The following is a 55,052-nucleotide window of genomic DNA, read 5'->3' as shown; positions in this document are numbered from 1 at the left end:
CCACGTCGTGTTGACGAACGATCAGCGGATCCGCTTGCCTGGTGCCCGTCCGGACACGGAGGGTGACCGAAGTGCCCCTCCGGATGACACCCCTACGACGGAGACACCGTGCGCCTTCGCCTTCGCCTGCTCGTCGCGCCCCTCGCCGCGGCCGCCGCCCTGCTCGCCCCGAGCATCCCCGCGGCGGCCGCCGACACGGCCACCGCCGGAGGACGGGCGGCCACCCCGTCCGACCAGTGCTCCGCGGCCTTCTTCCACGACGACGCCCGACTCGGGCCGCAGGACCTCCCGACCACCGGCCCGGTCGGCCGCCAGCTCACCGGTTACCGGCGCACCGGCGGCGCGAGCGACCAGGACTTCCTGGCCCGGCACTACGACCCGGCCGCCAACGGCGGCAAGGGCGGCTGGATCTACCCGCCCGCCGACGGCTACGTCACCCTGCCCGACGGCAGCCCGATCGAGTTCGACCTCACGCTCCAGCCCAACCAGAACATCGACCGCTACGGCAGCGAGTACGGCGCCTTCCTCGCCCCCGAGGGCCTGCCCTACGCCAGCCGCGCGATCCCGCCGCAGAGCCTGGACGGCAACCCGCCGGCCGCCTGCAACTACCACGACTACAAGGTCGTCAAGGCCTTCAAGGTGCACGCCGGCCCGATCGCACCATGGTTCGACCAGCCCGGCTGGGGCCTGCAGTACCAGCTGGACGGGGCCCTGGTGGCGGGCGGCCCCGCCAAGCTGAACGTGATGTGGCTGGTCGACAACGGTTACCTCGCCCGGATCTGACGCGGCCGTCGGCCGGGCGGCGGCCGTCGCCCGGCCCCCGACCGGGCACCGGACGCCTCCGCCGGCCGTCGCAGCCCGGCCGCGGCCCGGTCGCGCACCACGGCGGGCGGCCCCGGTGCCGGTAATCCGCTGGCGGCCCCGCGGGGCCGGGAGGTAGGAAGACCGGATGACCACCAGCGAGACCCCTGCGGCCGTCGGCGACCGGCGCGTCCTCCGCCCCGCCGTCCTCGACCTCGGCGACGCCCTGCTGCGCCCCTGGGGGCGCGCCCTCGACGTGCCCGGCGGCGTCGTCCCCGCTCTCGTCGCCGCGGCGACGGACCCGGACATCGCCCGCTGGAACCCGCTGAGCGCCACCGATCCGGCCGCCGCCGAGGCCTATCTGGACCGCTGCGACGCGCACTGGGCCGACGGCACCATGGCCGCCTTCGCCGTCACCGACGCCGCCGACGGCACCCTCCTCGGCAACGCCTTCCTGCGGTGGAGCAACCAGGCCGACGGCGTCGCCATGGTCGGCTACTGGCTGCTCGCCGCCGCCCGAGGCCGCGGCCTGGCCACCCGCGCCGCCACCGCCGTCACCCGCTGGGCCGTCGAGACCGCGGGCGCCCGCCGCATCGAACTGTTCCACGCCGTCGGCAACGACCCCTCCTGCCGGGTCGCGGAGCGCGCCGGCTTCCCGTACGAGGGCACCCTGCGGGCCTCCTGGCGCTTCGAGGGCCGCGACTACCAGGACGAGCACCTGCACGCCCGGCTGGCCTCGGACCCGTTCGCCGCCCCGGCCCGGCCCGCCTGACCCCCGGGCGGACGCTACGCGCCCCCACCCCGCCACAGCCCAGGCAGCGCGCAGGACGGGGGAGCGGCCTAACCTGGAAGGGCGCGTACGGCGTGCGGCCTGCGACGGGAAGCGGTGGCCATGACGGTGATCTCGGCGGCTCTCTTCGGTACCGACTGGCGGCCCGCGCTGCCCGGCGGCACCGAACTGCTGCGCGAGTGCGCCCTCCGGGGCTGGACGGTCGTCCTGACCGGCCCCGGGCCCGGCGGGGCACCGGCGCTGACCGTGGCCGACCCCGGGGGCGACCCGCTGCGGGCCGCCCTGGAACTGGTGGACGGCGGCACCCCGCACGCCGTGGCCGTCGCGGGCAGTGTGCGCGAGGTACGGGCGGCGCGGCGGGCCGGGGTGCCGTGCGTCGCCCTGGAGACCGGCGGGGACGCCGGCCCGGAGCTGCGGGCAGCGGGAGCGGCCGAGGTCCACCGCGACGCCGCCGCCCTGCTGCGTGTCCTGGACGACAGCCTGCTCGCCCGCCCCCGCGCCTTCGGGCCCGTGGGCGCCGCAACTGGCCGTCCCCGGAACGGTTAGCGCCGGCCCGTACCGGGAAACCGCCCGGGTGCGAGCACGTCACCGGAAGTGTCGGAGGTGACCGAGATGGACGGTCCCGCTTTGAGCGGATGGGAGCGGCGTCTCCTCGAGGAGATCGAGTCCGATCTGCGCCAGGACACACGGCTCGACCGGAAACTGAGCACGATGGGCGCCAAACGGCCCGGCCGGGTGCGCGGCGTGCTCCGCGCGGTCGGACGCCGGCTCTCGACCGGGGTGGTGGTGACCGCCCTGGTCATGACCGCGATCTGCCTCGGCGTGGGCGCACGGACCCCGACCACGGCCGTGCTGACCGCGCTCGGCGTGGTCTGGGCGGCCTCGGTGGCCGCCGCGGTCGCCACCGCCGAACTGCTGCGCCGCCGAGGCACCTCCCGCGAACGCCGGGCCCGCACGGCCCCGCCGGAGGAGCAGCGGGAGCGCCGGGACCGGCGGCCCTGGGACCGGCCGGAGGCGTGAGGCGATGAGCACCGAACTGTGGGAGTACCGCCCCGGCTCCTCCCACCCCGCCGCCGGCCCAGGCCTGGTCGGCTACGAGGTGCAGGCCACCGACGGCCCGGTCGGCCCGGTCGAGCGCGACACCGGGGACCACCTGCTGGTCGACGCCGAGTCCTGGGTGCCGGGCACCAGGGTGCTCGTCCCCGTCGGCCTGGTCGCCCGCGTCGACCACCTGGAACTGGCCGTCCACCTCGACTGCCCGCGCGCCAGGCTCAGTTCCGCCCCGGCCGCCGCGGTCGACCTGACCGCCCCCGACGAGCGCTGAGGAACCGAGTCATGGGCTGGCCCACCACCACGCTCACCGGCCGGACGATCGCCTTCCTGGTCGCCCCGTACGGTGTCGAGCAGATCGAACTGACCTCCCCCTGGCAGGCCGTCGCCGAGGCCGGCGGCACCCCGCGCCTGCTGTCCACCGCCGAGGGGCGGGTCCAGGCCGTGCGGCACCACGCCCCCGGCGACACCTTCGCCGTCGACGCCCTGGTCGCCGACGCGACCCCGGACGCCTACGACGGCCTGGTCCTGCCCGGCGGCGTCGCCAACCCCGACGACCTGCGCCTGGACCGGGCGGCGGTGGCCTACGTGCACGCCCACTGCGCCTCCGGCCGCCCGACCGCCGCGATCTGCCACGCCCCCTGGACCCTCATCGAGGCCGACGCCGTCCGGGGCCGCACCCTCACGTCCTGGCCGAGTCTGCGCACCGACCTGGTCAATGCGGGCGCCCACTGGGTCGACGAGCCGGTGCACGTCTGCCGGGACGGCCCCGGCCCCCTCGTCACCAGCCGCAAGCCGGACGACCTGCCGCTCTTCACCGACGTCCTGGTCACGGAGTTCGCCCACGCGGAGGCGAAGCGGCGGAAGTGACGGCCCCGCCGACGGTCCCGGTCGTCACGGCCACGGCCGCCGCGCGGCACCGGGCGGTCGACGAGGCGTCAGTCGCCCCGCAACCGGACGAAGGTGGCGGTGGGCGGGCGGCCGGTGAGCGTGAGTTCGGCGCGCAGCGGACCGGTGAGGGGGTGCACCGGCCCGTGGTCCGGGTCGGTGGTGGCCGGGCCGAGGAGGGGGCCGACGACCTCGGCGACCTCACGGGCCTGCACGGCGGTGAGCCGGGGGGTGGTCAGGAAGACGCGGCCGTCGTCCAGGCGCAGGATCAGCGCGTGCGGGCGGGAGGCCGGGCCGGTGACGGCGCGGACGGTGGCGTCGAGGGTGTCGCTGCGGCGGTACTTGACCCAGGCGCGCCCTGCGCCGCGCGGGCGGTAGGGGGACGCGGCGGCCTTGCAGACCAGGCCCTCCACGCCGGTGTCCGCGAGCTGCGCCATCCACTCCAGCGCCTCCGCCCGGTCGGTGGTGGCCATCACGGGCTGGATCGGCGGCGGGACGTCGGCCAGGGCGGCCAGCAGCAGGCGCCGGCGGTCGGTGAGCGGCAGTCGGCGGACGTCGCGGCTGGGCAGGGCCAGCACGTCGAAGACGATCAGGCCGAGGGCGACGTCAGGGGCGGCCGCGCGGGCCTGGCGGGTGCGCAGCAGCTCGCCGAAGGCGAACCGGCCGCCGCGCCAGGCGACCAGTTCGCCGTCCAGGACCAGCCCCTCGGGGAGCCGGGCGACGGCGGCGGCGATCGGCGGGAACTCGGGCGCGAGGTCGCGGCCGGTGCGGGACTGCAGCACCGGCGGGCGGTCGCCGCGGGCGAAGGCGACGCAGCGGAAGCCGTCCAGCTTCAGCTCGTACTGCACGCCCCCACCGCCGAGGCCGTCGGCGGGCGGCACGGCGGTGACGGCGGCGGGGCGCACCACCTCCACGGGCGGGTGCAGCACCTGGCGCGGCTGCTCCGGTTGCTGCTCCGGCCGCTGATGGGTCGGCCGCCCCGGCTGGTGTCGGGGCGCTGCCGAAGGGGCGGGCGGCAGCGGCCGGGCCTGTTCCGGGTCCAGCAGCGGGGCGAACAGGTCGCCATGGGTGTCCAGTCGCTCGGGGACCTCGGCGAGGGTGAAGGCGAGGTCCGGCTCGCCGCCGGCCCGTTCCAGCTCCGCCCAGGACAGCGGGGTGGACACCGTCGGTCGCGGCCGGGCCCGCAGGGTGTACGGCGCGGCGGTGGTCTTCTTGGCGTTGTTCTGCGACCAGTCGACCAGCACCCGGCCCTGGCGCCGGGCCTTGGCCATGGTGTGCACGACCAGCTCCGGGTGCTCGGCCTCCAGGTCGGCGGCCAGGGCCTTCGCGTAGGCGGAGACCCGGGTGCTCGGAGTGGGCTCGATCGGGACCAGCAGGTGCAGGCCCTTGGAGCCGGAGGTCTTCACCCAGGCGTCGAGGCCGTCGGCCGCGAGCCGGTCGCGCAGCAGCAGCGCCACCGCCCGGCAGGTGAGGACGTCCGCCCCCTCGCCGGGGTCGAGGTCCAGGACCAGCCGGTCGGCGACGGCCGGCGCGGCCGCGTGCCACTGCGGGACGTGCAGTTCCAGGCAGCCCAGGTTGGCGACGGTGAGCAGCGCCGCCCCGTCCTCCAGCACCACCTGGCGCAGCTCGCCGGTGTTGCTGGGCACGTCGACGGTGCGCACCCAGTCCGGGGTGCCGGGCGGCGGGTTCTTGGCGACGAACACCTCCGCCTCGACGCCGTCCGGGCACCGCAGGAACGAGACCGGGCGGTCGCGCAGGTGGGGGAGCAGGGCGGCGTGGACGGCTGCGTAGTAGCGCAGCACCTCGCCCTTGAGGGTGCCGGTGCGCGGGTAGTACACCTTGTCGAGGTGGGAGAGGGCGAGGGTGCGCCCGTCCACCGTCATCTGCGGCATGGGCCGTCTCCGTAGCCTCCGACGGGTTGCCCCCGCAGCCAGTCTGCCCCGGTTCGGCGGCCGGAGCCCGCGAACCGGCCCGGCTCCCCGGGTCTGACCCGACCGTCGGCCTCCGGCAGCGCGAGACGGAGCGCCCGGCGCGTGGTCGCCGGTGTGGCCACCGCGTCACTCCACGGCCGGCCGGGGCGCGCCCGGGTGGGGGCCGGAGCGCCTGCGATCGCCCTCCGGGGCGGCGGCGTCGCGCGAGTCGTGGTCCGTTCTCGGTGCTGCGAGGTCCGCTCGGGTGCCCGTTCCGACGTCCGCTCGGGTGTCCGCGCGGGTGCCCGCTCGACCGCGTGTGGTCGCCCTGCCAGTACCGGCGCTCCGGCGGTCGGCGCCGTGGGCAGCGGCGGCCAGGGGGTCGCGGGCGGTCTCCGGCGCGGTCGCGGGCGGGTGCGGTGTTGCTTATGGTGAGGTCGCGGTCACCCCGTGCGCGCCCGGTCGGGCGCCCGGGGCGACGCCTGGGGGGAGACCGGGGGGAATCACCGACGAAGGAGTCCCCATGACCACTGCCCGAGACATCATGCACACCGGCGCGCAGTGCATCGGCGAGCACCAGACGCTGGCCGAGGCCGCCAAGATGATGCGCGACAAGAGCGTGGGCGCGCTGCCGATCTGCGGCGACGACCAGAAGCTGAAGGGCATCATCACCGACCGCGACATCGTGCTGAGGTGTATCGCCGAGGGCAAGGACCCGGCCAAGATGACGGCCATGGAGCTGTCCGGCCACCTGCACTGCGTGCGCGCCGAGGACAGCATGGAGATGGTGCTGCGCAAGATGGAGCAGCACCAGATCCGGCGCATCCCGGTGATCGACGGGGAGCGGCTGGTGGGCATGATCAGCGAGGCGGACCTGGCGATGGGCCACCGCGACGGCCAGCGGCTGACGGACCAGCAGATCATCGACTTCATGGACAGCGTCTACCTGAAGCAGTGACCCGGCCCGGTCGGAACCCGACCTGAGCCAGGCCCCGTCCGCGCACCGTGACCGGCCGGTCCCCTCGTACCGGCCGGGCCCCTGAAAGGTGCCGGACGGGGCGGTCGCGCGTCTTGTACAAATGCGCACGGCATCGGATTCGAGCGCGGCCGGCCGGCGGGTGGCGACCGACGCGGGCGCGGCCGCCTACGGCGTGCCGGTGTCGAGGACGGCGCTGGTCACCCGGCCGGCCACCCGGTCGGTGGGCTGCTCGTGCAGGGCGGCGGCGCCGCGCCGGGAGGCCAGGAACTCGCGCGGCGAGCAGCCGACCATGGCGCGGAAGCTGCGGTCGAGGTGGGACTGGTCGTAGTAGCCGCACAGCGTGGCGAGGTCGGCCCCCGTGGGGTGGTCCCGGTGGTGCTCCCGAGCGGCCAGGACGCCGAGGGTGTGCTGGAGCCGGAGAATGCCGGCGGCCTGTTTCGGGGCGAGCCCGAGGTGCTCGCGGAAGCGCAGCTCCAGTCGGCGGCGGCTCCACCCGGTGCCGTCGACCAGGGTGTGGATCGGCACCAGCCCGTGGGAGCGGCGCAGTTGGTGCCAGGCCCAGCGGACGGAGGGTTCCCAGTCCGGGCCGTACGCGAACAGCGCGGCGAAGTACCCGTCCAGCATGGTGAACCGGGCCGGCCAGCCCGGGGCGTGGGCCAGCCGTTCGGTCAGCGCCCGCAGCCGCGGGCCGAGGACGTCCCCGGCCTCGGCCCACTGCCCGCCGAGGTCGCCGGCCAGCGGACCGAACGCCCGGAACGCGCCCTGCGGGGTGAGCGACACGGCCAACCCGTGCAGGACGCCCGTGTGTTCGGCGATCGTCGCGGTGCGGCGCAGACCCGCCGCGACCGATCCGAACGAGGCGGCGGGTGCGGGCATCACGGCGTCGGTGAGGCGCATCGCGCCCTCGAAGGCGAGCGCGACCGTGACCACGTCCGTCGGCACCTCCAGCCGCCGCCGGGTCTCCCGCAGGGCGAGGTGGTAGCCGCGGTAGCCGAGGACGTACCGGCGCAGTGGGGCGGCGGGCGTGCCGAGGACCATCCCGGGCGCGGTCGTCGGGAGGGTGCTCCGGACCATCTCAACTCCCGTGCTACGCCCGGTGGGTGCGCTGTGCGCCGTGCACGGATCATCGTAGGCCCCGCGGCCGCGGCCGGCTTGCCAGGGCGTCTCATTGGCCGGATCCCGGTTCCCCGCCGGCGGGCGTGCGGGCAGAATCGCGACCATGGGAAAGCAGTACGAATGCATCGACGGCCGGCTGCGCCGGTTCATCGAGCGCCAGCCGGTCTACTTCGTCGCGACCGCCCCGCTGACCGCGGACGGGCACGTCAACCTCTCGCCCAAGGGCCGCTCCGGCACCCTCGCGGTGATCGACGAACTCACCCTCGCCTACCTGGACTTCGGCGGCTCGCAGGCCGAGACGGTGGCCCACCTGCGGGAGAACGGACGGATCACCCTGATGTGGTGCGCCTTCGAGGGGCCGCCGACCGTGGTGCGGGTGCACGGCCGGGGCGAGGCGGTCTTCCGCGACGACCCGCGGTTCGCCGACCTGCTCGGCCACTTCGACCCGGGTGCCGACGGTTCGGGGCTGCGGGCGATCGTGCTCGTCACGGCGGAACGGGTCAGCGACTCCTGCGGGTACGCGGTGCCGTTCATGGACTACCGCGCCGACCGGGACCTGCACGCCCAGTACTTCGACCGCAAGGGCGAGGAGGAGTTCAGCGCATACTGCGAGCGCAAGCCGCTCGTCGGCACCAGCCTCGACGGCCTGCCCGCCGTCCCGCTGCCGCTCCCGCCCCGGCCCGCCGCCTGACGGATCGCTCCCCGACGGAGGCTGCCGAGGAGGGACGGTCGGGCCCGGTCGGCGGGGGCGCCGACACGGCGAAGCCGCCGCGCCCGGCAGGGGGGGCGCGGCGGCAGTGCGGGGTCCTACTTGGTCAGACCGGCCTTGACGGAGCAGACCGGCCAGGCACCCGGGCCCTGGGCCGCGAGGACCTTCTCGCCGATGGAGATCTGCTGGTCCTTGGTGGCCAGGTCGGCGCGCGGGGCGAAGGAGGTGCCGCCGAAGGCCGCCCAGGTGCTGGAGGTGAACTGCAGGCCGCCGTAGAAGCCGTTGCCGGAGTTGACGGCCCAGTTGCCGGTCGCCTCGCAGGCGGCGACCTTGTCCCAGACCGTGGCCGGCGCCGCGGAGGCGCTGGTGGCCGTGACGAGGCCGGCCACCGGCAGGGCGGTGAGCGCCCCGGCCATCAGCGCCATCCGGACGCGGTTGCCGCGCTTCGGGGTGGCGGTGGTGGTGGCAGCGGCAGTCTCGTTACGGAAGGTCATGGATTTCCTTTCGGAGGGGGTTGCGAGCGCGCGGAACCAGGCCCTCGGAAGGCCGTCGGTTTCGGGGACACGTCACTCGCGTGGTCGGGCACCGTTCCTGCTCGGGGGCGGTGGAGCCCGTCCGGAGCGGATCGCTCGGTGCAACGGGTTCGAAGTTACGGGGGCGGTGGTGGACGGTTCAAGGATTTCGACGTTCAGGCACGTCAGAGGCCTGTTACCGGGCGTAATGATCAAGGAAATGGGGAAATTTGGACGTATTTGCCCCTATTTTCAAGATCGATTCGCTTCGGATGGTGCCCCGCGTCACGCCAACGGCCGTGTGAGGCCGCGCACATCGTCGACAACGCGTAGCGGTCCGCCAGCCGCCGGTGCCGGATCCGCGGCGCCCGTCGCCGCCGCGGGTGGCCCGCACCACAGGCCTCACCCGGGGTGGTCCCTGCGCTCACTCCCCGTGGCGGAATAGCCTCAGGCCATGAGCAACGACAGCGATGCAGCGGACACGGCGGACGCAGGAGAGGCGGACGCGGGTGCCGGAAGGGTGCCCGGAGGCAAAGGCCCGGCCGGAGTGCCGGCCGGCGCGCCGACCGGGGGAGAGGACCACGAGCCCGCGGCCGCGCCCGCGGGCTTCGAACTGGGCACCGACGGCCCCTCGGTGATCCTGGCCGGCCTCGACGGCTCCGACTCCTCCTGGCGCGCCACCGCCTACGCCGCCGGACTGGCCCGCCGCCAGGGCGCCGTCCTCGCGGTGGCGTACATCCAGCCCATCCTCGGCGCCGCGACGGCCCTGGCCGGGGCCGCGGTGGAGGAGACCACCCAGGAGATCGCCGACGAACTGCTGGCCGCCCTGCGGGAGGCCGAGGAGCGGGTGCGCGAGGTGTGGAAGGTGGAGTGGCGCTTCCTGACCATGCGCGGCGACCCGTACGGCGGGCTGGCCAAGCTCGCGGACGAACTGCGCGCCGACGCCGTCGTGGTCGGCGTCTCCGAGCAGGCCGGGCACAAGGTGATCGGTTCGGTGGCCGTCCGACTGGTCAAGGCGGGCCGCTGGCCGGTGACCGTCGTCCCGTAGGGGCTGGGGCCGTAGCGGCAGGGGTGGTCGGGCGGCGCGCTGGGTCAAGTCGGGCCGGGGCAAATCGGGTTCGGGACGAGTCGGTTCGGGCTTGAGGGCCTGGGCCCGGGTCTGAGTCTGGGCCCGGGTCTGGGCCAGGGCCGGCCGCCGGCCTGCCTGCCCTCCGGGCGGGCGGCGGCGGGGCGGCGGGTAGGGTGCGTGAACATGACGGACACGCGGGGCACGCACCCCTCCGAGCCCGCCCACCCGACCGGAAGCGACCTGCACCTCGACCTCCCCGTGCACGGCGGCCGCAGGGCCGCGCTGATGGCAGCCCTGCGCGAGGCCATCCGCAGTGGGCGCCTGGCGCCCGGCACCCGGCTCCCGCCGTACCGCTCGCTCGCCGCCGACCTCGGCCTGGCCCGGAACACCGCCGCCGAGGCCTACGCCGAACTCGTCGCCGAGGGCTGGCTGACCGCCCGTCAGGGCTCCGGAACCGCCGTCGCCGAGCGCGCCGAGCCCGCCCCGCCGACCCGGGCCCGACGCCCCTCGCCCCGCCCCGGGCCCCGGCACGACCTGCGGCAGGGGCGGCCCGACGCCGCCTCCTTCCCCCGCGCCGCCTGGCTCGCCGCAGCCCGCCGCGCCCTCACCGCCGCGCCCAACGAGGCCTTCGGGCCCGGCGATCCACAGGGCCGGCGCGAACTGCGCACCGTCCTCGCCGACTACCTGGCCCGCGCCCGCGGGGTACGCACCGACCCGGAGCGGATCGTGATCTGCTCCGGATTCGCCCACGCGCTGCGGCTGCTCTTCGACGGCGCGCGGCCCGTCCTGCCGCCCGGCGAGAGCGGGCCGCTGGCCGTCGAGGCGTACGGGCTGGGCTTCCACCGCGGGCTGCTGGCCGCCGCCGAGGTCACCACCGTTCCGCTGCCGATCGACGAAGAGGGCGCCCGGGTCGACGAGTTGGCGCACCACAGGGACGTCCGTACGGCCCTGCTCACCCCCGCGCACCAGTTCCCGACCGGCGGCCCCCTGCACCCGGGCCGTCGGGCCGCGGTGGTCGACTGGGCGCGTGGCCGGGGCGGGCTGGTCCTGGAGGACGACTACGACGGGGAGTTCCGCTACGACCGGCAGCCGGTCGGCGCCGTCCAGGGCCTCGACCCCGAGCGGGTGGTCTACCTCGGCAGCACCAGCAAGAGCCTCACGCCCGCGCTGCGCCTGGGCTGGATGGTGCTTCCCGACCACCTGGTCGACCGGGTGCTCGCCGCCAAGGGCGAACGCGAGGGCTGGGCCAGCGCGTTGGACCAGCTGACCCTGGCCGAGTTCATCGACTCCGGCGGCTACGACCGGCACGTGCGCCGGATGCGCCGCCGCTACCGCGACCGCCGCGACCAGTTGGTGGCAGCCCTCGCGGCGAGTGCCCCGCACGTCTCGGTCTCGGGCATCGCGGCCGGTCTGCACGCGGTGCTGCGCCTGGAGCCGGGCACCGAGCGGTCCGTGCTCCAGGCCGCCGCCCGCCGCGGCCTGGCCGTGGACGGACTCGCGGACTACCGGCACCCGGGGATCACCGCGGAGGCCATGCCCGCGGTGGACGGCCTGGTGGTCGGCTACGCCACCCCGCCCGACCACGCCTACCCGGCCGCCCTCGCGGCGCTGTGCGACGTCCTGCCGCCGCCGGTCTGAGCGCGGAGCGACGGCGAGCGGGAAGGGGGGCGGAGCATAGGCCTTCCGGCGCCCCGGTGGGGCCGGAACGCGGCCGACCGGTGCGCGGTGTCCGCTCACCACTCATGCGCCGGTACGGGATCGGGCCGAGGCGGGCAACCCCGGGGGTTCCCCGCCCTACGCTCCTTGGTCATGCGCAGAACACATCCGATCCGCGCCGGGCTCCTCGCGTGCCCGGCCCTCGTCGTCGGTCTGCTCCTCTCCGCCGCACCCGCCCGGGCCGACTCCCCACTGCCCCTCACGGCCGTCTCCGACAGGCAGACGACCGTCAGGGGCGGCGAGTTCACGCTCACCCTGACGCTCACCAACCCGTACGACACCCCGATCCAGTTCGTGTACCAGAGCGTCCAGGAGACCTACCCGACCACCCTGGAGACCGGCCTCAAGTTCACCGAGACGGCCTGCGGCACCCAGACCAACGGCTGCAGCGACAACGTCCACGGCGGCATCGCCCGGTACAACGTGCCGCTCGCCCCCGGCGCCGCCAGCACCTTCACGGTGACCTACGCCATCGCGCCCGACTCGGCCTGCGGCGACGCGACCCGGATCGACTTCTACTCCTACCTGTACTACGAGTACAACGGAGGGCTGAGCAGCAACTCGGGCATCGTCGGAGTCCCCGGCACCCAGGTCGCCTGCGCCTGATCCGTTGCCGACCCGGGGCCGTCCCGTCGCCGACCAGAGGCCGTCCCGTCGCCGACCCGGAGCCTGCCCGTCGCGGGCCCGTCGCCGACCCGGAGCCGGCCCGCGTGCCTCGGTGTTGCCAGCCCCTCGTTCCCCCTTCCTCCCCGTTCCACGCGCCCCCAGTGCCCCCGTCAGGCGCCGGCCGCCCCCGTGCCGGCGCCTGACGGGCCGTCCGCGCGCAGTCCCCTTTCGGTGTGCCGGGTTGACGCGGGCTCTGACGCCGGGCGAGGGCCCGCGGGGCCGCCCGACGGAGCGGTGTCGGGGTGGGAAGTCGTTGGTGGCACAGGGGTCGCGCTCGCGAACGGATGTTCCTCCGGTCGGCGGGGCGATGGGGGCGGACCGCGCGAGATTCACCCTATCGGGGGGTAGTGGCCGTCCGTACGAGCCTGGCCGGGTCCTGGTGATCTAGGGTTCCGGGTGGGTCGCCGGGAGACGGCGGCCGCATTCGCGATTCCTCGCCAACTCCCCCACCAGTATACGGATCTGATGATTCGTCACGGCATGCGCAAGGGCGGACCGGATGGCCCTGGCCGCGTGAGCCGAACCACAGGAATGGAGACCCTGCCGATGCCCGTGGACACGACCCCGGAGACAGAGCAGGTCAAGCAGCAGAGCCTTGCGACGGCCGCTGCCCGGAACCTCGCAACCACGACCAAGTCCGCACCGCAGATGCAGGAGATCACCTCCCGCTGGCTGCTCAAGGTGCTTCCCTGGGTGCAGGCCGCCGGTGGCGCCTACCGGGTCAACCGACGGCTCACCTACGCCGTGGGCAACGGCGTGGTGGAGTTCATCAAGACCGGCTCGCAGGTCCGGGTGATCCCGGCGGAACTGGGCGAGCTGGCGCTGCTGCGCGGCTTCGAGGACGAGGAGGTGCTGACCGCCCTGGCCGACCGCTGCCAGCAGCGGGACTTCGGCCCCGGCGAGGTGCTCGCCACGCAGGGTGAGGCCGCCGACCGGATCTTCCTGATCGCGCACGGCAAGATCAACCAGATCGGCACCGGCAAGTACGGCGACGAGACCGTGGTCGGCGTGGCCGGCGACGGCGACCGCTTCGGCGACGACGCCCTGCTGAACCCGGACGCCTGCTGGGAGTTCACCGCCAAGACCGCCACCGCCGGTGTCGCGCTGACCCTGAGCCGGGCGGACTTCGCCGCCATCCGGGACAACGCGCCGAGCCTGCAGGAGCACCTGCAGGCCTTCCTGGCCCTGCCGCTCCAGGCCCAGAACGAGCGCGGCGAGGCCGAGATCGCGATGTCGGCCGGTCACCACGGCGAGTACGAGCTGCCCGGCGCCTTCGTGGACTACGAGCTCAAGCCCCGCGAGTACGAGCTGAGCGTCGCGCAGACCATCCTCAAGGTCCACACCCGCGTCGCGGACCTGTACAACCAGCCGATGAACCAGATCGAGCACCAGCTCCGGCTGACCATCGAGGCCCTGCGCGAGCGCCAGGAGCACGAGCTCGTCAACAACCCGGAGTTCGGCCTGCTCAACAACGCCGACTTCGACCAGCGGATCCAGACCCACTCCGGGCCGCCCACCCCGGACGACCTGGACGAGCTGCTCAGCCGCCGCCGTGACCCGGACTACCTGCTGGCCCACCCGCGGACCATCGCCGCGATCGGCCGGGAGTTCAACGCCCGGGGCCTGTACCCCACCCACGTCGACCTCGGCGGGCAGCAGGTGCCGGCGTGGCGCGGGGTGCCGATCCTGCCGTGCAGCAAGATCCCGATCACCAAGGAGAACACGAGCTCGATCCTCGTGATCCGTACCGGTGAGGACAACCAGGGTGTGATCGGCCTGCACCAGACCGGCATCCCGGACGAGTACCAGCCGTCGCTCTCGGTCCGCTTCATGGGGATCGACGACAAGGCGATCATCTCGTACCTGGTCAGCGCCTACTACTCGGCCGCCATCCTGGTGCCGGACGCGGTGGGCGTGCTGGAGAACGTGGAGATCGCGCACCGCCGGCACTGAACCCGCGGAGGAACCCGCGGAACATCGGGTTCGGACCGTAACCGGCCGACTAGAAGATCGTTTGACCTGATGACGGACGGCCCGCCCTCGGAGGCGGGCCGTCCGCCTGATCATTTCTGATCACTTTTGGTCGTGGCCGATCGACTTTCAGGCGGGGACTTGACCGCTTCCGGTCTGCCTGCCGGTCCAGTGGCGGCGCATCGACCTCAGCCCCAGCCCCAGCCCCAGCCCCAGTCCCAGTCCCAGTCCCAGTCCCAGTCCCAGCCCCAGCCCCAGCCCCAGCTCAGTCCCGGTCCGCGTTCGTTCCGACCCCCCAACGACCCGAGAGGTGTGTGGAGTCATGCCCCAGCGTCGGCAACTCCGACGGATACCGCTGCACGCCGGTGGGAGTGCGACCTCCGGGCGACGGGTACGGCTGGTCGGCGCGGCGGTCGGCGTGGTCGCGATGTGCGCGCTGGTCACCGGTGCGACCGCGTCCGGGGCCGAGCACGCCGGGGGGCATCCGCGCGGCGGCCCGGCCGTGGACGTCTGCGTGTGCACGGAGACGGACGTCTCGGTCTCGGTGGGGCCGGGCGGGAGCGTGGGCGTCGGGGTCGGCGTCGACGTGCAGGTCGGGGTCGGCGTCGCCCCGAGCGTCGGCACCGGCGAACACGGCCACGAGCCTCCGCACCGACACCACCCGTGCCACACGCCCAGGGCCGCCACGGCACCCGTCGCGCCGCCCGCCTCGCCCTCGATGGGGCTCCGGCAGGAGCGGGGGCGGCCGGCCGGCGAGCAGGACGGCCACGGCGGCCCCGGTGAGCACGGCGGGTCGGACGGGAACGACGGGCGGGATGAGCCCGACGGGTGGGGGCACCACGGGCACCACCATCACCCGTACCCCTGCCCGAGCCCCACGCCCACGCCCTCGCCTACCCGCATGCCCAGCCCGACTCCCACGCCCAGTCCGACGCCCACCCCGACCCGGACTCCTCCGCCGAGCCCGACGCCGACGCCGACGCGCGCTGCCACGCCATCGCCGACAGCCACGCCGTCACCGGCGCCGCCCGGCCCGTCGCCCACCCGCATGCCGCCGGCACCCGCGCCCTCGCTGCCCCCACCGCCCGCGCCTGTCGCCCCGCCGGACCCCGCGCCCGCAGCGCCGCCTCCGCCTGCCGCTCCCGCCGCCCCGAGCCCGGTGAGCCCCGGTCCCGCCCCGACGAGCCCGCTCTGGCCGACACCGTCGGCGCGGCCGGTGTTCCACGTCGTGGCGTCGAAGCCGGTGGCGGTCTCGAAGCACCACCACGGCGCCACCATGACCACCACGATGCTGCTGATCATGGTCCCCGGCGTGCTCGCGGCGGCGGCCCTGCGCCCGGGTCGCGGCGGCGGTCGAGGTCGCTCGGGCAGGTCCTGAGCGGCAGGGCCCCGGTGCCCGCCGGCTCGTCCCGGGGTCGACCGTGGGACCGCCCTCCCGGGATCGCCGCTGAGATCGCCCCGCGATCGGCCGACCGGCGGACGCCGGGGCGGCCACCGAATCTTTCGTTCCGTCACAAGCCAAGCCAGAGAAGGGAGTTCCCATGTCCGAATGGGTGGCGTTGACCATCGCCATGGCGTCGGCCTGTGCCGTCGTGGTGGCGGTGGTGCTGCTGAGGCACCGCCGGGTGAGCAGGGTGGAGGAGAACGCGGACGAGACCCCGGACGTCATCGAGTACATCACGATGATGATCGGCGTCGTGTACGCGATCGTCCTCGGCCTCGCCATCGCGGGTGTCTGGGAGGCGCGCGGCGCCGCCCAGGACGACCTGTTCCGCGAGGCGCAGTCGCTGCGCGAGGTGAGCGACCGCGCGGTGGTCTACCCGGTCGAGTTCCGCGACCAGGTCCGGGCCGACGTGGACGCCTACGTCAGCTACGTGGTGAACGTCGAGTGGGACTACATGCGCGACAACGGCGAGATCAGCCCGAAGGGCGACCAGCTCCTGCAGAAGCTGCAGACGGACGTCGCCACCCGGCCCCCCGCCTCCGACCTGGAGGCGCAGGCCTACCAGCCGATCCTGGACCGGATCGGCCAGGCCTCCGACGCCCGTGACTCGCGCGGACAGAACGTCGGCCCGACGATGCCCGGGATCGTCTGGTTCGGACTGATCGGCGGCGCGGTGGTGACCGTCGGCATGCTGTTCGCGCTCCAGATCCGGCGCACGCCGCGGGAGTTGGTCCTGGCGCTCTGCTTCAGCGCGCTGATCGCCTTCCTGCTGTTCATGATCTGGGACTTCGACGACCCGTTCTCCCGCAGCGTCTCGGTGACCACGCAACCGTTCCAGGACCTCTTCCCCTCGCTCGACCTCAAGGGCTGAGCCGGCCGGCTGCAAGGCGCTCGGCTGGGAACCCCAGCCGAGCGCCGGCCCGGGCGGGCCGAGGGGAGCCGGCCCGGGCGCGGTGGGGGCACGCGGGCGGGTGACGCGTGCTGACGGGCGGTGCGCGGACGCGCCGGGCGGCCGGCCCGGTCGGGTCACGACTGGAACGGGTCGGACCGGACCGATCTCCGCCGTCCTCGCGGTCCGTCCACCGGACCGTTCCGCCATCCGGCCGCGGCGGCCCGGTAGGTTGGCCGGGACGAGCGGGCCCGCCGAACGGAAGTGGCCCGCCCATGGGAGGAGGCGCGATGGACAGCCAGGACTGGGACGACCGCTACGCCGCGAGCGAACTGGTGTGGGGCACCGCGCCCAACCGCTGGGTGGTGCGCGAACTGACCGGCCACGCCCCCGGCCACGCCCTCGACCTGGCCGCCGGTGAGGGCCGCAACGCCATCTGGCTGGCGGCCCAGGGCTGGGAGGTCACCGGACTGGACTTCTCCGCCGTCGCACTGGAGCGCGCCGAACGCCTCGCCGCCGACCTGCCGGCCGAACTCGCGGACCGCCTCACCTGGCGCCACGGCGACGCCCGCACCTTCGAGGCCCCGGCCGCCGGGTACGACCTCGTCCTGGTCGCCTACCTGCAGCTCCCCGCCGCCGACCGCCGGACCGCCCTGCGCCGCGCCGCCGAGGCGCTCGCCCCCGGCGGCACCCTGCTGGTCGTCGGGCACGACCTCAGCAACCTCACCGAAGGCATCGGCGGCCCGCAGGACCCGGCGGTGCTCTTCACCCCCGAGGAGGTCCTGGCGGACCTCGCCGACCTCGGCCTGCGCACCGTCCGCGCCGAGCGGGTGCTCCGTCCGGTGGGCGGCGGCGAGTCCGGGCACCGGGGCGCTGCCGGCGGGGGCGAAGCCGGCGTCGCGGTGGACGCGCTGGTGCGGCTCGAACGGGCCGCCGCGTGACTGGCCGCCGCGTCGGGGGCCCCCGCGTGACGGACCCCCGCGTGACGGACCCCCGCGTGACGGACCCCCGCGTGACGGGCTCCCGGGTGGCAGGACGCGCCGTAGCAGGCCGGGGCCTCCCCCGCCGCGCTCTGCTGACCGGACTGGCGGGCGTCGCGCCGCTGGTGGTGGCGGGATGCTCCTCAGGCGCGTCCGGCAGCTCCGGCAAGCCCGCGAAGGCCGCGAAGGGCGCGGCATCGGCCCCCACGAGCGATCCGGGTGGCGAGGCCTTCGTGATGGTCATCCGGCACGGCGAGAAGCCCGACGGTGACCACCCGGGCCTGGACGAGAACGGCAAGCGGGACGGCAAGTCCCTGACCGAGCGCGGCTGGGCCCGCGCCAAGGCGCTGCCCGCGCTGTTCACGCCGCCCGCGCCCGGCCTGCGCACCCCCGCCAGGATCTTCGCCGCCGCCGACCAGGGCCCGCTGGCAGGTGCGCACCGGATGCGCCAGACCGTCACGCCGCTGGCCTCGAGGCTCGGGCTGGCGGTCGACACGCAGTACGCCGAGTCGCAGGAGTCCGCGCTGGCCGGTGCCGCGCTCGCCGGGGCGCAGCCGGTGTTGATCTGCTGGGAGCACTCGCGGATCCCGCGCATCGTCGAGGCGCTCGGCGCCACCGCCGCCGGTGCGCCCGCCGCCTGGCCGGACCGGTTCGACCTGGTCTGGGTGTTCTCCCGGCAGGCCGGCGGGGCGTGGACCTTCCAGGAGGTGCGGCAGCACCTGCTGGACGGCGACGCCTGACCCTCCGGGCGGCGCTGCGGCCGCCGGTGGGCGGTCAGTTGGCAGTCGTGCCGGGAAAGGGTGCGGGTGGCCTGCGAATCCGCCCGCCCGGTCGGCGCGGCCGGCCTGGGCCGTGGGCCACCCCGGTCGTTCGGCCTCGACCCACCGCTCCGCAGGGTGTCTGACCGCCGGCCCCCTCGGCATGCGGTCCGTGGCCGGGGTGAGGCGGAGACGCGCTGGGTAAGGGTGCTCCCGGGACGCCGGCGGATGATCATAAATTTTCTACAGTGCTGTAGATTCGCGGCACGCGGCGGTGGCAGAACGAGGAGGGCGCGATGAGTGTTTCGCTGGCCAAGGGACAGAAGATCAGCCTGGAGAAGCCGGGCGGCGGTCAGCTGAGCCTGGTCCGGATGGGCCTCGGCTGGAAGGCGGCGGAGCGCAAGGGCTTCCTGGCCAAGCTGCTCGGCGCCGGGCGGGAGATCGACCTGGACGCCTCCGCCGTGCTGTTCGCCCAGGGGCGGCCGGTGGACGTGGTCTTCTTCCAGCACCTCACCAGCAACGACGGCTCCGTCCGGCACAGCGGGGACAACCTGGTCGGCGGCTCCGGCGACGCGACCGACGACGAGTCGATCACGGTCAACCTGGCCACCGTGGCGGCCGAGGTCGACCAGATCCTCTTCACCGTCAACTCCTTCACCGGGCAGAGCTTCCAGGAGGTCGAGGCGGCCTTCTGCCGGCTCGTGGACGAGACCACCGGCGCCGAGCTGGCCCGCTACACCCTCACCGGCGGCGGCCCGTACACGGCGCAGATCATGGCCAAGGTGCAGCGCACGGAGACCGGTTGGCAGATGACCGCGATCGGTCAGCCGGCCAGCGGACGCACCTTCCAGGACCTGATGCCGGAGCTGGTCAAGCACCTCTGAGCCCGGCTGAGCCCGGTTGAGCCCGGCTGAGCCCGGCCGGGGCACACAGGCCCCCGCGCGGCCCCTCGTCCGCACCCCGGTCCGGCAGCGGCACGACCTCGGCGGCGATCCACTCCATGGCCTTCTCAGGTGCTCGCCCGCGATCGGCAGCCAGAGCGTGCAGGCGCGCAGCCCGGCGGCGGCGAGCCGTCCCAGCTCCCCGGCCCGGCGGGCGGCGCGGAGCGGCGCGAGGCCGTCACCCGGCGGGCGGCGCGGGGTGGAGCGAGACACCGAGGCGGAGCTGCGGCATGGCGCGGCCTTCGACGGAGTCCGGTGGTGCGGGAACAGGACGGCGCTCGGCCGTCCTTCCCCGTCCTCAACCGCCGTGTCGGCGTGGTCCGTTCCGCCGACGAGGTGAAGCCTTGAGCCGCGCGGCGTCGGCACCGACTCCGTTGCTTCCGGAGAGGCGGACCGGAGGACGCGGGACGCCCCGGGACGGGCAGTGGCCGCGCGAGGGGCGCGGCTCCTGGGACGGAACCGCGCCGCCTCGGGCGCAGGGCTGCCGGGCGAGTGCCCGGGTTCGGTGCCCCGGATCAGGGGCCCGTACCAGGCCCTGGGTCAGCCCTTCGGAGTGGCCGAGGGCGAGAACGAGGGGCTGGGCGTGCCGCTCGGCGCCGCGCTCGGGGTGCCCGTCGCGGTCGGCGCGGGGGTCGGGCAGTTGGGGCTGCCGGTGGGTGTCGCCGTCGGGGTGCCGGTGGGCGTGGCCGTGGGGGAGGGGCTGCCCGTCGGGGTGGGCGTGCCGGTGGGAGCGGTCGTGGGCGTGGCGGTGGCCGTCGGATCCGGGCAGGCCGTCGGGGTAGCCGTCGGCGTGCCGGTGGGCGTCGTGGTCGGGGTCGCCGTCGGGGTGCCGGACGGCGTGCCGGTCGGGGTGGTGGTCGGCTGCGCGGTCGGCGACGGCGAACCGCTCGGCGTGGGCGTCGCGGTGGGGCTCGGAGCGGTCGTCGGCTGCGCGGTCGGCGACGGGTCCGGGGTGGGGGTGACCGGTGCGGACGGGTCCTGGGTCGGGGTCGGGTTCGGCGTCGTGCCGCTGCCCGTCGAGCCGTTGCCCGTCGTGTTTCCGGCGACCGGGAGGTAGGGCGAGAGCGGCGGGACGGAGGAGCCCGGGCTGTTCGGGACGGTGGTCACCGTGCCGCTGCCGTAGTGGGCCATCCAGTTGCGGACGGTCCGCAGGTACTCGCCGGAGTTGTTGTAGCTGAGCACCGCCCGGTCGAGCTGCGCCGGATCGGCGAGGTCGCGGCCGCCCGCGCACAGGTAGCGCCCGGCGGTCTCGGCGGCGTCGAAGACGTTGCTCGGGTCGGCCTTGCCGTCCCCGTTGGCGTCCACGCCCCAGGACTCCCAGGTGGACGGGATGAACTGCATCGGGCCGACGGCGCGGTCCCAACGGGCGTCGCCGTCGTAACGGCCGCCGTCGGTGTCGGGTATCGCGGCGAAGCCGTTGCCGTCCAGCGCCGGGCCGAGGATCGGGCGCAGCAGCGTGCCCGAGGCGTCCACCTGGCCGCCGTTGGCCTGGCCGGACTCGACCTGGCCGATCGCGGCCAGCAGCTGCCAGGGCAGGTGGCAGCCGGGGGAGCGCTGGGCCAGGGAGGTCTCGGCCTGGCGGTAGGCGGCGAGCACCGTGGCGGGCAGGGCGGGCCCGGTGGCCGCGAACGGGCCTGCGTCGGGCACACCGGGCAGGGCGCCGGGCGGCTGCGGGAACTGGACGGTGCCGCCGCCGTCGGCGGGGACACCGGTGCCGAAGGTGCCGGGGCTGCCGGGCGAGGGGCTGCCGAGCGGGGAGCCGGCGGTCTGGCGGTCGGCGCCCTGGGAGGCGCCACCGTTGCCCGGCCCGGAGTCGGCGGCGGCGACCGGAGCGAGTCCGAGGTCCGTCACCTGGGAGCCCGTCAGCGCGGCCAGCGCGGCGAAGGCCGCCGCCGTGCCCGTGACCCGCTTGCCGACCCGGAGCTTTCGCCCGCCCTGCTTTCGCTCGCCCTGGCTGCTGCCGAACCTCGCCGTCATCCGTGTCCCCTCCCGCCGTCGCCGCCCGGACCGCCCCGGAACGGTCGACTTGTCGTCATCGTGCCAGTCCGCCTGATGACGGCACCCGCCGCCGGGACGATTAGTATCACGACGATCTGACAGGGACAGGGTGACCACCAGAAGGCCCGACGCCCGCGCGGAGTCGGCTCCGCACGTCGGCAAGGGTGCGCCCCGGCCCCCCACGGTGCCGGTCGGGGCCGGGGCCGACGGCCTGCGCGGGCCGGGCACCGGCCCGGCGGTACCTGGCCTGCCGGTTCCGGGAGTTGACCACCGGCCCGACGGCGGTGGGGTGAGTGCTCCACGGCTCGGTAGGGCGGTTCGGGGCACGGCGGTGGTACGTGCGCGGCGCTTCCCGCTCCCCGGCGGCGCCCGTGGCCGGGCCGTCTGACCTGCCGGAACGTCCGGAGTGGCGGCCGGGCACCCCTAGCAGGGCGGGCTTGCGGACGCAGGGTGTGTCCCCAACTCGGCCCTGGACGGGTGATGTTCTGATGAAAGTGGGCATGCCAGGAATCGCCGCCCGGCATGCTGTGCCGCGTGATGATGCGGATGGAGGTCCAGACCGTGAGCCCGAACCTGCCGGAGACCGTCACCGAGGGGGCGGTCGTCCTGCCGGCGCCCCCCAGGGTCGTGGACGACCTGGCCCGTGACCTGACCCAGGCCGCCGCCGCCGTCCGGGCGGTGTCGCGGAACTGCCGCTCCGGCGGGGACGTCGCGATCGCCGCGTACACCGCCGTGGTGTGCACCGGGCGTTCGGCCGCCCGGGCCCTGGAGGAGGCGGCCGCCTGGTGCCACCAAGCCCCCGGCGCCGAGGTGCACTCACTGGCCTGGGCCCGGGTGCCGGGGCACCGCGAGGACGTCCACGAGTACCGCGTCACCATGGCCGTCAGCTTCCCCGACGACGAGACCGGCGAGCACCTGGGGGACACCCACCACGGCTGCCGTTGAGGTCGTATCATCACCCCATGGGTGAGGGGGGTACGAACGACATGGTGGGCGACCCGGTGGACGAGACGGTGACCGGGCCCGCGACTTCCGGGCCCGCGACGTCCGGCGCCACCGCTTCGGGGATCGACGGCGACGGCCCGCAGGAGCTTTCGCGGGCCGCCGCCGTCGCGGTCACCGTGCTGGCCGCGCTGTGCGGTTCGGCGGTGGTGCTGGCCGTGTTCCACTGGCTCGGGTGGGCCGTCCCGGGGATCGGCTGGATCGTCGCCAAGGCCGGGATCAGGATTGCCGTCGGCGGTTTCGCCGGCCTCGCCGTCGGGCTCGCCTGGCTCCGGGGCCGGCTGCGGGCCAGGCCCCGGGGCTGACCGCCGGCGCGGTCAGCCCGCCTGCGGAGACGCACAGGTGAGGTCGTGCGCCGGAGCCTCGTCGTCCAACAGGTAGCGCTCGACCGCGTCCGTCACACAGGTGTTGGGGCCCGGGTACTGACCGTGGTCGCCGTTGCCGGTGACGGTGACCAGCCGCGAGCCGCGCAGCGCGCGGTGGGCGCCGAGCGCCGCCTCGTAGTAAGTGGCCGGGTCGTGGACTGAGTTGAGCATCAGCGTGGTCGCGAGGTGGGCGCCGGTGACCTTCACCCTGGGCGCCGGGGCGACCGGCCAGGACGCGCAGACCGCGCTGAAGGCGAGCGTCCGGGCGCCGGCCAGCGGGAAGCGGGCGGTGTTCTCCGCGCCGCGCTCGACCCAGGTGTCCAGGTCCTTGGTCCAGGGGGTGTCGCTGCAGGTCACCGAGAAGTACTCGGCGAGGAAGTCCGGGCTGAGGTAGTGGCTGAAGGCGTTCACCGCCGTGGCCTTGGCCGCCGGGTCGGCGGTCTGCCAGTTGTCGACGGTGGCCAGGATCCCGGCGAGGACCGGGAAGTTGGCGGCCTCGTAGATCGCCCCGATCGCGACGTTGTCCAGCTGGTTCGGCCCGATCGTCAACGGGCCCTCCACGATGGGCCGGTCGTGCAGGGCGGCGCGCCGCTGCTCCCAGTGCGCCGTCACCTCCTCCGGCGTCGAGCCCCAGTGGTAGGTGGCGTCGCGGGCCGCGAGCCAGGGCACGAAGTCCTCGTCGAAGCGGCGCTGGAAGCTCATCGGTTGGCCGAGCTCGAACTTCTCCCAGGTGCCCTCGAAACCGACGTTGCTGTCCAGCACCATGCGTTCGACCCGGTGCGGGAAGAGCGTCCCGTAGTAGGCGCCGATCATCGAGGCGTAGGAGGGGCCGAAGTAGCTGAGCCTGCGCTCGCCGAGCAGGCCTCGGAACAGGTCGATGTCGTGGGCGGTCTGCTCGGTGTTCAGGTAGGGGATCAGATCACCGCTCCTCTCCTGGCAGTCGGCCGCCAGCTTCTTGGCGTTGGCGATGACCCGGTCGACGGCGGCGGGTGACTGGTCGCGGTAGTCGCCGGCGAGGAAGTCGTCGAACTCCTCCGGGGTCTGGCACACGGCCTTGGTGCTCTGGCCGACGCCTCGCTGGTCGAAGCCCACGATGTCGTACGCGGCGCCGACGGCCGGGGCCGTGGTGGCCAGTCCGGCGGGGCGCAGCAGGCCCGAGGCGCCGGGGCCGCCGGCCGCCATCAGCAGAGTGCCCTTGCGGTTGGCCGGATCGGTCGCGCGGTGCCGGGAGACGGCGATGGTGAGGTCGGCGCCGACACCTGGGTGGTGCCAGTCGCGCGGGGCGGTCATGGTGGCGCAGTCCAGGGCGGACTGCGCGGCGCACGGCTGCCAGTTCAGGGTCTGGTGGGTGTAGCGGGCGGGGGCCGGGTCGGCGTCGCCCGGGTCGCGGGCGGTGTCGGCGCCGGCGGTGGCAGGCAGGGCCAGGCCGGCCAGGACGGCGGCGGCGACCACCAGCGCGGCACGGCGGGCGCGGGGCGACGCGGTGCCGGTGGATGCGGTGCCGGCCGGTGCGGTGTCGGTGGGTTCGGTGTTGGTCACGGGAACGATCCTGGCCGAGAGCGCTTTGACGATCGATCATGCTCACTGCCGTCTTCGGGGTGGTGCTGGATACACCCCCGGCCGGGGGGAGGCTGCAGGCTCCGACCAGTGGCGCCGGGTGCGCCGGGTGCGCCGGGTGCGCCGGGTGCGCCGGGTGCGCCGGGTGCGGCGGGTGGCGGCCCGTGGCAGCCCTTGGCGGTCCGTGGCGTCCGGGGCGGTCCGGTTCGGACCGCCCCGGACGCCGGGTCAGTACGCGGCGGTGAACCGGGTCAGGCGGTGGGCGGGCCGCTCGACCTCGTCGAGGAGCGCGATCGCGAGGTCCTCCATGGAGATCGCCGAGTTCCCGTCGGCGTCGACCAGCAGCTCGTCCCGTCCGAGCCGGAACCGGCCGGTGCGTTCGCCGGGTTCGAGCAGCGCGGCCGGGCTGAGGTACGTCCAGTCGACGTCGGCGTCGGCGGCCCGGTAGAGGTCGAGCTGTTCGCTGCAGGCCAGTGCGATCGGGCGGATGTCGGCGGGGAAGCCGGGGTCCTCGACGAGGGTCGCCCCGCCGGCCCCGGGGACGGTGAGACTGCCCGCGCCGCCGACGGCCAGCAGTCGCACGCCCGTACCGGCGATGCCCGCCAGCAGGCCCTTGGTGGCGACGGTCAGTTCGTGCTCGCTGCCGGGTGCCGGACGGGTGGCGGTGATCACCACGTCCTGGCCGGCGGCTGTCCGGGCGACGTCCTCGGGGTTGCGCGCGTCGCCCGTCACGAGGGCGACGGTGGCCGGCAGGCCGTGCGGCTTGGCCTGGTCCCGTACGACGGCGGTGACCTGGTGGCCGCGGGCGAGTGCTTCGGTCACGACGCGGCTGCCGACATTGCCGGTGGCGCCGAACACGGTGATGCGCATGGGGAGTTCTCCTCGGGTGCGGGTGCGGGTGCGGGTGCGGGTGCGGGTGCGGGTGCGGGGGCGGGTGCGGGTGCGGGTGCGCGGCTGGGTGTGCGCGGGGTGCGGGTCGAGGGGTGCGGCGGGCGTGGTCAGGCGTTCTCGCGCACGGGCGGTGCGGAGGCCGAGGGGGCCGTGGGTGCCGACTGTGCGGCGGGGCGGGGCCGTTGGACCTGCGCGACGACGAGCGCGCCGAGCACGATCAGTGCGCCGAGCGCCTGCAGCGGGCTGAGGTCCTGCCCGAGCGCCAGCCAGCCGATCACGGTGGCGACCACCGGGCTGAGCAGCGAGAGGAAGGAGACCGAGGTCGGTGGCAGTGCCCGGAGGCCGCGGAACCACAGCGCGTAGGTGACGGCCGCACCGATCAGGCACAGGTACGCGTAGCCGAGCACGTTGGCGGCGGTGTAGTGGGACGGCGGCGCGCCCTCGGTGAGCAGCGTGACCGGCACCAGCAGCAGCCCGCCGGTGGTGAGCTGCCAGCCGGTGGTGGCCAGTAGCGGCGCGGGGGAGACCCAGCGCTTGGACAGGACGACGCCGGCGGCCATCACCACCGCGCCGCCGAGCGCGGCGGCCACTCCGAGCGTGTCCAGCTGGGCGTCGGCCCGCAGGACCAGCAGGCTCACGCCCGCCACGCCCGCGATGCCGGACAGCACGGTGCGCAGGGTGAGCCGGTCTCCGAGGACGGCGGCCGACAGCCCGGCGGTGACCAACGGCTGGACGGCCCCGACGGTGGCCGCGATGCCGCCGGGGAGGCGGTAGGCGGCGATGAAGAGGAGGGCCTGGAAGGCCCCGATGTTGAGCGCGCCGAGGACCAGCGAGCGCCACCACCAGCTGCCGTGCGGCAGTCGGCGGGTGAGGGCGATCAGCAGCAGCCCGGCCGGGAGGCAGCGGATGACGGCGGCGAGGAGTGGCCGGTGGGGTGGGAGAAGTTCCGTGGTGACGAGGTACGTCGTCCCCCAGATGGCGGGGGCGAGGGCCGTCACCAGCACGATGGCGAGGCGATGTCTTAGCACTAAGCCAATGTATCTCAGCGCTAAGGCATATTTCGCCCCGGCGAAGTGGTGACGTGGCTCACAGTTACCTCACTGCTAAGGAACCGGGGAGGCATCGCCTACCCTGGAGCCGTGGCAGATCATGTGGACCGCGTCGTCGCTCAGTGGGCCGCCGAGCGCCCCGACCTGGACGTCTCCCCGATGGAGGTGTTCGGCCGGCTCAAGCGCCTCTACCGCCTGGTGGACGCGGCGCTCAACCGCACCTTCGCGGACCACGGGCTGGACGCCGCCTCCTTCGACGTCCTCGCCACCCTCAAGCGCAGCGGCCCGCCCTACCGCCTCACCCCCACCGGGCTGATGCAGTCCGCCATGGTCACCTCCGGCGCGATCACCCAGCGCCTCGACCGGCTGGAGGCCCGCGGCCTGGTCACCCGGACCCGCAGCGACCAGGACGGCCGCAGCCGCGAGGTCGCCCTCACCCCCGAGGGCCACGCCCTGATCGAGCGCGCCCTGCCCGACCACCTCGCCACCGAGTTCGGCCTCCTCGAAGGCCTGGACGACGCCCGCACCGCCGCCCTGGTCGACGCCATGCGCGCCCTGCTGGTGGCCCTCGGGGACAGCACCGACTGAGCGTCGACGGCGCGAGGCTGCCTGCCGGCCGCCCGATGGGTGAGGGCATGAGCGGGGCGCATGGGCGAGACCATGAGCAGGGCTCATGCGGTGTGGCCATGAGCGCGACTCATGAGCCGAGGGCATGAGCCCTGCTCATGGCGCACCGGCATGAGCGTGCCTCATGGGTTGACCGCGAGTGCCTTGAAGAAGGTGTAGTGGAATGTCCCGCCCGGCTCGGCCGCGCGGCGGAGGTCCGTGATGCCCCGGTCGAAGTCCTCCGGGGTGGTGAGGCCGGCGGCGACTGCCTCCGACCGGACGGCCTCGACCATCGCGACGAAGGTCCGCAGGGTGAAGCCCTCCACCAGGGCAGGACGGGCGCCGTCGGCGTAGACGGTCCGCGGGCGGACCGTCACGTCCGCGAACCCGGCCGCCGTCAGCAGCGGATGCAGGCGCCGGCCGAGCAGGCCGTCACCGCCGGCCGCGGCCTGGAGGCGGACCAGGTGGTCGATGGTCCGCCGGGCCGCCGGGCTCTCCGGGTGGAAGAAGGCCGAGCCGTGGTCGCCCTCGATCACCGTGATGGTTCCGCCGGGCCGCAGCACCCGACGCAGCGCGGCCAGTCCGGCCGTCGGATCGGGCAGGTGCTCCAGGACGAAGCAGAGGAAGACGTGGTCGAACGCGCCGTCCGGGAACGGCAGCCCGTGCAGGTCGCCGTGGTGCCAGGTCACGTTGGCGCCGGGCGTCTGTGCCGTCACCCGAGCGCGTGCCTGTGCCAGGGACTCCGCCGAGAGGTCCGCTGCGGTCAGCAGCACGCCGGGGCTGGCGGCCAGCAGGTGCACGGTCTGGGCCCCGACCCCGCAGCCCGCCTCCAGGACCCGGCTGCCCGCCGGGTAGGCCGTGTCCGCGTGCAGCAGCTCGGCGAGGGTGTCCGCCTGGTCACCGAGGCGCAGCGCCTCGGCGTCCGAGTAGCCGTGGACGTAGGCGGTCGTGTTGTCCGGCATTGCCGTTTCCGTGGTCATGGCCCCAACCTTCGCGCCAGTATTGGTCCCATGAACAGGTCCAAACCTGACGCATCCGAGAGGTCCAATAACCTCGGCGCCGACTTCCTCCAGCTCGACACGGCCGACGCCCCGCCCGGCGGCCTGACCGACTGGCTCGCCCGACGGCTGCGCGAGGCCGTCGCCGACGGACGGCTCCCGGCGGGCAGCCGACTGCCCGCCGGCCGCGTGCTGGCGGCCGAACTCGGCGTCTCGCGCGGGGTGGTGACGGACGCCTATCGGCGCCTCGCCGAGGAGGGGCAGGTCGCGGGGCGGGGCCGGGGCGGCACGGTCGTGGTCGCGGCCCCGCCCCCGCCTCCCGTCGCGCCCGTGGTGGAGCCGCCCCGCCCGCGCCCAGACGCATCCGCCCTCTTCCGGGACCACCCCGGTCCCGAGGTGTTCGACCTCCTGCGCGGCACCGCCGCCCGGATCGACCTCACTCCGGGCGTGCCGGACCTCGCCGCCTTCCCCCGCGCGGCCTGGCTGCGGGCCGAACGCGCCGTCCTCGACGGGCTCGCCGCGCACGACCTCGGCTACGGCGACGTCCGGGGCACCCCCGCCCTGCGCCGGGCGGTCGCCCACTGGCTGGCCCGAAACCGGGGCATCCGCGCCGACCCCGACGAGGTGCTGATCGTCGCCGGCACGGCCCAGGCCCTCGCCCTGCTCGGCCGCGCCCTCGAGCGGGAAGGGATCACCGAGGTCGCGGTGGAGGACCCGGGCTCGCTCGGCGCCCGCCAGCACCTCGCCCGCTGGCTCGCCGCGACCCCGCCCGTCCCGGTCGACGCTGAGGGCATCCGGGTCGACGCCCTGCGCGCCACCGGCGCCCCGGCGGTCCTGCTCACCCCGGCGCACCAGTACCCGACCGGCGTCGTCCTGGGCGGCGACCGCCGGCGCGAGCTGCTGCGCTGGGCGGGCGAGGGCGGCCTGGTCATCGAGGACGACTACGACGCCGAACACCGCTACGACCGCCCGCCCGTCCCGGCGCTCCGGGCCGCGCTGCCGGACCGGGTCTGCTACGCGGGCAGCATCTCCAAACTGCTCGCCCCCGCCCTGCGCACCGGCTGGCTGCTGGTGCCGGCCCGGCTGCGGGGCGCCGTCCTCGACGCCAAACGCTTCGCCGACCTCGGCAACCCGGTGCTGCCCCAGCTGGTCCTCGCCCGGCTGATGGAATCCGGCGAGCTCGACCGCCACCTGCGGCTGCTGCGCCGCCGCCACCGTCGCCGCCGGGACGCCATGGTCGCCGCCATCCGCAGCCACCTCCCGGAGGCCTCGGTGCACGGGGCGGCGGCGGGCCTCCATCTGATGCTGACCTTGCCGGCAGGACTCGGCTGCGCCGACACCGAGTTGGCCGCGGCGGCGCTGGCCCGCGGGATCAAGGTCCAGCCGCTGTCCTGGCACGCCCGGCTCCCGTGCGCGCCGGGCCTGGTCCTCGGCTACGCGGCGGGCTCGCCGTCCGAGATCGCCGAGGGCATCGCCGTCCTGGGCGAGCTGGTCGCCCGTGCCGGGTGAGCCGGTCGGGCGAGCGGGTGCCACCAGGGGCCGGCCTCGACGCGGGCGAGCTCGGCGTCGTACTGCTCCGCTTCGAAGTCGAACTCCGGCGGTCGGGTCTGCAGCCGCGGGACCTCCCAGTCGGACCAGCGGATGACGGTGCCGTGGCGCTGGACGGTGGCGGAGAGGTAGCCGCAGCAGCCGCCGGTGCACTCCGGCTCGCCCAGCTCCACGCGGTGCGGCCGGTCGGTCGCGTGGAGCGGGCTCGGCCGGTCGCGGGGGAACAGCAGCCCGGCCCACGGGCCCTGACCGGCGGGGCCGGCCGATTGGGCCACCAGGTCCTCGCCGTTGACCAGGACCCGCAGCTCAGCCGCGATGCGCGGGCCCGGTGGGAGGACGCGAATCTCCAGTCGATCGAACATCGGACCACCCTGAGGCGCAGCTTCACCCAGGTTGTCGGAATATCGGATGAATCTGGTGCTGGGCGGACTGGCCGGTCGGGAGCCCGGGTACGCTGACGGGCCGAAGCCCGCTGTCGACCCAGGAGGCGTGATGGCCGCGTTCCGGCAGGTCGCCCGGTTCGGGGTGGCGCTGGCGGTCCTGGGGGCGGGGCTCGCGCCGGTCCCGCTCGGAGCGGCGTCCGAGCGGCGCACCGCCCAGGCCGAGAGGACCGTCGCCATGGCCGCCCTGGAGCACGAGGACTCGCGCGAACTCGCCGGCCGGCGGATCGTGCTCTCGTACGCCGGCCCCACTCCCCCGCCCGGGGTGCTGCAGACGATCCGGGAGGGCCGCGCGGCCGGGGTGATCCTGTTCGGCGAGAACGTCACCAGCCCCGCACAACTCGCCGAGGCCGTCGACGAATTGAAGCAGGCGGCGGCCCAGGCACCACACCCGTACGCCCTGCTGCTGATGACCGACCAGGAGGGCGGCAAGGTGCGCCGACTGCCCGGCGCCCCGGAACTCTCCGCCCGCCGCACCGGATTGGCCGCCAACCCGGCGGCCGCAGCGGCCGACGCCGGCACCGGCGCCGCCCGCACCCTCGCCGACGCCGGGCTCAACGTCAACCTCGCGCCGGTCGTCGACGTCTACGACACCCCGGACAACTTCATCGACCACTTCGAGCGCTCCTACGGCCACGACCCCGCCGCCGTGGGGGAGTTGGGCAGCACGTTCGTCGCCGCCCAGCAAGGCCAGGGCGTGGCCGCGACCGCCAAGCACTTCCCGGGCCTCGGCGCCGCCGCCCGCGACGAGAACACCGACGAACGCCCGGTCACCGTCACCGTCCCGCTGGAGCAGATCCGGGCCCGCGGGGAGGCACCCTACCGGGCCGCCATCACGGCGGGCGTACGGCTGGTGATGGCCTCCTGGGCGGTGTACCCGGCGTTGGACCCACAGCTCCCCGCCGGACTGTCGCCCACGGTCATCCAGGGCGAGCTGCGCGGTCGGCTCGGCTTCGAGGGGGTGACCGTCACCGACGCCATGGAGGCCGGCGCGCTCGCCCCGTACGGCGACACCGGCGACCGCGCGGTGGCCGCCGCCGAGGCCGGCATGGACCTCCTGCTCTGCTCCGCGCGCGACCCGCAGCAGGCCGAGGACGCCACCCAGGCCCTGGCCGCCGCCCTAGACTCCGGCCGCCTCGACCGCCACGCCTTCACCACCGCCGTCGCCCGCGTCGACGCCCTGAGGGCCTCCATCGGCTGACCGGGCGGCAGTCGGCGGTAGCCGGCGGTAGGCGGCGGTAGGCGGCGGTAGGCGGCGGCGACCGGGTCGGCATCGAAGCCGCCCGCACTGCCGTCCGTCCGCACCGCCGTCCGCCCGCGCTGCTGTCCGCCCGCGCTGCCGTCCGCCCGCGCTGCCGCCCTCCCGTCCTGCCATCGGCCCGGACCGCCTCGCACCCGGGCTCGCGACCGCGCGCCGGGAGCCGGTGCGGCGAGGGTTCACCTGCGGGAAACGTGAACGTCGCTCGCGGGAGGGCGCGAGTTCGGGCGCACCAAGCGGTTTTGGCCATCGAAGGCTCGAATTCGGTCGGAGCCTAAGTTTCAAGGGCGAATTGCGATCCTGGCATAGGAATCACATGGCAGAGTTCTCTGTCGTCGGCCTATGAAATGTCATATGTGCCACGCCACCTGTCTCTGACCGTCCCTCGTACCCTCCCAGGAGGAACCCGTGAACCGCCTCGCCAGGATCGCCGCCAGTGCCGCCGGTGCCGCCGCCCTGCTCGCCGCGCCCGTGCCGGCACTCGCCGCCACCCAGGCCGTCACCGCCACCACCGTCACCACCTGCGGGTGGTCCGGTCTGCAGGCCGGGCTGTCCACCAAGGTCTGCGCCGACGTCACCGGCGACAGCGTCGTGCTGTACGGGCAGATCGGGCTGGCCGGGCCGCCGTCCCCGGGTACCCCGTGGCCGCCGGCGCCGCAGGACCTGCTCACCCGACTGTCGGCCGACGTGGCCGGTGGTGGCTCGCTCGGTGCGGTGAGCGGCCGCACCGTCTTCCAGGTCAGCACCGTGCGGGTCGACGGGATCGCCACGACGGCACCGTGCGGGTCGACCGTGCACGCGTCCTTCTCGGTCGAGTCGGCGTGGCGCGGACCGTCCCCGGTGACGGTCGATGTGCCCGTAGTCTGCTGACGCACCGTCATCGTCACGGCCGGGCCCGGGAGTCGGAAGTGTCCCGGGCCCGGCCTCGGTGCGCCCTGCCGCATTCGCGCGTGTGAAATGAGTCACCTACGGGGAGTTGTCGCAGGTCGCGGCGCTGTGATGACTTGAAGAAATCTTCATCTGTCGGGATGATGCCTACCGGCCGCGGCACGGACCCCGCGCGGCCTGATGACCACCGAGCCGCACCCGAGGGAGGGCCCGACGATGCCGGTCCCGCTGTACCAGGCCAAGGCGGAGTTCTTCCGCACTCTCGGTCACCCCGTGCGGATCCGTGTCCTGGAACTGCTCCAGGACGGGCCCAGGCCGGTGCGCGAGCTGCTGGCGGAGATCGAGGTCGAGCCGTCCAGCCTCTCCCAGCAGCTCGCGGTGCTGCGCCGCACCCAACTGGTCACGGCCAGCCGTGAGGGCAACACGGTGGTGTACGCGCTCAGCACCCCGGACGTCGCCGAACTCCTGCGCGCGGCGCGCCGGATCCTGACCGACCTGATCACCGACCAGGGCGCGCTGCTCACCGAGTTGCGCGCCCCCGGCGTACGGCAGGCCCGATGAGCCGGCTGCGCGCCGCGCCCGGCCCGTCCGCCCGATCCGAGGAGACCCCCATGAGTGACAGCGCCACCGACCGGGCCGACGACGGCGCGCGTGGCGGCAGCTTCGGCGGTGCGAACGACGGCACGAGCGAGGAGAAGAGGCGCCGCAAGGCGATGCTGATCCGAGCGGGCATCTACGTCTTCGCCACGCACCTGTTCGCCGGCTTCGTGCTGCTGCTGTTCGCGCTCGGGGGCCGGAAGTAGCGCGACAGGGGTGGACGGCTCGTCGGGGTCCGACCGGTGGCATCCTCCGTTCAGCGGCGGCGGGCGCCGCCCGGCACCAGGTACCGGTTGCTGGTGCTGGTCCAGGCCTGCACGCCCGCGACGAGCTCCCGGGTGCCGTCCAGGTACCAGCGGCCCGCCGGGTGGCGGTGCTGGAGCTCGGCCCGCAGTTCCTCGCTCTCCTGGCGCAGCCGTACGATCCGGTCCCGCACCGCGCGGACGGCCCGGCTGCGGGTGCAGCCGCGGACCCGCTGCAGGGTGAGCACGGTGTTGAAGGCGGCGGCGGTCTGCCGTTCCTCCCGCTCCAGTGAGTAGAGGTCGTTGATCAACGTGGCGGCGTCGGCCGTGTTGGCGCGCAGGCGGTGCAGGGCGGGCTCCGCGTGCAGGGCGGCGGGGGCGTCGGCACCGTGGACCCGTTCCAGTATGTTCATGAACGGGTAGAGGCAGCTGCCGTGGCGACGCAGTCGCATGGTGTCCGTCAGGCCGAGGCCGTGTGCGGGTACGGTGCCGCGGGCCCGGTGGTCGGCCTCGGCGGGGAAGGTGGCCAGACAGGAGCGCCACTCGCGGGCCGCCCGGGCGCGCCAGGCAGCGGACATCGACTCGGTCTGGCGGCCCCACAGTTCCCGCCAGGCGGAAAGGAGTTGGCCCTGTGGCGGGGTTCCGCCGCCGTCGAGGACCGCGATCAGCGGGTCGACCAGGGCGCGGGCCTCGGCCGGGCGGCGCCCGGGCGTGCCGTCGAAGCGGTCGTCCAGGATGGTGAACCAGCCCAACAGGTCGATCAGCAGGTCGAGTTCGGCGCCGCGGGCGCTGGGGAAGGCCCGGCCGATCAGTTCGTGCAGGGCATAGGCGCGGTAGCCGGGCAGCTCGGACGGGGTGAGCAGGCCGTGGTGGACCGTCCAGTCGGCATGCCGGTCCGCGGCGGCGCGCAGCTCGCGGGCGGGGCGCGGTGCCCGGGGCCGGTCGGGGGACGGCGCGGGGGCCGTGGAGTCGCCGGCGGAGAAGGCTGTGGCGCTGACCGGGCACCGGCCCGGGGCCGCCGCCTCGCGGGGTGTCGAACGGGTGCCGCTCCCGAGGGTCGTCCGCTCCGGAAGCGGCGCCTGCTCGGTCCGGGTCGCCCGCTCGGTCCCGGTGGCTCGCTCGGCTCCGGTCGCCTGCTCGGTTCCGGTGGCCTGCTCGGCTCCGGTCGCCGGCTCCTCGCGCGGGGCCAGTCGGACACGCAGCCCCTGCGCCTGGACCGTCGTCCAGACCACCTCCCGGGCCCGCACCCCCGGCAGGGCGACCGGCTGCCAACGGCGCAGGATCGCGGCTGCCGCGACCGTCAGCTCCGCCCAGGCGAAAGCCTCCCCGATGCACTTGTGCTTGCCCGCCCCGAACGGCAGGAAGGAGGGCCGCCCGGCGCTGCCGCCGTCCTGCCAGCGCTCGGGCCGGAAGGCGAGCGGTTCGGGGTAGCGCACCGGGTCGCGGTGCAGCGCGGTGAGGCTGTACAGCAGTTCGGTGCCGGCCGGGATCAGGTACGGGCCGAGCTCCACCGGCACCTGGGCGGTGCGCATCAGGAAGGCGTTGGGTGCGTGCAGCCGCACCACTTCCTGGGTGACGCTGCGGGTGTAGGTGAGCCGGGCCAGCGCCTCCGGGGTGGGCGCGGTGCCGGCGGGCAGGTGCCGGTCGAGCTCGGCGAGCATGCGGGCCTCCACCTCGGGGTGGCGCAGCAGTTCGTCGAGCAGCCAGGTCAGCGTGGTGGAGACCGTTTCGGTGCCGGCGCCGAACATCGTGATCGCCTCGGACCGGACGTCGGCCTCGGTGAGCGGGCGGCCGGTGGCCGGGTCGGTCGCGGCGCGCAGCAGAGCGGGCAGGGTGCCTCGGCGGTCGTCGGGGCGAGTGTCCGCCGCAGGGCGGTTGACGGCCTGGTCGACGACCCGGTTGAGCACCCGGACAGCGGCGTCGAAGCGGCGGTTGACGGCCAGCGGCAGCCGGGCGAGCGCCGGGTGCGGGTAGAGGGACTGGACGATCTGGCCCTTGACCATGTCCGGCAGCGCGCGGTGGAAGGCGAGGGTGGCGTCCTCACTGAGCCGGGCGTCGAACAGTGAGCGGGTGACGATCTCCAGCGCGAGATGGTTCATCTCCTTGGCCACGTCGAGGACTTGGCCCGGGCGCCAGCGGCCGGCCCGCTCCTCGGTGACCTGGTGCATCACGGCCAGGTACTCGCCCATCCGGTCCGGCCCGAAGGCGGGTTGGATGATCCGGCGGCGGTCGCGGTGGGCCTGTCCCTCGGACATCAGCAGGCCGTCGCCGAAGGCCGTCTTGAGGGTGTCCTGGACGGCGCCGCGCGGGCAGTCGTAGGCGAGTGCGACGAGCAGGGTGTGGACCAGCCGGGCGTCCGTCACCACGCAGACGGTGCGCGGCCCGAGCCGGATTCTGACCACGCCGCCGTGGGTGGCGAGGGAGCCGAGGAATCCGAGGGGATCGCGCAGCAGGGCGGTGGCGTGCCCTAGGCCGGGGAGCGCACCGGGCGCGAGCGGGGGGACGGCCGCGCGGGTCAGCGGGGACGGCCCTGGCGCGGTTCTCGGGGGGACGATTCGCTTTCGTGTCTCGGTCAGCAGGGTCATGACAGTACCTCTCACCAGAGCGGCCGGTGCGGGTGGTGCCGGGAGGCACCGGCGAGCCGGCCGGGAGTCGGGGGACCGGCGAGTGCGGCCCCCGCGCGCACCCCTGCTGGAGGGCGCACGCCATGGCAAACGCGCCGGTCCGACGGGCGTTGCGCCGAACGCGTGTGGATCACTCCAACGGCCGATCGGCGCGTCCCCGCCGTGCCCGTGCGGGACGGACCGGCCGACCTACCTGAACGCCCGGGCCGGAAGGTCCGCGCCCGACCCGGGGTGCAGGGCCTTTGGACCCTCGCCGAACGGCCGTGCGACGGACAGCATGGTGCGCCGAAGGAGGAGTCCGATGACCCGCTCTGCGCCACCGGCCCGCGCTCGACCCCGGCAACGCCGACCGCCGCTGCGAACGCCGAACGCCGCCGCGAACGCCGCGAACGCCGCGAACGCCGCGAACGCCGCGAACCCTAGGGACTCCACGAACTCCAGGAACTTCACGACAGGGGCCGGGACATGGACTGCGACGAGGTCATGCTGACCGTCCGGATCACCGCCGCCGAGCGGGCGCTGCTGCGCGAACTCGCGCGCGGTCACGGCGGTCACAGCGGCCACGGCGGTGACGTCTCGGACGTGGCGGTGGACGGCCTGCTGGAGGTCATCCCGGCCCTGTGCGACGACGCGTCCGTCCTGCCGCTGCTGCGTGTCCTGGGCCGCCCCGCGCCCTGCGCGCTCACCCTGTGGCTGCCCGCTCCGGTCGCGGACCTGCTGCCGCTGCTCGGTGAGCGGCTCGCGCGGACCGGCGGGACTTCGGCGGGTCAGGCCAGTGCCGCGCTCTCCGCCGCCCTGCGGCTCTGGCTGGCCGGGGACGGTGCCGACCTCGCGGCCGCCCTGGCCCGGCTGCACCGCGGTTGCGCTGCCGGGAGCGGCGGGAGTGCCGGGAGTGGCGGGAGCGCCAGGCGTCTCGGTGGTACCGCGGGTGTGGCGGCCTTCGGTGCCGACGCGGTGAGGGCGGCCGCCTGACCGAAGCTCATGACAGCTGGTCAGCCGGGGTGTCGCCCGGTCGCGGCCGACCCGCCCGGACCGCCGTCCGACCGCCCGAGGTCCGGCCCTCCCGCCGACTCGGTCGAACAGGGCGAAGAATTTCGCAAAGGTTTTTTGTTATCCGCAGTGGTCCCGTCCGCTCTCCGGAGTGTCGGAAGGCCCGAGCCCTTCACCACAGGGGCGCGGGCCGTCGCACGAGGAAAGGAACGCGATGGGACACCGGAGCAGCGAGCTTCGCCGGCGCAGGCGCCGCAGGCTCACCCGCAGGAGCGCCCTGGTCGCCGCGGCGGTGGCGGTCGGACTGGTGGCGGGGACGCTCGGCATCCGCAGCGCGCTGGAGCCGACGGCCGTGCACGGTGCCGTCACGGCCGCGGAGGGCGCGGCCGACCACTCGGGGTCGCAGGCCGGGCTGATCACCGACGACGGCGGGCCGGGGGAGACCGGCACCGCCGAGGGGGGCGCCCAGGCGCCCGCCCCGAAGCGGGACGAGAAGGCCGCGCCGCTCAAGTCCATACCCAAGGACCAGCCCGAACGCGGCCTGGTCTACGCGGGGTTGAGCCTGCCGACCAGTGACCGCTGCGGCGGCACGCTGGAGGTCACCGGCAGCGCCCAGTGCAGCCACGGTCCGGACGTGCCGCCCAAGGGCGTGGACATCCGCCAGGACGTCCCGCCCGTCGCGGCCCCGGCCGCCCAGGCGCCCGCGCTCACCCCCGCGGCCGGTGCGCAGCCGCCCGCCGCCGCCGACCTGCTGAAGGGTGCCGCGCCCGTCCTGGACGCCACGCAGAAGGCCCTGCTCGGCGGCTCCGGCAGCGCCGCCGCGGACACCGCTCCGGTCGCCCCGAGTGCTTCGGCCGCGCCCGCCGGGTCGAAGCTGGTCTGCGAGGGTGACGGCAGCAGCGGCAACCGGGTCCAGGCGGTGTACGTGCACACCCCGGGCAACGACCGGTTCGCCCAGTACCTGGCCTCGTTCAAGAAGTGGGCAGCCGACGTCGATGTCATCTACAACGCCAGCGCCGCGGAGACCGGAGGCGAGCGGCACGTCCGCTTCGTCACCGAATCCGACTGCACCGCCTCGGTGTTGAACGTGCAGATCTCGGACGCCGAGATCCAGGACTTCAACGCGAGCAACCGCGCGCTCGCCGCGCAGGGGTTCAACCGCAAGGACCGCAAGTACATGATGTTCACCGATGCCAAGGTGTACTGCGGGATCGGCACCTTCGCCGGCGACGAGCGCCCCGGCCAGGACAACCTCAGCAACTTCGGTCCCTCGTACGGCCGGACCGACTCGGGCTGCTGGAGCGGCAGCACCGCCGCGCACGAACTCGGCCACAACCTGGGCGCGGTGAACAACAGCGCGCCCAACTCCAGCAAGGCCGGCCACTGCACGGACGAGTGGGACATCATGTGCTACTCGGACGCCCCGAACTACCCGCAGATGCGGACCGTCTGCCCGGATCGCGCCCAGGACGACCGGCTCGACTGCAACCACGACGACTACTACAACACGGCTCCGAAGCCCGGTAGTTACCTGACCACGCACTGGAACGTCGCCAACAACCGCTTCCTGATCGCCGGCGGTGGAAACGGCGGCGGCACCGGTCCGAGCCCGACACCCACCCCGACCCCGACGGCCACGCCCACCCGTACGCCCTCGCCGTCCCCGACGCCCACCGGCGGTCCCACCGCCACCCCGACCGGCTCCCCGACGCCGACCCCGACCGCCACGCCGACCCCGACCGCCACGCCGACCCCGACCGCGACGCCGACCCCGGGCAACACCGGCCCGGACATGACGGTCAGCCAGGTCACCCAGACCTCCGCCATGCTGAGCTGGAACGCGGCGCCCGCGGCCGCCGGGTACGACGTCCTGCTGAACGGCCAGCCGATCGGCACCGTCCGCTCGACCGTGGTCGGCCTGGTCCGCCTCGCTCCCGGCACCTCGTACACCGTGGCCGTCGCCGTCCGGGACGCCGCCGGGGCGGTCGGCAAGCCCGGCCGCTCCGTGACCTTCCGTACCGTCGCCGACGCCGGACGTCCGCAGCCGGGCGCGGCCTACACCCTGGTCAACGGCCTCACCGGCCAGGCCGCCGACCTGTGGGGCAGCTCGATGAACGACGGCACCGTCGCCATCGCCTACCAGCGCACCGGCTACGCCAACCAGAAGTGGCAGTTCGAGGACGCCGGAAGCGGTGCGGTGCGGATCAAGTCCGCCCGCTCCGGCAAGTGCCTCCAGCTCGGCGGCGCGCCGGTCGCCGGCCAGTACGTCGCCCAGCAGCCGTGCTCCGACGCGGCCGCGCAGAAGTGGCAACTCACCTCGACCGACGGCGGCTTCACCGTCACGGCGGGCGGCGGCGGGCTGGTGCTCGGTCTCAGCGACCGGTGGTACTACGGTGGTTGGCTGCTGGAGCTGCAGCAGCCGAACGGCCGGCCGTACCAGAGCTGGTCGCTGCTGAAGACCTCGTAAGGCCGCGAAACCGCGAGTCCGCGAAACCGCGAAACCGCGAAGCCGCGAAACCGCGAAACCGCGCGACCGCAGATCTGCGAGCCGGCGCGCAGGCAGGCCTGCGAACCGCTACGCCAGTCGGCCGCACATCCGTAAGCCGCTGCGCCTGCAAGCTGTTTGGGTCCGTGCGCCGGGCGCGGCCGTCCTCCACCCGAGGCGGCCGCGCCCGGCACCACCGCTCCCGCACCCCGTCCCGATACCGCCATGAGGAACCGCCCGTCATGCGAACCCGCCCGCTCCTCGCCGCCCTCGCCCTCGCCTCGGCGGCCGTCCTGCCCGCAGCCGCACCCGCCGCCGCCCACGGGGACAGCGTCCACCTGGACGTCACCGGCCAGCAGAACGGTCATGTCAGCACCGTCGCCACCTGGGAGAACGACCACGACCCGGTCACCGAGGACTTCGCCGGCACGCTCTCCGCCGTCGCGGCGGACGGCCGCTCCGTCGGTCCCTGGCGCCTGATCACCGTTCCGGGCCACGCGGGGACGTACACCACCCGGGAGATCCTCCCCGCGGGGCACTGGCGGGTGACCGTGGACTGCGCGTTCCCCTCGCTGGGCCACACCGAGCGCGAACTCGACGTCGAGGCCGCCGTCATCGACGACCCGGTGCCGGCGGGCACGGCAGCGGTTCCGCCGTCGGCCGGGGCCACCGCCGCCCCGACTCCGGAGGCGACCTCCGGACCCGGACCGGCGCCCGCGACCTCCGGGCCGACGCCCGCGACTTCCTCGCCCGCGGCCACCGCAGCGCAGACGGCCACCGCGGGGCCCGCCCACGAGACCGCGGCCGCCTCCACCCGCGGGGCCGGCTCCGACTCCACCACCTGGGCGGTCGTCGGCACCGCCGCCGCAGCCGTCCTGCTGGTCGGCGCCGGCGTCTGGCTCCGTCGCCGCCGGGCCTGAGCACGCCGAAGCGTGGCCCCGTCGCCGCCGGGCCTGAGGGCGCCGAAGCGTGGCTCCGTCGCCGCCGGGCCTGAGGGCGCCGAAGCGTGACCCCGCAGGAGCGCCTGGGCCACCATGCCTGGGCTGCGGGGGCGGCCTGCCGGGGAACCAGCGGGTACGAACCCACGTCCTTGTGACCACCGGACGCCACCGGGCGCCCGGCCGACCGCAAGGGAGCGTCCGCGCATGAAGAAGGTCCTGATCACCGGCGGAGCGGGTTTCATCGGCAGCACGGTGGCGTCGGCACTGCTCGACCGGGGGATCACCCCGGTCGTCCTCGACGACCTCTCCAAGGGCCGGGCCGAGTTCGTCGAGGGCCGGGTCTTCTACCAGGGCGACATCGCCGACTCCGCCCTGCTCGACCGGATCTTCGCCGAGCACCCGGACATCGACGCCACCGTGCACTGTGCGGCGAAGATCGTGGTGCCCGAGTCGGTGGCCAAGCCGCTGTACTACTACCGGGAGAACGTCGCCAAGACCGTGGACCTCCTGGACTCCCTCCAGCGCCTCGGCTGCACCCGCGTCGTCTTCAGCAGCTCCGCCTCCATCTACGCGCCCACCCCCGACGCCCGGGTCGACGAGAGCTGCCCGGTCGACGCCGGCAGCCCGTACGCGCGCACCAAGCAGATGATGGAGCAGGTCCTCCAGGACTGGACCCGGGGCGAGGGCGCCGAGGGCCAGCGCGTCATCGCCCTGCGGTACTTCAACCCGATCGGCGCGGACCCGCAGCTGCGCACCGGCCTGCAGGACCTCAACCCGACCCACGCCCTCGGCAAGCTGATCGAGGCGCACACCACCGGCTCCCCGTTCACCGTGACCGGTGTCGACTGGGCGACCCGTGACGGCTCCGGCATCCGCGACTACGTCCACGTCCAGGACCTGGCCGAGGCGCACGTCGCGGCACTGCTCCGCTTCGACGAGGTGATCGCCCCGGGCGCGGCGGACCGCTACCGGGTGATCAACGTCGGGACCGGCGACGGCACCACGGTCCGCGAGCTGATCACCGCCTTCGAACAGGTCGTCGGCGTCCGGCTCGACGTCCGGGAGGCGGGCGCGCGCCCCGGCGACGTGATCGGCTGCTACGCCGCCGTCGACACGGCCCGGGAGCTGCTCGGCTGGGAGCCGAGGCGCGGCATCGGCGAGGGGGTCGCCGACGCCCTCGCCTGGCGCGCCAAGTGGGCCGCCCGCGTCGGCGTCTGACGACCGGTGGGCCCGCGCCCGTCGTCTGACCACCGCAGCCGATCCCCGCAGCCGACTCCGCGGCCACGGTGGCGGGACGCCCGGCGACGGGCCCTACCTTCACTGCCCCTACTTCACTGCCCCTACTTCACGGCCTCGCCGGACTTCGCCCAGTTGTCGTGCAGGCGGTCGAGGTAGGACTGCGCCTGGGAGCCGACCTTGACGCCCCGGGCGAAGGCCAGCATGTTGCCGGCGCCCGCGTTGTAGCCGAGGGCCGTGAGCTCGTCGCTGCTCAGCGGCGCGCTGGGGTGGGCGGGCAGTTGGGCGGCGAGGTCGTGCAGGTGCCAGGCGGCGGCCTGGACGGCGAGGTTGCGGTCGTCCGGGAGCTCCTCCCACTGGCGGGAGGCGAACGGGCGGCCCGGCTTGGTGTCGTCGAAGGCGGCCCGGTGCATGTTGGCGATGCCGAAGGAGGCGTCCGGCTTGCCGCGCTGCCAGGCCCGTTCGAGTTCGGGGTCGTGCGGCTTGTACGCCTCGTTGTAGAGGATCGCCATCAGCAGCTGCGGGTTGACCCCGGCCTCGGCGGCGTACTGGCGCACCGGGGCCGCGTAGTCGGCGGGGTCGTAACGCCCGGAGGGTTTCGACGGCTTGGCCGGGGAGCCCGTCGAGGAGCCGTTGGAAGAGCCCGCCGACGCTCCGGCGCCGGACGAGGGGGCGGCTGACGCGGTGGTGCCCCGGGACGGGTCGGCGGTGGCCGGGCCGTCGTGGCCGCCACCGCGGATGAGGCCGAGTACGGCCACGACCACACCGCCGATCACCAGCCAGCCCCCCCAGCCGGACCCCTTCTGCTTCTCGCTCACCGCTGTCGGCTCCTCCCCCCGCCCGTTCGCCGGTGCGCCCGCGCGCTCGTTCGACCGCCGTGCGGGCGGTCGCGTCCGTGCGGCAGCTACTCGGCGGGCTTCCGGCCGCCGTCGAGGCCGCGGAGGAAGTCCTTCGCCTTCTCGACGCCGGTGCCGATCTGCCCGCCGTACTTGCCGTCCGTACGGTCGTCGATCGCGTCGCCGGCCTTCTCCAGCCCCCGCCCGATCACGTCGCCGTGCTCGCGGGCGAGGCCGGTGGCCTTGTCCGCGAGGTTCTTCGAACTCTCAAACATGGTGACGCTCTGCTCCTCTGAGGCGTTCCTGATGGTGTGCCGACGTGACGGGGATCGCGACCATCCTAACGACGGCCCGCCAGACGGTCCGCCGCTGCCGGAGGGTGACGGATGACTTTGCTGAAATGGATTTGTATGCTCCAGCCCATCTTCTACAGCGGTGTAGAGGAAGGGGGTGCCGCCAGGACCGAAGGCGTCCCGGCACCCACGGCGGTGCGAACGCGCCGCCCCGACGGCAACGATCGAGGGAAGTGCGCATGGCCGGCCAGCGGGCGAGAACGCCGTACCAGGACGCGGGACCGCGCACCGAGGACCGCCCCCTCCCCGCCCAGCGCACCCGCACGGCCGGTCGCCCCGGAGCCGGAGCGGAGGCCCCGGACCCCGGCGTGGCGGGGCCGACCCGGCTTCAGCGGGCGGGAACGGCGCGCCGCAGGCAGCAGGCGCGCCGGCGCGGCGGCCTGGTGGCGGCACTCTCGGCGGTCGGCCTGCCAGTCCTCGGGGGCGTCGTCGACGAGTTCGGCGGGCCCGGCGTCGGCGTCCTGTTCGCGGCGGGCTCGGTGCTCGGAACGGCGGCCGCGGCGGTGCTGTGCAGCCGGCCGGGCCGCTGGTGGGTGGTCACCGGCGCGCCGGTCGTGGTGCTGCTCGTCGCGTCCGGCGTCGAGTACGCGGCGCACCCCGACAAGTACCAGGGTGGGAACCTCGGCACCGGCGCGCTGCGCTGGGTGGTCGGGGCGTTCCCGGTGATGGCCACCGCGGTGGGGGTGGCCCTGGCGGTGGTCGTCGGTCGGACGGTGGCCGACCGGCGGCGGGCCGTGCCGGCGGGGCGGCGGAGCGGCAGTGCGGACGCACCGGGCGGAAGGAGTCGCCGTGGCTGAGCCCGGCCGGAGGCGCAACACGGTTCGGGACGGCGTTCGCGGCGGCGCGCGCAGCGGCAGCCGTACCGGCGGCCGGGCCGGCGGTTCCACCGGCGGCCGCGCCGGAGGCCTGCGCGGCCGGAGCCCGCAGCGCGGCGCCGCCCCGCTCACCGTGGCCGGGCGCACCCTGGCCTGCACCGTCTCGGTCGCGGTGCTCGGTGCCAGCGGCTTCACTTGGTACGAGTACCGCAGCCTGGACGACGGCATGATCAAGTCGACCGCGCTGACCGAAGCCAGGAAGAACGCCCCGCCGCACCCCGACAAGTCCGTCAACCTGCTGCTGATCGGCCTCGACAGCCGCAAGGACATGGACGGCAACGACCTGCCCAAGCAGTTCGTCGAGGAAGAACTGCACGCCGGGTCCAGCGAGATCGGCGGCTACAACACCAACGCCCTGATCGTGCTGCACATCCCGGCCAACGGCGGCAAGGTCACCGCGCTGTCCGTCCCGCGCGACGACTACGTGCAGACCGCCGGCGCCGACGGCAGGATGCACAAGATCAAGGAGGCGTACGGCATCGCCAAGGGGGCCGCCGAACAGAAGCTCGCCGGCAAGGGGCTCTCCAAGGCGGAGCTGGAGCGGCAGAGCCGGGAGGCCGGCCGCTCGGCCACCATCCAGACCGTGCAGAGCTTCCTGGACGTGCCGATCGACCACTTCGCCGAGGTCAACCTGATCGGCTTCTACGACATCGCCAAGGCGGTCGAGCCGATCCAGGTCTGCCTCAACCACCCGGTGGACGATCCGATCACCGCCCGCACCGCCACCCACGAGGGCGGCGGCACCGGCCTCAAGCTCCCGGCCGGGATCAGCTCCCTCGACGCCGCCCAGGCACTCTCTTTCGTCCGCCAGCGCCACCACCTCACCAACGGCGACCTCGACCGCACCCACCGGCAGCAGGCGTTCATCTCGTCCGTCGAGTACCGGCTCAAGCAGCAGGGGATCCTGAACGACTTCGGGCAGATGCAGAAGCTGTTCGCGGTGGTCAAGAAGGACATCGTGATCGACAACGAGTGGGACGTCCTGGACTTCGCCCAGCAGGCGCCCAACCTGACGGGCGGCAACGTCGAGTTCAACACCCTGCCGATCGCCGGGTTCAAGACGGTCGGCGGGCAGGAGGTCAACACCGTCAACCCGGACCTGATCAAGAAGATCGTCCGACAGCTGTTCAACCACGAACCGGCGCAGGCCGCACCGGCCTCGGCCCCCGGCGACACCGCCGCCGACCCGGCCGCCTCCGCCTCCGCCTCCGCCTCCGCGACCGCCGCAGCCTCCGGCAACGCAGCGGCCGCCGCGTCCGGGTCCGCCCCGGCGTCGCCGAACGGGCCGGCGAAGGCGATGGTCGACGTCAACGCGGCCGCCGGCGCGGGAGCGGCCGCCACCGAGTCCAAGGCCCTCGCCGAACTCGGCTACCAGCCGGGCAGGATCGGTGACGCGCCCGCCAGGACCAGAGCCACCACCGTGGCCTACGGCACGGGTGCCAGGACGGACGCCCAGCAGCTCGCCACCCGCTACGGCGTCACCGCGACGGCCTCCGCAGGCGTCCCCGCGGGCCACATCGTCCTCACCCTCGCCGTGACCCGCACACCGCCGCCCACCGCCGCCACGCCCCCGGGCGCCGCCGCCTCGGGCGATCCGACCGCCGATCCGGCGGCGGGCCTGCCGATGCAGGGGCCCTCGGTGAAGGCGGGTGGGATCCCCTGCGTGGACTGAGCGGGCGCCCCGGCGGGCTGCCCGGTCGGAGCCCCGGGCCGGGCGGTCAGGTCACCTCCCCGTACTGCTTCGTCCTCATCCGTTCGTCCGGGGTTCCGCCCCTCGGGGCCGCGGGGCCTTGACGCCGTGGACGGCGGTGTACTCCGCGGTGAGCCAGGGGCCCGAGTCGTCGACGAGCGTGCCGAGGACGGTCCGATCCGCCGCGGGGGTACGGGCGGTGGCGGCGGCCGGCCGCAACTGGTCGGCGCGCTCGGGGTAGTGGGCGGCGAAGGCCTCGGCGGAGGCGGTGAGGTCGCTGGTCCAGCCGCCCCGGCGGGGCATGACCAGGGGTAGAGCCGGTGCGTACGAGGCGGCGGGTCACCTCGCGGGTGAGGGCACGGAGTTCGGCGTCCGTGCACCTGTCGTGCCGTCGGCCTGTCGACCAGCGAATCTCCGGACCGGCAGTGAATTGTCAGTGGCGTGTGCAAGCATCCGTCGCACACGAACACCAAGGCGCGTGAGGGGATCGGCATGGGCACATGGGACATCGGGCCCTTCGACAACGACACGGCGGCGGACTTCGCCGGCGGCCTGGACGAGGCGGCGCCGGGCGAGCGCGAGGCGGTCGTCCGGGCGGCACTGCTGGGCGCCGCCCAGGCGGGGGAGTACCTGGACGGCGACGAGGGCGTCGAGGCGGTGGCCGCCGCCGCACTGGTGGCGGCGCAGTGCCCGGGCGGCACCGCGGTGGTGAGCAGCTACGGCCCCAAGGAGGCGGTTCCGCTGCAGGCCGTCGAGCTGCGGGCCCTTGCCGCGGCGGCGCTGGACCGCGTGGTGGCGGCGGGGTCCGAGGTGGCGGAGCTGTGGGACGAGGCGGGGGAGGGGCCGACGTGGCGGCGGGGCATACGCGCCCTGCGTGACGTCCTCGAACCGGACTAGCGCGAGCCCCCGGGCGGGCCTGCGGGAGCGGGCGCCGGGCGCACCGATCGCGCCGGTGCGGGTGCGCGCGGTGGACGGCCGGGGGGTCGGCCCGGGCGACGCCGGCTTCCTGCTGCCCCGAGGCGGCTGCCGCCCCCGGATCCCGGCCGGTGGCGGCGGTGCGCCGGGTCAGCTCGGCGTGGCGCTTCCCGTGGTCGGACAGGGCGGCAGCGTCGACGGCGCCGTGGTCGCGCAGGTCGCGGTCGGCGACGGCGGGGTGGCGGGGCCCGCCGACGTACTGGTGGCGGTCGGCTTGCCGGCGCTCGTGGTGGTGCCCGTCGTCGGGCCGGAGCTCGTGGCCGCGCTGCTGGGCGGCTGACCGGACGTCGAGGCTCCGGTGGAGGCGGCTGACGTGCCCGTCGACGCGGTCGACCCGGACGGCGTCCCCGAGGAGGGCGAAGGCCCACCCGACGAGGTCGTCGAGCCTGACGTGGTCGAACCCGAGGTCGTCGAGCCGGACGTCGTGGCCCCGGACGTCGTCGCTGACGTGGATCCCGAGGTCGGGGCTGAAGCCGTGCCCGACGGGGTGGTCGGCGTCCACGTCCCCGGCGGGGGGATGCCGGGCGCCAGCGGGCCCTTCGGCGGCTCGACGTGCTTGTCCACGATCTCGATCCGGCCGGTCAGCCGGGAGAACCAGCCGCCGGTCCGGAAGTCCACCAGGACGATCTCGGCCACCGGCTGCGGCGCCGGCACCACGACGACCAGCGTGCTCGGCTGGAAGCCAGCCCAGGCCTTCCCGGTGTACTTGGCGTTGCTCACCAGCACCGGCGGCTTCAGCGGGTTCCCGCAGGAGCAGCGGACCCGGGGCACGCCCTGGGCGTCCACCAGTACGGCGGTGCCCGACTGCAGCGCGGCCTGGTACTCGACCACCGCGCCGCTCTTGTAGTTGTGGTTGGTCACCCGGGTGTCCGTCCGCAGGTACGCCGGGGTCAGTGACCGCAGGTAGGCGGGCACGTCGGCCTGCGCGACACCGGCCGCGGAGGCCCAGGCGCGCCCGGTGTCCCCGGTCGAGACCATGCCGATCAGCCGCTCGGTGTCGCAGCTGGACTTGCCCATCGTCCCGGCGTACAGCCCGGCGGAGCTGCCCTGCACGCTGTGGAGCGCCGCCGCCGAGCTGCTCTTGGGGGTTGCGCCGCCCGGGTGGGAGGCTGCGCCGCCCGGCTGCGCGGGCGAGGAGACGGGGGCCGGTGCGCTCACCCCCTGGGTTTCGACCGACGGGGTGAACGGATCCGGTCCGGGGTCCGCCGGGGCCTGCAGGGCGACCTCGTTCGCGGCCGGTACGGCCTCGTTGTGGCCGCCCTGGTTGTTGACGATCAGCACGGTCGCCACCACGGCCACCGCCACCGTGCCCGCCGCCAGCGCCAGACCCTTGCCGGAGCGCCACCACGGCCTGCGCGGCCTGCCGCCGGCCATCCCGGAAGCCCCGGAGCCGCCAGGGATCCGAGGGCCGCCGGGACCGCCGGGACCTTCGGGGCCGCCGGACGACGGTCCGGACGGACCGGATCCCCAGGGCGGCCCCGAGGGCGGCGGGGGCACGGACGGCGGTCCGCCCGTACCGCCGCCGGACGGCGGGCCGGCCAGCGGGCCGGACGGGGGACCGGAAGGAGGGCCGTACGGTGGCTCGCCGGGCGGGCCGGACGGCGGCGGTTGGGGGGTCATCGAGGCTCCGTTTCGCAGGCGGCCGGCGCTCGCGGCCGGCACGGGAAGCTCCTGCCGCTGGATTCCATTTCTGCCCCCGCTCCCCGCGCGCCGCAACAGCAGGTGCCCGCGCCGTCGCCGAGCGTGCCCGCCGCTCGTCGGCCACGCTGGAATCCGACCGGGCCGAAGAAGGGCCGGTCGGCCGGCAAGCCCAGCCCGAGCGGCGCCCGAGGCGGCGCCGGTGCGGAACGGGGCGCGGAACGGGGCAGGACGCCGGGCGCGAGACAGGGAGCGCGACCGGGGACGCGGCCCCAGCGCGCGACCCGGCACACGACCCGGTGCGCGACCCGGCACACACCCCGGTGCGCGATCGCCGACGCGTGACCCGGTGACCGGCCGGCGCGCCCAACGAACGACCAGGAGACGGCATGCAGCAGCGCACGACCCCGGTCGCCGGACCACCCGGCGCCGTCCGTGGCTGGTTGGACGCGCTCGCCGTCGTGCTGGCCGGACTGGCCGCGATGGCGGCGGTCGCCGCGCTCGGCCTCTGGCTGGCCGGCGCCGACGACCTCCCGGACGGCGGCTTCCCCGCCGTTCTGGCGGCGACGCTCGCGCTCGCCGTCGGTGGAGCGGTCCGAATCGACGGCGGTGCGGGCGGTCTCGCCGCCCTGGACGCCGGGATCAGCGCGATGCCGCTGACCGTCTCGGTGGTCGGCGCGGTCGCGATGGCCGAGGTGTTCCTGCGTCAGCTGCGCTTCCGCGCGGTGGCGGGCGGGGGCGAACTGCTGGGCCGGATCGCCCGGACGGCCGTCGTCTGGCTGCTCGCCCTCGTCCTGCTCGCCCTCGGCGCCCGGCACAGCTTCGTCGTCCCGCTCGGCGGCGACCTCGCACAGGCGCTCGGCGGCGCGCTCGGTCTCACCCCGCAGGTCGGCTTCCACGCGGACGTCCCCAGCACGGTCGGCATCGGGCTCGCCTGGTTCCTGCTGGTGCTCGCGGCCACCTTCGCGGTGTCCCGGCGTGCGCCGCTGCCGCGCGCCCTGGTGGGCTACCAACTCGCTGTCCGACCAGCTGCGTTCGCGCTCTGGCTGGTGCTGCTCGCGTACCTGGTGATCGGCGCGGTGGCAGGGGTGCTGACCGCGATCGTGCACGGCAACGCCCGGCAGACCCTGGCCGTGCTGGTCCTCGCGCTGCCCGACCTGGTCTGGCTCGCCTTCGGGGTCGGGCTCGGCGCGCAGTGGCACGGACGGCTTTCGGGCGGGCTGGGCCTGCCCGTTCCCGAACCCCTCGCCGACGTCCTTCGCGTACCGGAGGGCCGGCAGGCGACGGTCGACCTCGGCACCCTGGCCGAACAGGACCCGCGCTGCTGGTGGCTGCTGCCGCTGGCCGCCGTCCTGCTGCTCGCGGCCGCCTTCCTCGCGGCCCGCCGCACGCCCCGCACCGTCCGGCTCTGGCAGCACGCCGTGCGGTTCGCGCTGGCCACCGCCGTCACCGTGTTGCTGGTGGGCCTGTGGACCCGGATGGACGCCGACTACGGGCTCTCGGTGCTGGGGGTCGGCCTCGGACAGGGCGGCCTCGGCGGCCTGCTCGGCGCCGTCCTCGGCGGCTCGAACCCGCTGGCCGGGCTCGGCAGCGGCAGCCTCACGCTGCGGCCGTCGCTGTGGACGGCCGTCCCGCTCGCGGCGGGTTGGGGCCTGCTCACCGGGGCGCTGGGCGCACTGCTCGCCACCCGGGTGCGGCACCGGGGGGAGGTGCCCGCCGAGGGGAGGCGGACGGCAGCCCGGCGAGTGCGTGGGGAAGGCGCGTGACGGCGCAACGGGGGCGTCAAAGAGCTTCGACTGCGAGGATCACCGCCGCCGGGACGGCCTGGCCGAGCGCGCCGCGCCACAGTTTGGGCTCCGAGGCGAACAGGGTGATCCCGCCCGCGACCATGAACGCGGCGATGTAGAGGATGACCGACCGGCCCGGTCCGCTGTGCCCGCTGTGCAGCAGCACCAGACCCGTGACCAGGCCGAGGGCCAGGAACAGGTTGTAGAAGCCCACGTTGAAGCGCCACAGCCGGACCTCCGGAGCGTCCGCCGTGTTGCCGGTGAGCAGATAGCGCACCCGGGGGTGCCCGTAGAGGAAGCTCTCCAGCGGCCACACGACGAGGTGGATCGCGGCGGCGATCATGGCGAAGACCTGGCTCACGGCGGCCATGGCGGGCGGCTCCCTCCTGACGCGGACGGCGGACGGGGACCGGAGCGCGGGTACGGCCCGGTCGGCGAGTACGGCCTCGACGGCGGGTACGCACCGGACGGCGGGTGGACGACCGGTGCGGCCCAGCGGGGTGGCTCCGGCACCGCCCGCGGCCCGCCCGGGGACACCACCGGGACGACCTGGGTGGGCGGCCCGTCCCCGCTCCACCGGCCCGGCGCGGGGCGGGCGGCGGCCGAGGCGGTCGCCGCCCGCAGCTCGGCGACGAACTGCAGGCAGCTCGCGTACCGCTCCCCGGGCGTCTTGGCGAGCGCCCGGGTGATCACGCCCTCCACGGCGGCCGGCAGGTCGGGCCGGCGCTCGTGCAGCGTGGGCGGCGTGTCGTTGAGGTGGGCCCAGAGCAGTGCGAGGTCGCTCTCCCGGCGGAACGGCGGGGCGCCCGCGAGCATCTCGAAGACCACGCAGCCGAGGCTGTACTGGTCGCAGCGCCCGTCCAGCGGCTTGCCGGAGATCTGTTCGGGTGCCGCGTAGTCGAGCGTTCCGACGATCTGGCCGACGCTGGTCAGCCCGCTGAGCGACAGCGACTTCTTGGTCAGCCCGAAGTCCGCCAGGTACAGGTGCTCGGGGTGCTCGCTGTCCGTACCGGCGGCGACCAGCACGTTGCCCGGCTTGACGTCCCGGTGCACCAGGTCGTGGTCGTGCGCGGCGTCCAGGGCGGAGGCGATCTGCAGGGCCAGCCGGGCCGTCCGCTCGACGGGGAAGGGACCGCCCCGGTTCATCAGGGCGCGCAGGTCGCCGCCCTCGACGAAGCGCATCGCGATGAACAGGATGCCGTCGTGCTCGCCCGCTTCGAACACCGGGATGATGTGCGGATGGTCGATCGCGGCGGCCGCCTCGGACTCGTGCATGAAGCGCTGCCGGAACACCTCGTTGCGGGCCAGCTCGGGGGCCAGCAGCTTGACCGCGACCGTCCGGCCGAGCCGCAGGTCCTTGGCCCGGTAGACCACGGCCATCCCGCCGCGCCCGATCTCGCTCTCCAGGCGGTAGCCCGCCACCTTCCGTCCGACCAGGCCGGCGGGCAGGCTCGGGGCGGACGGTTGCTCGGCGGCGGTCACGGCTCGCCCACCCGGGTGGGGGCGTAGGGGCTGTGTGCCGGGGGCGGCGAGGTCCCGGGCGCCGTCGTCGGCGCGGTGTCGGGCTTCGGCGCGGGCCCTGCCGCGCGCCCGGGCCCGGGCGAGGGCGAGGGCGAGGGCGAGGGCGAGACTGATGGTGACGGCGAGGGCGAGGCTGACGGCGAGGGCGGTCGCCGGTCGGTGGCCGCGTAGGTCTGGAGCTGCAGGCCGTCGCAGTAGCACCAGCGGTCGTGTAGCGGGTCGAAGACCCAGAGCGCCTCGCCGTCCACCACCAGCCCGACCCGCAGGCCACGCGAGCGGTCCCGGAAGGCCTCCAGGTCGAGGGTGCCCGCCGCTAGGTCCTCCAGCAGCGCGCGGTAGCGGGCCAGCACGTGCTCGGCCTCGGCGAGCGCCGGGCGCGGGTCGGCCGTCCGGGCGGGAGGGCCCCCGGCGGCGGGCGGAGGCTGCGGGAGGGCGACCAGCAGGCGGCCGTCCACCCAGGTGCTCCAGCCGTTGGAGCACAGCACCTGCGCCCAGTCGCCCTGGCGCCCGAGCAACTGCAACGGGAGCAGCGCGTCGAGCCCGGCGGAGGGGCGTGCCGGATCCGGGGCCGCCCAGGAGGCCAGGCCGCCCGGCGGGGCGACGTGGGTGGGGCGGAACACGAACTCGTCCATGGGCGGCTACATTTCCTCCGCCGCGCGACCCCCGCCGCGCGCGGCACGACTCGCACCGCAGGTCGTTTCCCACTCTACCGGCGGCGGCCCGGCCCGACCCGGCGTCGCTGCGGGCGCCCGACCGTCGGGACGCCTTGCCCCCGGGACTACTTGCGCATGATCGCGGGCTCGTGCCGCCGCAGCAGGGCGAGCACCACCAGGCCGTACGCGGCCGACAGCGCCGGCAGCATCACCATGCTGAACTCCCACCCGGTCCGCTGGTGGCGGAACATCGGGTCCGCGGTGATGTCGTTCGGGAAGAGCGTGTGCAGCTCCACCGTGCGGGCCATCGCCGACATGCCCCAGCGGGACGGGATCAGCCAGGCGAACTGCTCCAGCCCCGGGACGCCGTAGAGCTTGAGCATCAGGCCGCTGAAGACGATCTGGACGACGGAGAGGAGCACCAGCAGCGGCATGGTGGCCTCCTCCTTGTCGACGAGCGCGGAGACCACCAGGCCCAGCATCATCGCCGAGAACGCGAGCAGGGCGACGGCCACGATCAGTTCGGGGAGTTGGGGCATCACGACGCCGGTCGGCACCGCGGCGGACAGGTCCACGCCCGCCAGACCGACCACGGTGAGCACACTGGCCTGACCCACCGTGACGACGCCGAGGACCACCACCTTGGAGACCAGGTACGCCGATCTGGACAGCCCGACCACCCGCTCCCGCCGGTAGATGGCGCGTTCCTTGACCAGCTCCCGCACCGAGTTGGCGGCGCCGGTCAGCAGCCCGCCGATGCAGAGGGTGAGCAGGCAGTTGACGGCGTTGACCGGCGTGAGGCGGGAGCCGGCCATCGCCCGGCACATCAGGCCGATGACGAACGGCAGGACCACCATGATGGTGAGGAACAGCCGGTCGGCGGCCAGCACCGCCGCGTACCGGCGCACCAGGGTGCTCAGCTGGGGGAACCAGCCCTGCGGCTTCTCCCGGCCGATCGCCGGCCCCCGGTCCGCCGGGTGCGACGGCACCGGTGCGGGCAGCAGGGGGACGGCCTCGGCCGCCACGTACCGCCGGTACTGCGGAGAGGCGCGGAAGCGGCTCTGCCAGGCGCCGCGGTCCCCGTTCCCGGCGGCGCCCGGAGTCCCGGCACCCCCGGCCGCCCCGACGACCCCTGCTGCCCCGGCGGTCCCAACGGCCCCAACGGTCCCGGGCGGCACGGGAGTCCCGGGGCCTGCGGAGGACTCGGAGGCTTCGAAGGCCTCGAAGGCCTCGGGCCACTCCTGGTAGCCGAAGTAGTCGAGCGCCTCGCCGGGCGGCCCGTAGTACGCCGTCCGCCCGCCCGGGGCCAGCACCAGCAGCCGGTCGCAGACGCTCAGGCTGAGCACGCTGTGCGTCACCACGACCACCGTGCGGCCGTCGTCGGCCAGCCCGCGCAGCATGTGCATCACCGAGCGTTCCATGCCCGGGTCCAGGCCGGAGGTCGGTTCGTCGAGGAAGAGCAGGGACGGCTTGGTGAGCAGCTCCAGGGCGACGCTGACCCGCTTGCGCTGGCCGCCGGAGAGGCTGGCGATCACCTGGTCGGCCCGGTTGTCCAGGCCCAGTTCGTGGATCACCTCCCCGACCCTGGCCTCCCGCTCGTGCGGGGCGGTGTCGCCGGGGAAGCGCAGCTCGGCGGCGTACGACAGGGCGCGGCGGACGGTGAGCTGGGTGTGCAGGATGTCGTCCTGCGGCACCAGGCCGATCCGGCGGCGCAGTTCGGCGTAGTCGCGGTAGAGGTCGCGCCCGTCGTACAGCACCGTGCCCTCGTCGGCGGGGCGGAGCCCGGTGAGCGCGTTGAGCAGGGTGGACTTGCCCGCGCCGCTCGGGCCCGCCACCGCGAGGAGCGACTTCTCGGCGAGCGGGAAGCCGACGTCGTCCAGCAGGACCCGGTGGTCGGCGCCGACCCGCACCACCAGGTGCTGGACGTCGAGGGAGATCTCGCCGGTGTCGGTGTACTCGACCAGGCGGCCGTCGGAGAGGCAGAGCGCGGAGTGGCCGATGCCGACGATGTCGGCCGGGCCGACGGGGGCCCGCTGGACCGGGCCGCCGTTGAGGTACGTGCCGTTGTGGCTGGCCAGGTCGACGATCTCGTGGCCGCCGTCGGGCAGTTCGCGCAGTTCGGCGTGGTGCCGGGAGACCAGCAGGTCGTCCAGGACGAGGTCGTTGTCGGGGGAGCGGCCGATCCGCACGGTGCGGCCGGGCAGGTGGAGGACGGCGCTCGGGCTGCGGAAGGTCCCGGAGCTCTGCGGGGCGACCAGCGACGTGCGTTCGTCGGGGGCGGGGGCGGGCAGGCCCGCGAAGGTCGCGGACGGGCCGTCGGCCGGATCGCCGAAGCGCAGCCGGGTGCCGGGGCCGACGTCCTCACGGCTCACCCGGTGGCCCTGGTCGTACGTGCCGTTGGTGCTGCCGACGTCCTCGAGCAGCCAGTGGCCGTCGGTGGCGCGCAGGATCGCGTGGTGCCAGGAGACCCGGGGGTCGTCCAGCACGACCTCACTGGTCGGGTCACGGCCGAGGTGGTAGGCCCGGGCCGGGTCGATCAGCTGGGAGTCGGTGTCGGTGACCAGGACGAGGGGTGGCGCGGTGAGTGCGCCGGGGCGCTCTCCCATGCTGGGAATTCTATCGCCGACGGGCGTGCACGGCCTTTCCGGACCGCTTCTCCGACTGGAGCCGCTTCGGCGCCTACCGTGTCGGCTTCCCGGCACACCGCCCGGTGTTCGTGAGGCCGGCCGTCAACTGTCACCGACTGTAGGCACATTGGACATCGACGGCTTGGGGGGCGCCGACTGCCCGACCACCCTGGTGCTCCCGGCCCGGCTCGCCCGCCCGGATGCGCGGGGCGCGGGGCCGGGCGGCACTGCACCGGTACCGGACGGCGGCCTGGTGCGGCGCCGTCCGGCAGCGGGGGGCGGGCGGTGCGTCAGCGCACCGTCACGGTGAACACCGGGGAGGCGGTGTTTCCGCTGACGATGCGCAGCTCGTTCACGCCCTTGAGGCCGAGCTTCACGCCGAGCGAGTAGGAGCCGTTGCGGTTCGTCGGGGTGGCGGCCGGCAGGGTGACCCACGTGCCGTGCTGCTTCTGCTGCAAGGTCACCGTGCTACCCGCCGGGAGGCCGGTGGTCGCGCCGGTGACGCGGAACAGCTGCCAGGCCTGGACGGAGGAGACCGACGGCTGGGCGGTGATGCCGGCGACGGCCTGCTGGGTGGCGGACGTGGGGTGGGTGGTCGGGGCGGCCGCCATGGCGGTGCCCGCCAGTCCGAGGGAGAGCGCGCTGAGGGCGGTCACGGCGGCCAGGCGCAGGGAGTTCCGCTTGGAGACGATCACGGTTGCACCCCTTTCAAGGGGAGGTGGTTGTTCGCCCCGAAGGCACGGGATGGTGCTGTTCGGGCCCTGTCACCTCTAGGGACGCATTGCTCCGTGCACGGGTTGACAGCGGATCGTCACCGTCGTGTAACAGTCGGTGCTGATCGCGGCTCGGGCGGGGAGTTCGCCGCCCCCGCAGGGCTTCTGACGCCGGGTCAGTCGAGCCGTCGGCGAGGGCTTGCGGGCTCGTTGTCGGGCGCGAGTGCTTCACGAGTGCTTCCCGCGCGCTTCGAGAGTGCTTCCCGCGTGCTTCCCGCGTGCTTCGTGAGGGCGCGCGGGCGCACCGGTCGCGTGACCCCGGACGGTGCGCGGGGCGAAGTCGGAAGCTAGCGCGCCCCGGGATCACCGTCCGGCTGTCCGCACTCACCTGAACGAATGATCACAGGTGATCGCGGTGGCCTCACCCCAACGGGTCGTCGTCCGCGGCGAGCCCGTGGGCGAGGTCCCACGAACACGCGG

General features: G+C 74.8%; 53 protein-coding genes and 1 pseudogene (1 of these 54 only partly in view). 32 read left to right on the top strand and 22 right to left on the bottom strand.

What is annotated here, in order from left to right; genetic code table 11:
• Window positions 1-108: 108 nt before the first annotated feature.
• From IF30_RS0109420 to IF30_RS0109395, 6 genes are all read left to right on the top strand, one after another.
• Entirely contained in the window at window positions 109-783 is a 675-nt protein-coding gene (locus IF30_RS0109420; protein WP_037899421.1) for a TNT domain-containing protein, read from the top strand.
• 166 nt (window positions 784-949) lie between these two features.
• Entirely contained in the window at window positions 950-1,573 is a 624-nt protein-coding gene (locus IF30_RS0109415; RefSeq protein ID WP_037899419.1) for a GNAT family N-acetyltransferase, read from the top strand.
• 120 nt (window positions 1,574-1,693) lie between these two features.
• Window positions 1,694-2,137 carry an HAD family hydrolase gene (locus IF30_RS0109410; protein WP_051709602.1) on the top strand — a complete coding sequence of 148 codons (444 nt, stop codon included), beginning with the start codon at window positions 1,694-1,696 and terminating at the stop codon, window positions 2,135-2,137.
• A 66-nt stretch (window positions 2,138-2,203) separates the two neighbouring features.
• A complete protein-coding gene (locus tag IF30_RS0109405) occupies window positions 2,204-2,611 on the top strand; it encodes a DUF3040 domain-containing protein (RefSeq protein ID WP_158834867.1) in 408 nt (135 codons plus the stop codon).
• A 4-nt stretch (window positions 2,612-2,615) separates the two neighbouring features.
• On the top strand, window positions 2,616-2,915 hold the full coding sequence (locus IF30_RS0109400; protein ID WP_051709600.1) for a hypothetical protein: 300 nt from the start codon (window positions 2,616-2,618) through the stop codon (window positions 2,913-2,915).
• An 11-nt stretch (window positions 2,916-2,926) separates the two neighbouring features.
• Window positions 2,927-3,511 carry a type 1 glutamine amidotransferase domain-containing protein gene (locus IF30_RS0109395; RefSeq protein ID WP_051709599.1) on the top strand — a complete coding sequence of 195 codons (585 nt, stop codon included), beginning with the start codon at window positions 2,927-2,929 and terminating at the stop codon, window positions 3,509-3,511.
• Window positions 3,512-3,579: 68 nt separating this feature from the next.
• Here the strand turns inward: IF30_RS0109395 and IF30_RS49155 are convergent, their stop codons facing one another.
• Both IF30_RS49155 and ligD read right to left on the bottom strand, forming a co-directional pair.
• Window positions 3,580-4,377 (bottom strand): DNA ligase, encoded by a 798-nt coding sequence (locus tag IF30_RS49155; RefSeq protein ID WP_234322656.1) that lies wholly within the window; start codon window positions 4,375-4,377, stop codon window positions 3,580-3,582.
• 165 nt (window positions 4,378-4,542) lie between these two features.
• A pseudogene (gene ligD, locus IF30_RS49150) lies at window positions 4,543-5,421 on the bottom strand (non-homologous end-joining DNA ligase); the annotation flags it as partial.
• Between the two features lie 541 nt (window positions 5,422-5,962).
• Here ligD and IF30_RS0109385 point away from each other — a divergent pair.
• Entirely contained in the window at window positions 5,963-6,397 is a 435-nt protein-coding gene (locus tag IF30_RS0109385; RefSeq protein WP_030234718.1) for a CBS domain-containing protein, read from the top strand.
• A gap of 186 nt (window positions 6,398-6,583) precedes the next feature.
• Here the strand turns inward: IF30_RS0109385 and IF30_RS0109380 are convergent, their stop codons facing one another.
• On the bottom strand, window positions 6,584-7,492 hold the full coding sequence (locus IF30_RS0109380; protein ID WP_051709597.1) for a helix-turn-helix domain-containing protein: 909 nt from the start codon (window positions 7,490-7,492) through the stop codon (window positions 6,584-6,586).
• Window positions 7,493-7,637: 145 nt separating this feature from the next.
• Between IF30_RS0109380 and IF30_RS0109375 the strand changes: the two genes are divergently transcribed.
• Entirely contained in the window at window positions 7,638-8,225 is a 588-nt protein-coding gene (locus IF30_RS0109375) for a pyridoxamine 5'-phosphate oxidase family protein (protein WP_030234714.1), read from the top strand.
• Window positions 8,226-8,341: 116 nt separating this feature from the next.
• On the opposite strand, the gene IF30_RS41200 is transcribed toward IF30_RS0109375, so the two are convergent.
• On the bottom strand, window positions 8,342-8,737 hold the full coding sequence (locus IF30_RS41200) for a transglycosylase family protein (RefSeq protein ID WP_030234709.1): 396 nt from the start codon (window positions 8,735-8,737) through the stop codon (window positions 8,342-8,344).
• 472 nt (window positions 8,738-9,209) lie between these two features.
• On the opposite strand from IF30_RS41200, the gene IF30_RS0109365 reads away from it, so the two are divergent.
• From IF30_RS0109365 to IF30_RS0109350, 4 genes are all read left to right on the top strand, one after another.
• The gene (locus tag IF30_RS0109365) at window positions 9,210-9,803 is read left to right on the top strand and encodes a universal stress protein (protein ID WP_078891254.1); all 594 of its coding nucleotides are present in this window, start codon (window positions 9,210-9,212) and stop codon (window positions 9,801-9,803) included.
• 204 nt (window positions 9,804-10,007) lie between these two features.
• Window positions 10,008-11,462 (top strand): PLP-dependent aminotransferase family protein, encoded by a 1,455-nt coding sequence (locus IF30_RS0109360; RefSeq protein WP_030234704.1) that lies wholly within the window; start codon window positions 10,008-10,010, stop codon window positions 11,460-11,462.
• A 171-nt stretch (window positions 11,463-11,633) separates the two neighbouring features.
• Complete coding sequence (locus IF30_RS0109355) at window positions 11,634-12,146, top strand: hypothetical protein (RefSeq protein ID WP_051709592.1); 513 nt, start codon at window positions 11,634-11,636, stop codon at window positions 12,144-12,146.
• A gap of 606 nt (window positions 12,147-12,752) precedes the next feature.
• A complete protein-coding gene (locus tag IF30_RS0109350; protein WP_030234698.1) occupies window positions 12,753-14,159 on the top strand; it encodes a family 2B encapsulin nanocompartment shell protein in 1,407 nt (468 codons plus the stop codon).
• A gap of 870 nt (window positions 14,160-15,029) precedes the next feature.
• Here the strand turns inward: IF30_RS0109350 and IF30_RS44530 are convergent.
• On the bottom strand, window positions 15,030-15,479 hold the full coding sequence (locus IF30_RS44530) for a hypothetical protein (protein ID WP_063752553.1): 450 nt from the start codon (window positions 15,477-15,479) through the stop codon (window positions 15,030-15,032).
• A 239-nt stretch (window positions 15,480-15,718) separates the two neighbouring features.
• Between IF30_RS44530 and IF30_RS0109335 the strand changes: the two genes are divergently transcribed.
• The 4 genes from IF30_RS0109335 to IF30_RS0109320 all read left to right on the top strand — a co-directional run bounded on the left by IF30_RS0109335 (window position 15,719) and on the right by IF30_RS0109320 (window position 19,132).
• Window positions 15,719-16,492: a DUF4239 domain-containing protein gene (locus IF30_RS0109335; RefSeq protein ID WP_030234688.1), complete on the top strand. Its 774-nt coding sequence runs from the start codon at window positions 15,719-15,721 to the stop codon at window positions 16,490-16,492.
• A gap of 308 nt (window positions 16,493-16,800) precedes the next feature.
• The gene (locus tag IF30_RS41190) at window positions 16,801-17,451 is read left to right on the top strand and encodes a class I SAM-dependent methyltransferase (RefSeq protein WP_030234685.1); all 651 of its coding nucleotides are present in this window, start codon (window positions 16,801-16,803) and stop codon (window positions 17,449-17,451) included.
• Between the two features lie 56 nt (window positions 17,452-17,507).
• Window positions 17,508-18,230, top strand: coding sequence for a hypothetical protein (locus tag IF30_RS0109325; protein WP_234322646.1), 723 nt, complete (start codon window positions 17,508-17,510; stop codon window positions 18,228-18,230).
• Between the two features lie 314 nt (window positions 18,231-18,544).
• Window positions 18,545-19,132, top strand: a complete 588-nt coding sequence (locus IF30_RS0109320; protein ID WP_030234679.1) for a TerD family protein — start codon at window positions 18,545-18,547, stop codon at window positions 19,130-19,132.
• Window positions 19,133-19,729: 597 nt separating this feature from the next.
• Here IF30_RS0109320 and IF30_RS0109310 read toward each other — a convergent pair.
• The gene (locus IF30_RS0109310) at window positions 19,730-21,166 is read right to left on the bottom strand and encodes a lytic transglycosylase domain-containing protein (protein WP_063752552.1); all 1,437 of its coding nucleotides are present in this window, start codon (window positions 21,164-21,166) and stop codon (window positions 19,730-19,732) included.
• Window positions 21,167-21,748: 582 nt separating this feature from the next.
• On the opposite strand from IF30_RS0109310, the gene IF30_RS0109305 reads away from it, so the two are divergent.
• Both IF30_RS0109305 and IF30_RS0109300 read left to right on the top strand, forming a co-directional pair.
• Window positions 21,749-22,132, top strand: a complete 384-nt coding sequence (locus IF30_RS0109305; protein ID WP_158834864.1) for a hypothetical protein — start codon at window positions 21,749-21,751, stop codon at window positions 22,130-22,132.
• Window positions 22,133-22,149: 17 nt separating this feature from the next.
• Window positions 22,150-22,494 carry a hypothetical protein gene (locus tag IF30_RS0109300; protein ID WP_158834861.1) on the top strand — a complete coding sequence of 115 codons (345 nt, stop codon included), beginning with the start codon at window positions 22,150-22,152 and terminating at the stop codon, window positions 22,492-22,494.
• Window positions 22,495-22,506: 12 nt separating this feature from the next.
• Here IF30_RS0109300 and IF30_RS0109295 read toward each other — a convergent pair whose 3' ends face one another.
• The 3 genes from IF30_RS0109295 to IF30_RS0109285 form a co-directional block, all read right to left on the bottom strand.
• Complete coding sequence (locus tag IF30_RS0109295; RefSeq protein ID WP_234322645.1) at window positions 22,507-24,093, bottom strand: alpha/beta hydrolase; 1,587 nt, start codon at window positions 24,091-24,093, stop codon at window positions 22,507-22,509.
• 246 nt (window positions 24,094-24,339) lie between these two features.
• On the bottom strand, window positions 24,340-24,981 hold the full coding sequence (locus IF30_RS0109290; RefSeq protein WP_030234662.1) for an NAD(P)-dependent oxidoreductase: 642 nt from the start codon (window positions 24,979-24,981) through the stop codon (window positions 24,340-24,342).
• 128 nt (window positions 24,982-25,109) lie between these two features.
• Window positions 25,110-26,030 (bottom strand): EamA family transporter, encoded by a 921-nt coding sequence (locus IF30_RS0109285; RefSeq protein ID WP_037899416.1) that lies wholly within the window; start codon window positions 26,028-26,030, stop codon window positions 25,110-25,112.
• Window positions 26,031-26,141: 111 nt separating this feature from the next.
• Between IF30_RS0109285 and IF30_RS0109280 the strand changes: the two genes are divergently transcribed.
• Window positions 26,142-26,639, top strand: coding sequence for a MarR family winged helix-turn-helix transcriptional regulator (locus IF30_RS0109280; protein ID WP_030234657.1), 498 nt, complete (start codon window positions 26,142-26,144; stop codon window positions 26,637-26,639).
• Window positions 26,640-26,800: 161 nt separating this feature from the next.
• On the opposite strand, the gene IF30_RS0109275 is transcribed toward IF30_RS0109280, so the two are convergent.
• A complete protein-coding gene (locus tag IF30_RS0109275; RefSeq protein WP_199807843.1) occupies window positions 26,801-27,637 on the bottom strand; it encodes a methyltransferase domain-containing protein in 837 nt (278 codons plus the stop codon).
• 30 nt (window positions 27,638-27,667) lie between these two features.
• On the opposite strand from IF30_RS0109275, the gene IF30_RS0109270 reads away from it, so the two are divergent.
• Window positions 27,668-29,164: a PLP-dependent aminotransferase family protein gene (locus IF30_RS0109270; protein ID WP_030234651.1), complete on the top strand. Its 1,497-nt coding sequence runs from the start codon at window positions 27,668-27,670 to the stop codon at window positions 29,162-29,164.
• Here the strand turns inward: IF30_RS0109270 and IF30_RS0109265 are convergent.
• Window positions 29,089-29,565 carry a hypothetical protein gene (locus IF30_RS0109265; protein WP_063752551.1) on the bottom strand — a complete coding sequence of 159 codons (477 nt, stop codon included), beginning with the start codon at window positions 29,563-29,565 and terminating at the stop codon, window positions 29,089-29,091. The genes IF30_RS0109270 and IF30_RS0109265 overlap by 76 nt on opposite strands.
• Window positions 29,566-29,695: 130 nt before the next feature.
• Here IF30_RS0109265 and IF30_RS0109260 point away from each other — a divergent pair, with 130 nt between their 5' ends.
• The 4 genes from IF30_RS0109260 to IF30_RS0109245 all read left to right on the top strand — a co-directional run bounded on the left by IF30_RS0109260 (window position 29,696) and on the right by IF30_RS0109245 (window position 32,592).
• Complete coding sequence (locus tag IF30_RS0109260) at window positions 29,696-30,844, top strand: glycoside hydrolase family 3 N-terminal domain-containing protein (RefSeq protein WP_030234646.1); 1,149 nt, start codon at window positions 29,696-29,698, stop codon at window positions 30,842-30,844.
• Window positions 30,845-31,309: 465 nt separating this feature from the next.
• Window positions 31,310-31,771, top strand: coding sequence for a hypothetical protein (locus tag IF30_RS47615; RefSeq protein ID WP_030234643.1), 462 nt, complete (start codon window positions 31,310-31,312; stop codon window positions 31,769-31,771).
• 234 nt (window positions 31,772-32,005) lie between these two features.
• Window positions 32,006-32,350, top strand: coding sequence for an ArsR/SmtB family transcription factor (locus IF30_RS0109250; RefSeq protein ID WP_030234640.1), 345 nt, complete (start codon window positions 32,006-32,008; stop codon window positions 32,348-32,350).
• A gap of 50 nt (window positions 32,351-32,400) precedes the next feature.
• Window positions 32,401-32,592 (top strand): DUF6126 family protein, encoded by a 192-nt coding sequence (locus IF30_RS0109245; RefSeq protein ID WP_030234637.1) that lies wholly within the window; start codon window positions 32,401-32,403, stop codon window positions 32,590-32,592.
• Between the two features lie 50 nt (window positions 32,593-32,642).
• On the opposite strand, the gene IF30_RS43365 is transcribed toward IF30_RS0109245, so the two are convergent.
• A complete protein-coding gene (locus tag IF30_RS43365; RefSeq protein ID WP_051709591.1) occupies window positions 32,643-35,213 on the bottom strand; it encodes a cytochrome P450 in 2,571 nt (856 codons plus the stop codon).
• Window positions 35,214-35,717: 504 nt separating this feature from the next.
• Here IF30_RS43365 and IF30_RS0109230 point away from each other — a divergent pair.
• The 4 genes from IF30_RS0109230 (at window position 35,718) to galE (ending at window position 40,886) form a co-directional block, all read left to right on the top strand.
• Complete coding sequence (locus IF30_RS0109230; RefSeq protein ID WP_030234630.1) at window positions 35,718-36,224, top strand: hypothetical protein; 507 nt, start codon at window positions 35,718-35,720, stop codon at window positions 36,222-36,224.
• 232 nt (window positions 36,225-36,456) lie between these two features.
• Window positions 36,457-38,709, top strand: coding sequence for an RICIN domain-containing protein (locus IF30_RS0109225; RefSeq protein WP_234322644.1), 2,253 nt, complete (start codon window positions 36,457-36,459; stop codon window positions 38,707-38,709).
• Between the two features lie 260 nt (window positions 38,710-38,969).
• A complete protein-coding gene (locus IF30_RS0109220; RefSeq protein ID WP_030234626.1) occupies window positions 38,970-39,647 on the top strand; it encodes a hypothetical protein in 678 nt (225 codons plus the stop codon).
• Window positions 39,648-39,872: 225 nt separating this feature from the next.
• Entirely contained in the window at window positions 39,873-40,886 is a 1,014-nt protein-coding gene (gene galE / locus IF30_RS0109215; protein ID WP_030234622.1) for a UDP-glucose 4-epimerase GalE, read from the top strand.
• 122 nt (window positions 40,887-41,008) lie between these two features.
• Here the strand turns inward: galE and IF30_RS0109210 are convergent, their stop codons facing one another.
• Together IF30_RS0109210 and IF30_RS0109205 are read right to left on the bottom strand one after the other, a co-directional pair.
• Entirely contained in the window at window positions 41,009-41,722 is a 714-nt protein-coding gene (locus IF30_RS0109210) for a lytic transglycosylase domain-containing protein (protein ID WP_234322643.1), read from the bottom strand.
• Window positions 41,723-41,808: 86 nt separating this feature from the next.
• Window positions 41,809-42,015 (bottom strand): antitoxin, encoded by a 207-nt coding sequence (locus IF30_RS0109205; RefSeq protein ID WP_030234617.1) that lies wholly within the window; start codon window positions 42,013-42,015, stop codon window positions 41,809-41,811.
• Window positions 42,016-42,272: 257 nt separating this feature from the next.
• Here IF30_RS0109205 and IF30_RS43360 point away from each other — a divergent pair, with 257 nt between their 5' ends.
• Together IF30_RS43360 and IF30_RS0109195 are read left to right on the top strand one after the other, a co-directional pair.
• Complete coding sequence (locus IF30_RS43360; RefSeq protein WP_051709588.1) at window positions 42,273-42,890, top strand: DUF6542 domain-containing protein; 618 nt, start codon at window positions 42,273-42,275, stop codon at window positions 42,888-42,890.
• Window positions 42,883-44,640 (top strand): LCP family protein, encoded by a 1,758-nt coding sequence (locus tag IF30_RS0109195; protein ID WP_030234614.1) that lies wholly within the window; start codon window positions 42,883-42,885, stop codon window positions 44,638-44,640. Before IF30_RS43360 ends, IF30_RS0109195 begins: the two co-directional genes overlap by 8 nt.
• A 75-nt stretch (window positions 44,641-44,715) precedes the next feature.
• Here the strand turns inward: IF30_RS0109195 and IF30_RS41180 are convergent, their stop codons facing one another.
• A complete protein-coding gene (locus IF30_RS41180) occupies window positions 44,716-44,961 on the bottom strand; it encodes a hypothetical protein (RefSeq protein ID WP_199807842.1) in 246 nt (81 codons plus the stop codon).
• Window positions 44,962-45,150: 189 nt separating this feature from the next.
• Between IF30_RS41180 and IF30_RS0109185 the strand changes: the two genes are divergently transcribed.
• A complete protein-coding gene (locus tag IF30_RS0109185; protein WP_030234613.1) occupies window positions 45,151-45,555 on the top strand; it encodes a DUF4259 domain-containing protein in 405 nt (134 codons plus the stop codon).
• A 168-nt stretch (window positions 45,556-45,723) separates the two neighbouring features.
• Here IF30_RS0109185 and IF30_RS0109180 read toward each other — a convergent pair whose 3' ends face one another.
• The gene (locus tag IF30_RS0109180; RefSeq protein WP_051709586.1) at window positions 45,724-47,007 is read right to left on the bottom strand and encodes a DUF6777 domain-containing protein; all 1,284 of its coding nucleotides are present in this window, start codon (window positions 47,005-47,007) and stop codon (window positions 45,724-45,726) included.
• A 653-nt stretch (window positions 47,008-47,660) separates the two neighbouring features.
• Between IF30_RS0109180 and IF30_RS0109175 the strand changes: the two genes are divergently transcribed.
• Complete coding sequence (locus IF30_RS0109175; protein ID WP_051709584.1) at window positions 47,661-49,037, top strand: streptophobe family protein; 1,377 nt, start codon at window positions 47,661-47,663, stop codon at window positions 49,035-49,037.
• Between the two features lie 16 nt (window positions 49,038-49,053).
• On the opposite strand, the gene IF30_RS0109170 is transcribed toward IF30_RS0109175, so the two are convergent.
• The 6 genes from IF30_RS0109170 to IF30_RS43355 all read right to left on the bottom strand — a co-directional run.
• Window positions 49,054-49,428: a DUF1304 domain-containing protein gene (locus tag IF30_RS0109170; protein WP_030234604.1), complete on the bottom strand. Its 375-nt coding sequence runs from the start codon at window positions 49,426-49,428 to the stop codon at window positions 49,054-49,056.
• Window positions 49,416-50,540, bottom strand: coding sequence for a serine/threonine-protein kinase (locus IF30_RS0109165; RefSeq protein WP_078891249.1), 1,125 nt, complete (start codon window positions 50,538-50,540; stop codon window positions 49,416-49,418). Before IF30_RS0109165 ends, IF30_RS0109170 begins: the two co-directional genes overlap by 13 nt.
• Entirely contained in the window at window positions 50,537-51,211 is a 675-nt protein-coding gene (locus tag IF30_RS47610) for a hypothetical protein (RefSeq protein WP_063752550.1), read from the bottom strand. The genes IF30_RS0109165 and IF30_RS47610 overlap by 4 nt, the downstream gene beginning before the upstream one ends.
• A gap of 146 nt (window positions 51,212-51,357) precedes the next feature.
• A complete protein-coding gene (locus tag IF30_RS44990; RefSeq protein WP_037899414.1) occupies window positions 51,358-53,838 on the bottom strand; it encodes an FHA domain-containing protein in 2,481 nt (826 codons plus the stop codon).
• Window positions 53,839-54,149: 311 nt separating this feature from the next.
• Window positions 54,150-54,554, bottom strand: coding sequence for a hypothetical protein (locus tag IF30_RS0109145; RefSeq protein WP_030234595.1), 405 nt, complete (start codon window positions 54,552-54,554; stop codon window positions 54,150-54,152).
• Window positions 54,555-54,993: 439 nt separating this feature from the next.
• A protein-coding gene (locus IF30_RS43355; protein WP_158834858.1) for a hypothetical protein crosses the window boundary here: on the bottom strand, window positions 54,994-55,052 show its 3' portion. The gene runs 598 nt beyond the window's last position; the window shows 59 of its 657 coding nt (coding positions 599-657); the start codon falls outside the window, past its right edge; its stop codon occupies window positions 54,994-54,996.

It is taken from the genome of Streptomyces sp. NRRL S-350, assembly GCF_000719705.1.
Taxonomy (GTDB): Bacteria; Actinomycetota; Actinomycetes; order Streptomycetales; family Streptomycetaceae; genus Kitasatospora.
This window is presented reverse-complemented; position numbering and strand designations above follow the sequence as displayed.

What these genes read in the sequence shown, in the direction of transcription:
- IF30_RS0109260 (WP_030234646.1), top strand. Translation starts at nt 29,696, where the DNA reads ATGGCCGCGTTCCGGCAGGTCGCCCGGTTCGGGGTGGCGCTGGCGGTC.
- IF30_RS41200 (WP_030234709.1), bottom strand. Translation starts at nt 8,737, where the DNA reads ATGACCTTCCGTAACGAGACTGCCGCTGCCACCACCACCGCCACCCCG.
- IF30_RS41180 (WP_199807842.1), bottom strand. Translation starts at nt 44,961, where the DNA reads ATGCCCCGCCGGGGCGGCTGGACCAGCGACCTCACCGCCTCCGCCGAG.
- IF30_RS0109335 (WP_030234688.1), top strand. Translation starts at nt 15,719, where the DNA reads ATGTCCGAATGGGTGGCGTTGACCATCGCCATGGCGTCGGCCTGTGCC.
- IF30_RS0109175 (WP_051709584.1), top strand. Translation starts at nt 47,661, where the DNA reads ATGCAGCAGCGCACGACCCCGGTCGCCGGACCACCCGGCGCCGTCCGT.
- IF30_RS0109270 (WP_030234651.1), top strand. Translation starts at nt 27,668, where the DNA reads ATGAACAGGTCCAAACCTGACGCATCCGAGAGGTCCAATAACCTCGGC.
- IF30_RS41190 (WP_030234685.1), top strand. Translation starts at nt 16,801, where the DNA reads ATGGACAGCCAGGACTGGGACGACCGCTACGCCGCGAGCGAACTGGTG.
- IF30_RS0109375 (WP_030234714.1), top strand. Translation starts at nt 7,638, where the DNA reads ATGGGAAAGCAGTACGAATGCATCGACGGCCGGCTGCGCCGGTTCATC.
- IF30_RS0109275 (WP_199807843.1), bottom strand. Translation starts at nt 27,637, where the DNA reads ATGACCACGGAAACGGCAATGCCGGACAACACGACCGCCTACGTCCAC.
- IF30_RS0109205 (WP_030234617.1), bottom strand. Translation starts at nt 42,015, where the DNA reads ATGTTTGAGAGTTCGAAGAACCTCGCGGACAAGGCCACCGGCCTCGCC.
- IF30_RS0109300 (WP_158834861.1), top strand. Translation starts at nt 22,150, where the DNA reads ATGGGTGAGGGGGGTACGAACGACATGGTGGGCGACCCGGTGGACGAG.
- IF30_RS0109220 (WP_030234626.1), top strand. Translation starts at nt 38,970, where the DNA reads ATGCGAACCCGCCCGCTCCTCGCCGCCCTCGCCCTCGCCTCGGCGGCC.
- IF30_RS0109170 (WP_030234604.1), bottom strand. Translation starts at nt 49,428, where the DNA reads ATGGCCGCCGTGAGCCAGGTCTTCGCCATGATCGCCGCCGCGATCCAC.
- IF30_RS0109410 (WP_051709602.1), top strand. Translation starts at nt 1,694, where the DNA reads ATGACGGTGATCTCGGCGGCTCTCTTCGGTACCGACTGGCGGCCCGCG.
- IF30_RS0109350 (WP_030234698.1), top strand. Translation starts at nt 12,753, where the DNA reads ATGCCCGTGGACACGACCCCGGAGACAGAGCAGGTCAAGCAGCAGAGC.
- galE (WP_030234622.1), top strand. Translation starts at nt 39,873, where the DNA reads ATGAAGAAGGTCCTGATCACCGGCGGAGCGGGTTTCATCGGCAGCACG.
- IF30_RS0109250 (WP_030234640.1), top strand. Translation starts at nt 32,006, where the DNA reads ATGCCGGTCCCGCTGTACCAGGCCAAGGCGGAGTTCTTCCGCACTCTC.
- IF30_RS47610 (WP_063752550.1), bottom strand. Translation starts at nt 51,211, where the DNA reads ATGGACGAGTTCGTGTTCCGCCCCACCCACGTCGCCCCGCCGGGCGGC.
- IF30_RS0109180 (WP_051709586.1), bottom strand. Translation starts at nt 47,007, where the DNA reads ATGGCCGGCGGCAGGCCGCGCAGGCCGTGGTGGCGCTCCGGCAAGGGT.
- IF30_RS43365 (WP_051709591.1), bottom strand. Translation starts at nt 35,213, where the DNA reads ATGACCCTGCTGACCGAGACACGAAAGCGAATCGTCCCCCCGAGAACC.
- IF30_RS0109185 (WP_030234613.1), top strand. Translation starts at nt 45,151, where the DNA reads ATGGGCACATGGGACATCGGGCCCTTCGACAACGACACGGCGGCGGAC.
- IF30_RS0109245 (WP_030234637.1), top strand. Translation starts at nt 32,401, where the DNA reads ATGAGTGACAGCGCCACCGACCGGGCCGACGACGGCGCGCGTGGCGGC.
- IF30_RS0109355 (WP_051709592.1), top strand. Translation starts at nt 11,634, where the DNA reads ATGCGCAGAACACATCCGATCCGCGCCGGGCTCCTCGCGTGCCCGGCC.
- IF30_RS0109310 (WP_063752552.1), bottom strand. Translation starts at nt 21,166, where the DNA reads ATGACGGCGAGGTTCGGCAGCAGCCAGGGCGAGCGAAAGCAGGGCGGG.
- IF30_RS44530 (WP_063752553.1), bottom strand. Translation starts at nt 15,479, where the DNA reads ATGATCAGCAGCATCGTGGTGGTCATGGTGGCGCCGTGGTGGTGCTTC.
- IF30_RS44990 (WP_037899414.1), bottom strand. Translation starts at nt 53,838, where the DNA reads ATGGGAGAGCGCCCCGGCGCACTCACCGCGCCACCCCTCGTCCTGGTC.
- IF30_RS0109360 (WP_030234704.1), top strand. Translation starts at nt 10,008, where the DNA reads ATGACGGACACGCGGGGCACGCACCCCTCCGAGCCCGCCCACCCGACC.
- IF30_RS0109415 (WP_037899419.1), top strand. Translation starts at nt 950, where the DNA reads ATGACCACCAGCGAGACCCCTGCGGCCGTCGGCGACCGGCGCGTCCTC.
- IF30_RS43360 (WP_051709588.1), top strand. Translation starts at nt 42,273, where the DNA reads ATGGCCGGCCAGCGGGCGAGAACGCCGTACCAGGACGCGGGACCGCGC.
- IF30_RS0109290 (WP_030234662.1), bottom strand. Translation starts at nt 24,981, where the DNA reads ATGCGCATCACCGTGTTCGGCGCCACCGGCAATGTCGGCAGCCGCGTC.
- IF30_RS0109265 (WP_063752551.1), bottom strand. Translation starts at nt 29,565, where the DNA reads ATGTTCGATCGACTGGAGATTCGCGTCCTCCCACCGGGCCCGCGCATC.
- IF30_RS0109405 (WP_158834867.1), top strand. Translation starts at nt 2,204, where the DNA reads ATGGACGGTCCCGCTTTGAGCGGATGGGAGCGGCGTCTCCTCGAGGAG.
- IF30_RS0109400 (WP_051709600.1), top strand. Translation starts at nt 2,616, where the DNA reads ATGAGCACCGAACTGTGGGAGTACCGCCCCGGCTCCTCCCACCCCGCC.
- IF30_RS0109380 (WP_051709597.1), bottom strand. Translation starts at nt 7,492, where the DNA reads ATGGTCCGGAGCACCCTCCCGACGACCGCGCCCGGGATGGTCCTCGGC.
- IF30_RS0109225 (WP_234322644.1), top strand. Translation starts at nt 36,457, where the DNA reads ATGGGACACCGGAGCAGCGAGCTTCGCCGGCGCAGGCGCCGCAGGCTC.
- IF30_RS0109365 (WP_078891254.1), top strand. Translation starts at nt 9,210, where the DNA reads ATGAGCAACGACAGCGATGCAGCGGACACGGCGGACGCAGGAGAGGCG.
- IF30_RS0109385 (WP_030234718.1), top strand. Translation starts at nt 5,963, where the DNA reads ATGACCACTGCCCGAGACATCATGCACACCGGCGCGCAGTGCATCGGC.
- IF30_RS0109230 (WP_030234630.1), top strand. Translation starts at nt 35,718, where the DNA reads ATGGACTGCGACGAGGTCATGCTGACCGTCCGGATCACCGCCGCCGAG.
- IF30_RS0109395 (WP_051709599.1), top strand. Translation starts at nt 2,927, where the DNA reads ATGGGCTGGCCCACCACCACGCTCACCGGCCGGACGATCGCCTTCCTG.
- IF30_RS0109320 (WP_030234679.1), top strand. Translation starts at nt 18,545, where the DNA reads ATGAGTGTTTCGCTGGCCAAGGGACAGAAGATCAGCCTGGAGAAGCCG.